Here is a 57459-nt window from a genome sequence, read left to right as displayed (position 1 = left end):
TCCGCACTTCCCCATTTTGAAATGCTCCCTAGGTGTTTGCCGGCACCGGTCGTACAATGCCCAGCACAATGCACCTATGAAGAAGTTGCACAAGAACGTGTTCTATCACACCACCGCCGGCGGCCTGAACGTGGGATGCGTGATCGGCGAGGACGCCGTCGTCTGCGTTGATCTGCCGCCCGATCCTTCTGAGGCGCGCGCCTGGCGGGCACAAGTGGCCGAACTGAGTGACAAGCCGATCCGCGCTGTCGTCTTTACTGCATCGGATCGGATGAGCGCCGAGTCGCTTGCGGCGGTGGGCGCGCCAACGGCGGTCGTGCATGACGCTGCCTTGGCGCCGTCTGTTGTCCAGGCCGAGCCGGCGCCCGCTCAGCCGTTCGAGTCGCCCCCATCAGTGGCGAGGGGGTGCAACGACGCGCCGCAGCTCACCTTCAGCGACTCGATCAGTATCGTGCTGGGTATGAAGCATGTGACCTTCGTGGACGTCACCTTTCAAGGCGGCTATTCACCCGACGCGTGCTTCGTCACGGTACGCGACTCCGGCATCGTCTTCGCCGGCGATCATGTGGCCGTCGGCCAACCGCCTCATCTGGCGCAGGCGAACCTCGAACGTTGGCTCGCGGTCCTAGCTGCGCTGAAGAAGACCCGCACGATCACGACGCTGGTGCCTGGGCGCGGGCCGGCGGGCGAGCCGGCCGAGGCCGTAGATGCCACGCTCGACTACATCAAGGCCGCCACAGTGCGCGTCAGGGCGCTCGCGCGCGCCCGCCGCAGCCGTTCCGAAGTGGGCGCGCTCGTGCCCGACTTGATGATGCTCTATGCGCCGAAGATCGCCCGTAGCAAGGCGTCGCCGGCCTATGACGTGTTGGCGCACGAAATGCGCGCCGGCTTGGAGCGCCTGTACGATGAGCTCCAAACGAAAGGCGAATAGGGGATAACGCAGCGCGGCTTGCATCGGCAGGTCGCGCTCTGGCCTTGCACAAACCAATGATCACCATCGTGGGCAGCTTGAATATGGACCTGATCGTCCGCGTGCCGCGCTTCCCCATGCCTGGCGAGGCGATTCATGGCAACGATCTACAGACGGCCTGTGGGGGCAAAGGCGCCAATCAGGCCTACGCGGTCGCGCGCATGGGTCATCCGGCGTGCATGATCGGTTGCGTCGGCTCGGACACATTCGGCGAAGCGATGCTCGCTAACTTGCGCGCGGTAGGCGTGGACACACAAGGCGTGATCCACCGGGCCGGCAGCGCCAGCGGCACGGCCATGATCCTCGTGCATGACGCGACAGGGCAAAATGAAATCGTCGTGGCTGCCGGCGCAAATCGCACGTTGACCTTGGCCGACGTGCACGCAGCCGCAGATCGTCTGATTCAGGCCGACGCTGTGATCGCACAGTTGGAGACCAGCTTGGCGGCTACCGAAGCCGCGATGGCTATCGCGCGCCGAGCCGGGCGACTGAGCATCCTCAATCCGGCCCCTTTTGCTCCGCTCGACGATGCGCTGCTGGAATGGTGCGACTACCTCATCCCCAACGAGGCTGAGGCCAGCCAGTTGGCCGGCGTTGAAGTACGCGGCCTGGAAGGTGCGGCCGCGGCAGCCCAAGCGTTGCGACTGCGCGGCGCGCGCAACGTGCTGGTGACGCTGGGCGAAAACGGGGTGTGGGTGGATGCCGAGACTTGGCGCGGCCACGTGCCGGCCTTTCCCGTCGCAGCAGTAGATACCGTGGCAGCGGGCGACACGTTCATCGGCGCATTCGCGACACGGCTGGTCGAAGGCGCGCCTGTGCGCGAGGCCGCGCAGTTTGGCTGCGCGGCCGCAGCCATTGCCGTCACCCGGCCAGGCGCGCAGCCCAGCATCCCGAGCCGCGCGGAGGTCGAGTCTTTCTTGCGCGCGCATAGCGCTTGAAAGCCGTTGCCGAAATAAAAAGGCTCCCGCACGTGCGGGAGCCTTTCGATCGCGAATGTTGCAGTGTCTTATGCGCTCTGGCGCTGTCGCTGTTCCAGGTAGGCGACCGCTTCACCAATCGTGGTAATCTTCTGAGCGTCTTCGTCGGAAATCTCGCCGCCGAATTCCTCTTCGAATGCCATGATAAGCTCAACGAGATCGAGCGAGTCCGCCTCAAGGTCTTCGCGGAACCTTGCCTCCATGGTGACCTTCTCGGGCGCAACGCCGAGCAGTTTGACAGTAAGCGCCTTGACGCGTTCGAATGTGGACTGGTCTGACATTAATCTATATCCTCCTGTGGTGATCCATTGGGCATTTTAATCTATCCCTATGTCCCTGAAACACCGCTGGCAGAAAGGGGTTACGGAATCGCGCTATGACGGATGAACGACGCGCAGAGGTGAGCGCGCGCGAGGGACATCAGTTGGAAACGCGCAAAGCCGATCACATTCGCATTAACCTGGATGAGAATGTCGCTTCGCGCTTGACCAGCGGCCTGGAGCGCTACCGCTTTATGCACCAAGCGCTGCCCGAGATAGACGCGCGCGAAATAGACATGGGCGTAACGTTGTTTGGGCGGCGGCTGGGCGCGCCTTTGCTCATCTCGTGCATGACCGGCGGCACGGAGCAGGCGCGTACGATCAACCGCAACCTGGCGATTGCGGCGCAGCAAGCGCGCATCCCCATGGGGCTTGGCTCTACGCGCGCTGCTGTCGTCCGACCCGAACTGGCCGACACCTTCCAGGTGCGCGATGTCGCGCCGGATATTCTCCTCTTTGCGAACATTGGCGCAGTGCAGCTCAACTATGGGTTCAATATTGATGATTGCCGGCGCGCCGTAGCGCTGACCGGCGCCGATGCCCTGGTCTTGCACCTAAACCCGCTGCAGGAGATCCTGCAACCGGAAGGTGATGTGAATTGGGGCGGTTTACTCGAAAGGATCGAGCGGGTCGCGCGCGCCCTGCAGGCCGATGGCATCCCGGTCATCGCCAAAGAGGTCGGCTGGGGGATCTCTCCTCGCGTTGCGCGCGACTTGGCCAACGCCGGTGTGGCCGCGATTGATGTGGCCGGCGCCGGCGGCACATCGTGGAGCCAGGTTGAGATGTTCCGCGCGCGGAATGACGTGCAGCGCCGCATCGCCGAGGCTTTCGTAGATTGGGGCATCCCCACGGCTGATTCGATTCGCTACGTGCGCGAGGCCGCGCCGGACGTGGTCATCTTCGCCAGCGGCGGTTTGAAGAACGGCGTGGATGGCGCAAAGTGCCTGGCGCTGGGCGCCACGTTGTTCGGCATGGCCCGCCCGTTTCTGCGCGCGGCCACCATCTCCCCAGAGGCGGTCGGCGATGAGATCGCCGTGATCCTCGGCCAGCTCCGCGCCGCGATGTTGTGCGCCGGCGCGCGCGACCTGGTCGCGCTGCGCAAAGTCGAGCTGATCCGCATGTGAAATGGCGCGCCGCACACGCCGATCGAGCGTCGCCATGCGATACACTACGCTACGGCCATGTTGATCCTGGATGCCATCCGCGCCTATGTCGAACCCATCGAGCAGCGCGTTCATCTGGGCGAGGTCTTTCAGGACGGCGCGGACAGCGCGGAATACCAGCACGCTTTTATCACTCACGTCCTCCGGCCAATGTTGCCCTTGCGCTATGGCCTGGAACGAGGCAAGGCGTTCTCAATAGACGACGTGACCACGCGCGAAGACAGCATCTTGATCTACGACGCGATCTTCGCCTTGCCGATGGGGCGGTTGCTGCCGTGCGAGGGGGTGTATGCGATGTGCGAGGTCGCGCCGCGTCTCGATCAGGAGACGTTCGCCGAACGTCTGCAGAATGTGGCCTCGCTCAAGCGCTTGCATCGCAGTAAGGCGACGGCCCATGACGTGACGCCGATACACCACCTGGGCGTGTTCGGCGCGCGCTACGCGCAACTCTCCGACGACAAGCTCAACCCCTATCTGGGCTACATCTTTGCGGCGGAGGCGATCGCGCCGGATGTGTTGTTGCAGCGTCTGAACAGTTTGATCGAGGAGGATGTCATCCGGCCAGAACACACGCCCGACACCATCGTATGCTTCCGCGATCGTTGGATAATCACGCGCCAAACCCGCACGGGCGACATCGCCGTGCCCCGCAGCAGCTTCGCTAAGTTTGGCCTATGGCGACCGGATTCGCATTTGATGCCGTTGCTCTACGTGTTGCTCAATGCCAGCCTATCGCAGATCCAGTTGCGCAACCCCGACCTGCTGCGGCCGCTGGCGGCGCTGACGAAGTATAAGCCGGCGCGGCCCAATGGACGCTGAAATCCGGCCAGGCGCTACTGCGTCGGTGCTTGCACCAGCTTGGCGGCTACGTCGCGCATGATCGAGCCGTCGGGGTTGAGCACGCGCGCCTTGAACTGCCAATCGCCGTCGTTCGTGTCAATCTTCAGCAACAGCGCGTTGTAGCCCCGCTTCAGCTCGATCGGCGGCAGGTCAATGTCGCGTAGATCGTCGGGCATGTAGCGGCTTACCTTGTTGCGCCAGATCTCTTTGCCGTTCAGCCAGGCGGCCAGTCCATCGTCCGAGTTCATCCCCAACAGGCCCTTGCGATCCTCGGCGGACTCGATCCACACGAAGGCATACGCCACGGTCTTCCGTGAGGGCGTGATGTAGTTCAGCAGGTTGATGTTGCGCGATGGGCTGCGGATCGCCCAGGCAGTCTTGTCGCCAGGGCGGGCGATGTAATTGGCTTCGCCGCCGGGCAGCACGTCGTCGTCCAGCGTGCCGTAGGGATACCCGCCGTTCAGCCACCATGCTCGGATGTAGCCGTCGCTCGGAAATGGATAAATGTTGACCTTGGTCGCGGCAAGGTTCCCTTTGCCGTCGGTTGCGGTGAAGATCGCTTCCACGAAGCCATCGTCGCGCAAATCGGCCGGCATGACGAAGCTAGCCTGTAGCCCGGTCGTGTAGGTGATCGGTGTGGCGCGCCGTCCGTCGTAGCGGGTGATGCGCCATTCGGCCGCTACGGCGTTCCTGGTCTCGCCGCGCAGCCGCACGGTCTGACCTGCCAGGTAGGTGTCGCCATCGAATGGGGCGAGGATGGTCGCCGAGGGCTTATTGCTCGCCGCAGGTCGGGTGATCGTCGCCAGCGCGCCAACAGGGCGGGCTTCATAGACGATGCGCCGCAGCCCGCCAGAGTAGATCGAGAGATACCACAATGCGCCATCCGGGCCGAACTGGATGTCCACCGGTTCGCCCATCTGCTTGCCGAAAGGAATGGTTTCCTTGAAGCGCCCACGTTCGTCCAGAACGGTGCGGTTGATCACTTGTGTGGAGTAGTCGCCCCAGAAGAAGTTGCCCTTCATCTCCGGCGGGAAATGGTCGCCGGTGTTGAAGTCGCCCGCCGTCACCGACGCGTTGTTCTCGTTGTGGTGATAGCTCAGTTCTTTGGGCGTAGTGGTCTTTACGTTGATTCCTCGGCACTCCGGCATGCTTTGGAATTGCGGCACATCCATGATGCCTTCCACGCATGGCCAACCGAAGTTGGAGCCTTTCGTCGCAATCATCAGCATCTCGTAGGTGTTCCAGCCCACATCGCCGACGTAAGGCAGTTGCGTCTCTGGATGCAAGGCAAAACGGAAGGGGTTGCGGTAGCCGTATGACCACACCCGCGAGCGCGCGCGCTTGGGGAAGCGCGGGTCGTAGAACGGGTTGCCGGGCACGCCATTGCCGGTGCGCGGGTCAATTCGCAGCACCTTGCCTTGCAACGTATTGATGTCCAGCGCGGTGAGCGAAAGCTTGTCGGGCATGGCCGAGAGCGAGCCCTCGCCCAGCGAGACCCAGAGCAACCCGCGCTTATCGAACTTGAGTGTGCCGACCGAGTGATTCTGCGTGTAATTCCAGTGGTCGTCGAACAAGACGAAGGCGCTGTTCGGCCTGACCACATCCCCTTCGACGGTGTAGCGCACCAGCCGGCTGCGGCGAGGTTCATCCACGTCTTTGGCCTGGCCCGGCGCATCCCATGCGTAGAGCAGGTAAATCCACCCGTTCTCGGCGAAGTTCGGGTCGAGCGCCATGCCGATCAGGCCGCGATCGACGAAGCTGTTCACTTCGTCGCGGATGTCAATCAGGGGCCGCGCGTAGAGCACGCCGTCCTTCCACACTTTGACCCGACCCGCTTTCTCAGCGATGAAGACGCGGCCATCTGGCGCAAAAGTGAACGTCGTCGGCAGCTCGAGGTTTGCGGTGATCGGCTCCACCTTGAATCCTGGCGGCACCTCCAGGGCGCGTATCGTTTTGGCCTGAGATGTGCCGGCGATGAAAAAAGGAGCGCTAAGCACAATGATGAGCATGAGCGCAAGCGCAGAAACGCGCCGATTGAAGCGAGAATGATGTGACACAACCAACCTCCTCAGTTGCAGCAGCGCGGGCAGCTAACGGATTTCGACGAATACGATATCGTCCGGCCACGGGCGGCCATCGGCCGTGTGAGCAGCGAGGCGCTGGCCAGTCCGCCTGTCATACCAGCCGATGCGCAACCGTCGAGCCTCCGGGGACAACACCAGCGCGCGCGCGTCACGCACCCGCTCGCCCGCCTCCCACAGGCCGGTGGGGTATTGCCCGTCGAATGGCTCGGCGTCTTGCTGGGCGATCTGCGCGCCGTTTTCATCCAGGATGTGCACGAAGAACGTGTAGTCGCCGCCTGGGGGCTTCAGCGTGGTCCAGTCGAAGGTGACCTGATCCGGCGAAAAGCGCACGCGATCGAGACGGAGGGCGTCGCCGAACACGGCAATTGGCGGCTGCGAGGATGCCGGCGCCGGAGCGATCGCTGAGGTGACTTTCACTCGGTCTATCAGGAAGGTGCCTGTATTCGCGCCGTTAATCTGCGCGTCGCCCGGCGTTGGATACAACTTGTATAGCTTGAGTTGCACCCGGGCTGGGCCGGGCGATGCCGTGGCGTCAATGGGCAGACGGTATACGTCGCGAAAGTATGCGCCGGGTTGCCAGCGTTGCGTAGCGAAGCGCCCCCCAAAGGGAATGGCCAGTTTGCGCCCAATCACCTCGCCATCCAAGCCGAGCGCTTCTAGCACCACGCGGTAGCTCTGGTTGACCGGCGCCAGCGCGCCCCAATACAGTATTACCTCCAATTGCCCGCCAGGCGCCACGCGTTTAGCACCGACCTCGGCGTGCAATAACTCGATCATGCCATCGAACACCGCCACGCCGGCGCTGGGGAGTCGGTAAGCGGCGACCAGCGCTGTGCGGCTCATCGTGTCTGGCGTGGCGTAGGCCGGCCGCAGCGTGACGAACGGCGTCGCGACGGCCAGCGCAAGCAATGACCCCGCGCCGGCGATGGACGTTGCGCGCCAGACGCGCTGCGGCGCAAGCGTCAGCCAGCCCATCGCCGTCAACACCACGACCGGCGCAACGCCTGGCATGATCAGGCGGCTGTTCTCTGTGCCCACATAGCTTCTCAGCCACCATACGAACATGACCACGAGGGCGATTTGCCAAATCATCAGCAGGGTGAAGCCGGCGCGGTTGCCCACCATCGGCAGCCGACGGGCGAAGGCGACGACGCAGCCGATCACCGCAAGCGCCAGCGCAACGAACAGCACGACGTTTACCCACGCATCGTAATGTAGTTCGATGCCCAGGTTGCCCCAGTACGACGTGAACCACAGCGGCAGCGTCGCGATCACTCCATCGGCGCTCAGCGGCGGCTTGCGCAACAGCGCTTCGTTCGCTGCCCGGACTTGCGCCCATGCCAGCGGATGGTCGTAGTTGAGCCAGTTGAAGATGAACCACCAGCCGGCCACGGCCAAGAAGCCGACCAGCAGCGCCGCGATGCGCGTCAACGGGCTTTGGCGTGGCGCGACCAGGAAGACGGCCGCCAGCGCCGGCGCGAGCAGGCCTAGCCCTTGCAACTTGCACAGCGTGGCCGTGGCTACCAGCGCCCCAAGGACGAAGAATGCGTGCGCCGCGGCTTGGCCGCGCGCACGTGTCGGGTTTGTCATGCGCACCATCCACCCGCAGGTTGCCGTGGCGGCCAGCGTGATGGCGATATCGTTGTTGACGATGCTGCTGAGGTGAATGAACTTCGGGTTGAAGGCCACCAACGCGGCGCACAGCGCGGCTGCCCGCGCGCGTGAAGCCTCGGTGATGGCGCGGCCGGTGAAGATGCGGCGCGCAATCAAATACACCAGGATAATCGTCGCTGCGCCCAGCAGCGACGATAGCCAGCGCGCCGCCCGCACAGCCCACACCGCGCCCTGATACGGCCAGCGTTCAGCTTCGGTGTGGATATGCTGGCCGCGTACGCCAACATAGCCTTGATTGAGCGACCGGTCGAACCAATCGGGGTTGAGCAGGACTAACTGGTTGAGATTGCTGCGATCGAATGGGCTGATGACCAGCGCCGCCAGCGCGTAATACAGCACTGGCTGCGTCACCTCGTGCGAAGGCAAGTCGCGTTTCAGATCCGGCAAGCGGCCTTCGCTGGCCAGGTAGTGCGCATAGCGGAAGTGGGAGGCCTCGTCGGGCGCTTCAAATATCGGCAGCGTCACGTTGTAGATCGCGCACAGCGCCAGAAATGCAACGAGAATGAAATTGAGAATTGTCCCGCTCCCGCTTCCGGCGAAGCCTTCAGCGAGCCGGGATCGCAGGAAGAATTGAAAATTGAGAAAGAGAGGTGAAAGTGAAGTCCTCTGCTCTCCGACTTCTAACTTCCGACTTCTGGCCTCTGGCCTCTGGCCTCTGGCTTCTGAACTCACTGCGTCAGCCATCGGAACAGGTTGCGCGCATAGGTGCGGTTGTCGAACTCGTCAATGTCAGTGCCGGGTCCCGGCCCATTGTGAAAGGTGTTGCGGTCGCATGTGCCGGCCAGCTTGCCGCCGCGTGCGTTCTCGCGCACCCACGTGCAAGCGACCACATCGCCGGGCCGGATTTTGGCCTGCTCCGCCGGCTGCAAGGCGCAGCCGCTGCGCTCCAGCGGCGAACACTTCGCCAACACTTGTTGCTCGCTTAGGCGCGCCGCGCTGAGGAGGAATTGGCTGCTGCCTTCGGTGGCGAACGACGCCACGCCCTGCATGATGGGGTGGCTGCTCACAATGTCGGTGATCTGCGTCGTCGGTTGGAAGTTGTCGGGGAACACCTCAATCCCGAATTGATTGAGGAAGCTGTTGTCGCTGGCCCAATTGTCCGGGCCGTATTGAAAGTCGGCATAGACGAGGATGCGGCCGCCGGCCTCATAGTATTCGGTCAGTGCCGCTACTTCGCCGGCGTCCAGCAGGCGGCTGTTGGAACCGAGCACAACCAACGTGTAAGGCGACAGCAACGTCGGCGTGATCGCTGTGTTGGCCGTGAGGATATATTCGTCCACCGATAACTGCAGATCGCCTTCGAGCACCTCAGTGCGCAACCGCGAGAAGCTCTCCGGCTTGCTGCCGTCGTCGCGCACGCGCGAGTGTGGGTAGCCGGTCTCCGGGATATGGTCGCCGTTGATAAACAGCACGCGCTTGCGGCCTTCGATGGCGATCCCGGGCAGGTAGGCGCGCGGCGCCGGCGTCGTTGATGGCTTACCTTGGCCAGGCGAGTCGGTTGGCGCCGCCGACGGTTGCGCCGGCGATGGGGCTGTGCCGCAGGCCGCCAGGGCAATGCACAGCATCGCGGCACACCAGTTTTGAATGCGCATGGCCGCCTGGATTATATGGGATGCGCTCGCGCTCGGCGCGCCAAACGAGCTACAATGCCAACCGATTGCGCCATGCTTCTGATCGAACGTCGCCTGCGCGCGCTCTTTCGTGAGCAAGTCGTTGCCATCATTCGCGTTGCCGAAGCCGAACGCGCGTTGGGGCTGGCGCGCGCTCTGATCGCGGGCGGCTTCCGCTGTGTGGAGGTCACGATGACTGTGCCCGGCGCGCTAGACGTGATCCAAACCCTGTGCGCCGACGCGCCCGAGGATGTGTTGATCGGCGCCGGCACCGTGACCAGCGCCGCCGAAGCGCGCCGGTGCATCGAGGTCGGCGCGCAGTTCCTCGTCTCGCCGATTTGCGAGACCGACATCATCCGCCCCAGCCGCGAAGCCGGCGTGGTCGCCATCCCCGCCGGCATGACACCGACCGAGATCATGCATGCCTGGCGTCTGGGCGCGCACGTGGTCAAAGTCTTCCCCGCCGGCGCCATCGGCGGTCCGGCCTTCATCCGCGCCGTGCGTGGACCGCTGCCCGATATTCCGCTGTGGGTGAGCGGCGCCGTGCAGCCTTGCGAAACACAAGCGTATCTGGCCGCCGGCGCGCAACTCGTCGGCTTGAACGCCGGTGCGCTCCCGAACTCCTTAATTGAATCGGGCGACTGGGCCGGGCTGGCTGCTGCAGCCCGCGCCATGCTGGACGAAGCGCGACACGCGGCGAAGGTCATGTCGCCGGCAAGTTAAGCACCCACCGCATCCGCGAATCGTCGCCTGGCCGATACCGATAGGGGGTTGGCAGGGGGCGTTTTTGGCGCGGAGGGGCGTGCGCAATATGGCCTCGCCCATATACGCAAAAGTGCACCGGTGATCAGCCGCAAAGGGATACAATATCCGTCGTGTCATCCGCGCGCTGTTGTGGATGATGTGCAGGCCATGCTCAGGAGTTTGTTCCGACCGCTTTACTTGTTGTTCGCGATGCTGGTCGTCGGCCTGGCGTATGGGGTGGGCGCGCTGGCCTACCACCATATCTACTACCAGAATCGCGTCTTTCCCGGCGTGCACCTGCAGGGCATAGACCTGAGCGGCATGACGCCGGAGGAAGTTTTCGCCGTCGCGCAACTCCAATCCCAATACTTCCATTTGCCGGCCATCCGCGTGCAAGCGGCCGAGCAGCAGTATGTCTTTCGGCCTGCCGACTTCGGCATTGGCCTCGATCCGGCAGAGACGGTGCGCGTTGCGCTCAGCGTCGGGCGCCAGGGCGACCTGCTGACGCAAATCCGCCAGCGCTTCCAGGCTTGGTGGCGCGGGATAGATGTGTCGCCCGTCGTGCGGGTGGACGGCGGTGAGATCATGCACATCGTGCGGCAAGTGGCCGAGCAGACCGAGAGACCGGCCATAGATGCGCGCCTCGAGTTTGAAGGCGGCGTCCCGCGCGCATCGCCGTCCCAGGTCGGCCGCGAGCTGGATGAGGCCATGGCCGTACAACTGATCCGCTCGGCGGCGCTGATGCATCGGCCGACGGACATCGTGCTACCTTACAGGACGCTCGAGCCAAAGGTCGCTTCGGTGGCCGCGGTGGCCGACGCTATCGCGCGCATGGTGAGCGACGATTTGGTGGTGATGGCGCCGCGCTGGGATGAGGCCGGCAACCCCTTGCCGCCGCTTGAAGCGTTCCGCATCCGCAAAGCGGATCTGCTCGACTTTGTGCTGATTGAGCAGCCGCCGAATGATCCGGCCAACATCACCGTGCGGATGCGCCGAGACAAGCTGCGCGCGCTGGTCGAGCCGCTGGGCAAGGCTGTAGCGCAGAAAGCGCAGAATGCGCGGTTCGCGTTCAACCCATCCACCGGCCAGTTGCGCGCCATTGCGCCCTCGCGCGACGCGCGCACGCTCGATGTTGAAGCCACACTGGACGCGCTGGAAGCAGCCATGCACAGCGCCCACCGTGTTGTGACGCTCGTCGTCAACACCACGCCGGCCGCGGTGCCGGCCACAGCCACGGCGCAGGACCTCGGCATCACCCAGCTCATCACCCAAGCCACGACCTACTTCAAAGGCTCCAGCACGGCCCGGCTGAACAACGTGAAGGTCGCCGCAGCGCGCTTCAACGGTGTCGTCATACCGCCTGGCGCGGTCTTTTCGTTCAACGAATATCTGGGCGATGTGTCGGAGAAAGAGGGTTTCCAGGAGGGCTTGATCATCGTCGGCAATCGCACGGTGAAGGGCGTTGGCGGCGGCGTATGTCAGGTCTCGACTACAGCTTACCAGGCGGCGCTGCGTGCCGGCTTTCCCATCATCGAGCGCTACCCACATGGCTATCGCGTCAGCTACTACGAGCGCGGCATGGGACCCGGCTTCGATGCGTCGGTGTTCTCGCCATACGCCGACCTCAAGTTCATCAACGACACAAACGCCCATCTGTTGATCGAGACGATCTACGACCCAGCGCGTGTGACGCTCACCTTCAAGTTCTACGGCACGCCCGACGGCCGCCAGGTGACGATCAGCTCCGCCACAATCACCGATGTCGTGCCGCACGGGCCGGATATCTACGAACGTGACACCGAAGGGGAGGTGCCGCCTGGCCAGGCCAAGCAGGTGGATTACGCTGTGGATGGTGCGACGGTCTTCTTCACGCGCGTCGTCACGCGCAACGGCGAGACGCTAATTAACGAACGCGTGGTGAGCAAGTACGTGCCCTGGCAAGCAGTCTATCGCTACGGGCCGGACTTCACGCCGCCGGAAGGCGCCGTGGTCAAGAACTGAGCGCGGCAGACCCATCAGGGCGCCGTCAAGACGTGGATGGCCTGCTGAACGTGCGGGTCGTCCTCGGCCGTGAAATCTTCCCACGCCGCTGCGGAGAGGATGTTCGGTGTCACGCCTCTGCCGCGCCAACTGTTGTTCTTCACGCTGATGTAGTCGGCGGTGGGAAACTGGACACGTAGGCGCGAGCTAGGCAGCGTGGCCGTGGCGAATTGAGCGACCTGGCCGCTCGTCTTCGTCCCAACGATCTGTGCGCGGCCGAGGTCTTGTAGGAGGCCGGCGAACGCCTCAGCTTGTCCGCTGGTCAGCTCGCTGACGAGCACGGCCATCGGCACTTCTTGAGAGCCGGCAATGCTCTTCCCGATGATCTCGATCGTTTCTTTTTTGCTGCGCGTTTGCACGGCCCCCACCGGCCCGTTTGCGAACAAGCTGAGCATCTCGTCCAGTGGGAATTCGTTGCCACGGATGATGCGCAAATCGAGCACGAGCCCGTCAATGTTGCGATCTGCGCTCAGTTCGCGCAGTGCGTTGGCCGTGTCGGCGCGCATCGTGCTCAGTTGCGTCGGATTCGGCGCGATGTAGCCGATGTTGGTATCGGGCAAGCGCTTGTAGCGAATTGGGCTGCGCGGCTCGACCGGACGGCGCGTCAAGGTGAGATCGCGCGGCGGCTGACCGGGCGTGCGCACGGTGATGGTGACCTTGCTGCCGGCCTCGCCGCGCAGTTTGGGGATCAACTCGGCGCGCTTGGCGAACGTGACCGGCTCGCCTTCGATGGCGATGATGGCATCGTGCGGCTTAATGCCGGCGCGATCGGCCGGCGAATCGGGATACACGGCCAAGACCAAGAGGCGGTCCTTGCCCTCGCGCGGCAGGTCAATCAAGACGCCGATGCCAGAATATGTCCCGGAGCCGCCGGATGGCGGTTGGCTTTGCGCAGGCGGAAGGATGATCACTTCTTCATCGTCCAGCGCTTCAATGATCTTCTGCAAGCTCTCAACCAAGCGCGCTTCATCGCCATCGCCCTGCGCGATCTTCAAACGTTCGGCGTCAACGGTCATCTGCCACTTGTCGTCGAGGGCATCGGCGTTGAGATAGGCTTCGCGCAAGCTTTGCGCGACGAAGTCGAAGTCCCGTAGCTGTGCAGCGACCTTAGGCGATACATCCGCCGGCGCAGCCGGAGTCACCCGGCGGTTGAAGAGACTGCCCAAACTGGGGCTGCCCACACACGCAGTGAGCGTGAGCAGCGTCACGACACCCACTCCGACCAACCAACGATTTACCCTGCTCATCTTCGGCTTCACCCCGCTGTTCTTCTGAACGCAACCTGCTCGAACTCGAAACTTGCCGGCGCATCCACAGCCCAACCCGGACTTCTTGTGACTGGGACGATGATCGCGCTTGTCGGGTGTTGCTTGGGTGCGGTGAATTATATTTCGGCGTGGGCGCGTTCTTCCCGCGCGATGGCGTCTCGGCTCAAGTGGTCAGGGTGGGCTTGAACGCGGGCGTTGCAACCCATGCGCTTCCCCGCCGGCGTTCGTTCTGCCCTGTGCTCAGCGCACGCGGCAGAAGTTGGTCAAGGCGCCAATTCGCTCGATCTCAACGGTGACTTCGTCGCCGTCCTTCAGCCATACGGGAGGCTTCATGCCCATGCCTACGCCGGGCGGCGTGCCGGTGGCGATCAGGTCACCGGGCATCAACGTCATGAACTTGCTGAGATACGACACCAGCGTCGCCACGTCGAAGATCATCTCGCGCGTGTTGGAGTCCTGCACCACCGTGCCGTTCACCCGGCAGCGGATGGCCAGGTTCTGTGGGTCGGGGATTTCATCGGTGGTGACCAGGCACGGGCCGACCGGGCAAAAGCCATCGAGCGTCTTGCCGAGCGTAAACTGTTTGGCGCTGTCGGTGAGCTGGATGTCGCGCGCGCTTACGTCGTTCACGCAGGTATAGCCGCCGACGTAGGCCATCGCCTCTTCCTTGCTCACCCGGTAACAGGGCTTGCCGATCACCACGCCTAACTCGGCCTCCCAGTCCACCTGCTGCGTGACGTCGGCATACCAGGTGATTGCATCGCCCGGATGCGCCAGGGCGTTGGCAAACTTGGCAAATACCACCGGCCGCGCGGGCGTCTGCGCGTTGCTCTCTTTGACGTGATCCATGTAGTTCAGACCGATGCAAATGAAGGAGCGTGGCGCGAACGGCGCGCGCAGGCGCAGCGGCGCCGGTATCCGGCGCGCAGGGTCGGCCATCAGTCGCTCGGCCCGCGCCCGCGCCTGGGGATTGGATGCGATCTCGAGTGCGTCGCCTGCTTCGGTGAGGTCCACGGCGCCGCCGTCGGGGTGCAATGCGCCCACGCCGGCGCGCCCATCGAGTTCATAGGTGATGATTTTCATTGCATGCAAAGTGTAAGCTGAACTCGCCGACCTTGCCGCCCCGTTCGGTGGCGTGGGACCGATCAGGCCGCCGATGCCCGGTGGGCGCACGTTGAGGCGCGGCGGGTCACCTGATCTGCAGCTCGTATCCAGCCGGCTCGGTGGTGCCCTGCGTCGTGGGCGAGATGGCCAGCACGGCGCTGTGCACCGTGCCGCCGAAGTCGAGCATCAGCGCGCCGGCGTTGTCGGTGAGCGTCATGCGTTGGAGCCGACGCTTGCCGTCGCGGTCGGTGAGGATGACCTGCACTTGCCAGCGCTGCGGCAGCCAATTGCCGATGCGCACCCACCCTTCCGACCGCCAACCTAAATCGGCGCTGGCGTTGTCGTAGAAGCCGATCTCCGGGATGGCGATATTGTCTATGGCCAGCCCTTCGCGATTGATCGCGGCGTCGGTGACCATCTCGAAGCGCAGCAGAATCTTCTTGCCGGCGAATTCGTCCAGGCTGAGACGCTCATCCAACCAACGTGGGGCGTCGGCCTGTTCAGCCCCGCCGGATGGGCCGGTGTAGCCGCAGCCCAGGTTGGCGTTTTGGGGGTTGTCGGTCGTGCACGAGGTGGGCGCGAGCACCTTCCACGTCAGGCCGCCGTCCTCGCTGGCGGTGACGTAGGCATAGTCATAGCCCTGCTCCAGCCGATACCATGCCCGGTAGGTGAGTGTGGCGTGCGTGACGCCGGTCAAGTCCACCTCGCGCGTCAGGCGTGGGTTGCTGGCGTCGGCGCGATTAGACCACCAGAACGCGCCATCGGCTTCATCGGTCGGCAGCACCGAAACGATCGTTGAGCCGGTGAACACAATCGTCGTCGGTTGGCTTCCGCTCAGTTCGTAGTAGTGGGTGCCGAACTGCGCCAGCCCCGCGCGAACCGCGTATGGATAGTCCCGATCGCTCGGTTCGGCGCGCGTCGCCATCGGCGGCACGCGGATCGTGGCGTAGTGGTAGCGATTCGTCCCCGGCTCGATCGCCTCGCGGTTCATGTAGTTGGCGATGACGAAATCGGCGAACAGCGCTTCGAACGTAAGCGGTTGTCCGGTGTCGGGGTTCACTGCGCCGGCCTCGGCCAGCACCCGCATCAAAGCCCGCGCGCTGCGCTCCGGCGAGCGGGCGAACGTCCGCAGAATCGCCTCGCCGAAGCGGTCGTAGAGATAAGACCAGAACAGATAGCTTGCGCCGTAGTGCGCGCTGTTGCCGCCGGCGCTGCTCTCTTGCCAAGTGTTGAGCTGGGTGTCCGGCGCCGCGGCAAAGTCGTACACCGTCGTGACCGAATCGCCGTAGCCGTTCAGACGCTCTGCGAACTGCGCCGCCCCTTCTTCCAGCCATAGATCGGGCGCATGGGTCTGGTGGAAGCTGATCATGTGCTGGAATTCGTGGGCGATGGTGCTGAGATACGTTTCGCTGGCCGGATCGGATCCGTTGTAGCCGCGCGCGGCGTGCATGATGAAGATTTGCCCTTCGTTCGAGTCGCTGCGCACGGCCCGCGGATAGCTGTCGGGCGAGGAGAAATAGCCGCCGACCGTGCGGCCCAGGTTGAGGGCATGCACAATGTGGATGCGCGGGTCGCAATCCACGCCGGGCGAGTCCTCGCTGCCGAAGAACTCGCGCGTGCGCGGGTAAATTTGGCGGTCGAAGATCTCGACCGCGCGGCGCAGCTTATCCTGGTTCAAGCGCACCGGCGTGGGCGCATACTGCACCCACATGTAAACGTGCTCGCCTTTCTCTTCCAAGCGCGCTTTGATCTGGAACAACTCGTCGGTGTCCGAATTGGTCAGAGTGAAGGTGCGCGTCGCGCCGACCGGATACGCCGGGGCAAGCGCCGGACAACTGACCTCGGCTTCCTTCGGCGATACGCCTTTGAAGCGGATTGCCAGCTCGGCGAGGTCCTCGCGGGGCAACACGGCGGTGGTGATGGTCTCGATCGGATCGTCGGACGCGCCGGCGCCGGGCTGCAGCGTTGGGCGGATCACCTCGATCGGCGGATTGGGCGTCTTGACCTGGGTGACAGGCGGGCTATCAATATCCGGATCCGGTGGCAAGTCTAGAGACGTGAAGACGCGCGCGGCCATCCAAATCAGGCTGGCGCCCATGGCGCCGAAGCAGGCGCAAATCAAGATCAAGCCCACGATGATGGCGATCCAGGCGTTGCGATAGTTGTTCATGATTCTGGTTTAGAACGGCGCTATGACGACGCTACCTCTGAGGCGCGCTTAGCGCCGCGATAAGCGCGATTCGATTGCGGCGTTGCCTGCGGCCAAGCCGAGCCGTTTGACGCACGGCGACGCGCGTATGCTATGGCCAATCGCTAACTGCCCGGCGGTGTCAATCGCGAATCTGAGTGCTCGATCTCGATTGGAGCTTCACCGGCGCACGGTCGCGCCGAGTTGCCCCTCGAGCGCGCGAATGATTTTGGCGCGCAATGTCTCCACATCCTTGTCGGTGAGCGTCCGGTCTTCGGCCTGATAGGTCAGCGAGTAAGCGAGGCTTTTCTTGCCTGAGCCGATCTGCTCGCCGCGGTAGACATCGAATAGGCGCAGATCGCGCAGCAGCGCGCCGCCGGCCTGGCGGATCGTCCGCGCCACGGCTGCCGCCGGCACGGCTTCGTCCACGACGATGGCCAAGTCTTCAATGGTGGCCGGGAAGCGCGGCAGGTCTCGGATCGCATAGTCCCGGGCCGCGGCGTGGCGCAGCGCTTCCAAGTCGAAATCGGCGATGAGCACGGGCCGATCGGCGGGCAGCCCCCATGCGTCGCGCACGCGCGGGTGCAACTCGCCCAGGAGGCCTAACAGCATCCCCGAGGCGTCGCATGCGCGCACCGCGGCCGTTCGGCCTGGGTAGTAGGTCGGGTGCGTCGTCGGCTCGTAGGTCACCTCGCCGAGGTGCAGCCCATCCAGCAGCGATTCGACCACGCCCTTCAGGTCGTAGAAATCCATGACGGGCGCGCCGTCCGCGTTGTGGGTGCGCCAGGAGGGTTCGGCGCGTGCGCCGCTCATCGCGATGGCCAGGCGCGGCTGTTCTTCGGGCAGGCCCCCCTCGCTGCCGGGCAAGAAAACGGCGCCGATCTCGAAAATCGCCACGCGCGCATGATGGCGCAGGTTGGCCGTGAGCACCTCCAGCGCGCCGCTCACCAGGGTGTGGCGCATCGCAGTGCGCTCGGGATTGATCGGGTTGGCCAGCATGACGTAGGGCCGGTGATCGGCCGGTGTGTTGGGCGCGTAGATGCGCGCCTCTTGTTCCGGCGAGGTCAAGCGATAGGTGACGATCTCTTGCAAGCCGGCGCCTACCAGCAAGTCGCGCACGCGTTCCTCAAAGTCGAGCGCGGGGTTGCCGTGGATGGGCGGCAGCGCGTCGGCCATCAGCGTCTCCGGGATGCGATCGTAGCCGTAAATGCGGGCGATCTCCTCGATGAGGTCGTGTTCGCCCTCGATGTCCAAGCGATGCTCGGGAGCCGTCACCATCAGGCGCGGCGGTTGGGGAGCAGGCGCGGCGACTCCTGGCTGCGCGCGCTCGCCCTCGGCCTTGACCTCGAATTCCAGCAAACGCAGGATGCGCGTCATCTCCTCGACCGTCATCTCGACGCCGAGCAGCTTGTTCACCCGCTCTGGATGCAGCGCGATGCGGACGGGTGGAGCCGGCGAAGGGTAGGCGTCGAGGATGCCTCGGCTGATGACGCCGCCGGCGTACCGCTGCAGCAGGTGCAGCCCGCGCCGCTGGGCGACCATCGCCAGCGCCGGATGCACGCCGCGCGAGAAGCGATACGAGGCCTCGCTGTGCAAGTTGTGGTAACGCGCGGTCTTGCGGATGCTGATGTTGTCCCACGATGCCGCCTCGAACAGCACGTTGCGCGTTGATTCTTTCACCTCGCTGTCGGCGCCGCCCATCACGCCGGCCAGGCTAAGCGGGCCGATTTCGTCGCATACCAGGATGTCGGTCGGCTGCAAATCGCGCGTTTGCCCGTCCAGGGTAGTGAGGGCCTCGCCCGGCTCGGCCAGGCGCGTGGTGATCGTGCGGATGCCGCTCGGCCCGATCCGCACGGCGTCCAGGTCGAAGGCGTGCGTCGGCTGGCCGAATTCGAGCATGACGTAGTTGGAAATGTCCACGATGTTATTGATCGCGCGCATGCCGCACAACGCCAGCCGCCGCTGCATCCAAAAGGGCGAGGGGCCGATCGTGACGCCCCGAATAACGCCGGCGGTGAAGCGCGGGTTCAATCGTGAATTGCGAATCTCGATGCGCAGCTCGCCTTCGATCGGTTCACCCTCGGCGGTGAAGTCCATCGGCGGGTAGCGGACGGTCTGACCGGTGAGCGCGGCGACTTCGCGCGCGATGCCGATGATGGACGCGGCGCGGGCTGTGCTGGGCAAGATGGCGACCTCCAACACGACGTCGCCGAGATAATCGGCCAGCGGCGCGCCAACCGGCGCATCGTCGGGCAAGATGAGGATGCCTTCGTGTTCGTCGCTCAGCCCCAATTCTTTCTCGCTGCACACCATCGAGTCGTTCTTGATGCCGCGCAACGTCGCTGCTTTCAAGGTCATGATGACCTTGCCCGCTTTGTGGCCGTCGTATAGGCGCGCGCCTTTCAGCGCCAACACCACCTTTTGCCCGCTGTCGCCGGGCCGAATGTTCGGCGCGCCGGTGACGACCGTGATCGGCTGCCCTGTGCCGTAGTCCACAGTGGCCAACAGCAAACGGTCGGCGTTGGGGTGGCGTTCGACCTGAAGCAGTTGACCGACGAAGATTTTGTCGCGATCCCACGGCAGCTCACTGCCGGGCAATCCGACATACTCGATGTGCTCGACCTCGAAGCCGGCCAGCGTCAACTTTTCGGCCAGAACATCCACCGGCAGGGTGACTTCGACGTATTCTCGCAGCCAGGAGATTGGAACGCGCATGATGATGTGCGGCTCATTTCACTTTGCAAAATGGCTGTGGGATTCTAACATTGGCGCGTATTCGTGCGGGACGCATCAGGGTTGCGGAGGATTTGCGCCTGTGCGTTGTTGCGCAGCGCGAAGAATGCGGCTTTCGGCCAGGGTGGATAATCTGCCGAACGACAACAACACATGGGGACAACGGAGATGCAATCGTGGCATCAAAATACGCAATCGGTGTAGACCTGGGCGGCACGAAGATCCTCGCCGCAGTCGTAGACGCACAGGGCAGCGTGCGCGCAGCGGCAAAAAAGGCGACGCAAGCCGAGAAAGGCCCAGAGGCCGTCATCAACCGCATCCGGAAAGCGATGGATGAAGCGCTGGATAAGGCGAAGCTCACGAAGGATCGAGTCGCTGCCATCGGCATTGGCGCGCCGGGCATCATAGACAGCGTCAACGGCGTGGTGATTAGCCTGACCAACCTGCCTGGTTGGCACAACATCGCGATTGCCCAGTCGCTGCGGCGCTGGCATGCGGTCCCCGTGTCGCTGTCGAACGACGTGCGCGTGGCGGCGGTGGGCGAGCATCGCGTGGGCGCCGGTCTGGGCGTGCACAGTATGATCGCTGTGTTCGTCGGCACGGGCATTGGCGGCGGCATCATCGTCAACGACAAGCCATGGGTCGGCTTTCGTTCGAGCGCCGGCGAGGTGGGTCACATGGTCATCCTGGCCGATGGCCCCTACGCACCCGGCGGTGGGATCCGCGGTGGCATTGAAGCGCTGGCCAGCCGCAGCGCCATTGACCGTGACCTGCGCGCGGGCATCGCTGCCGGACGCAAGAGTGTGCTGCCTGACCTGCTCAAGGAGAAGGGCAACGACGCGATCACCAGCAGTGTGCTGGCCAAGGCCGTGAGCAAGAATGATCCGCTGACGATCGAGGTGTTGCGCCGTGCAGCCTATTACCTCGGCCTACACGCGGCCAGCCTGATCAACGCCTTCGACCCGGAGATGCTCGTCTATGGCGGCGGGGTGATCGAAGCGCTGGGCGAGTGGATGGTGGCCCAGATCCGCGATGTGGCCAAGCAGCATGCCATCAATCGGACTGGGCTGGACAAGGTCAAGATCGTCGAGGCAAAGTTGGGCGAACAAGCCGGGGCCATTGGCGCGGCGCTCATGGCGCTGGACGCGCTAAAGGCCTGACGGCGCGATGGGATGGCGCGACGCTCGCGCACAAACGAAGGACGAGAGCGCTATCCTGGTGGGGCAGGGCGTATGGCCGTTGAACTACAACTCGAGTTATGCGTGCGCATTGCTGTGGCAGCGTTGCTCTCGTCGCTGGTTGGCCTCGAACGCGAGTTGCAAGGTCATTCCGCCGGATTGCGCACGCACATGTTGGTGGGCCTGGGTGCAGCGTTATTCACCGTGCTATCCCTATTCGCGTTCAAGGAAGGCGATCCTGGCCGCATCGCGGCGCAGATCGTCACCGGCGTGGGCTTCCTCGGCGCAGGCACCATCATTCAACGTCGTGACCGGCATACGCCACATGGCTTGACGACGGCGGCCGGCATCTGGGCGGTGTCGGCCATCGGCATGGCCTGCGGCGTTGGGGCGTACGTGCTCGGCGTCTTCAGCACGCTCTTTGTGTTGTTCGTGTTGATCCTGCTGGCGCGCATCAGCGAGCGGATTCATGCCGCGAAAAAGGGCAAGGCGGACTCCGGGCACGCCGCACAGCTCGACAGGCGCTAGCGCCTGTGCAGAATGCCCGCCGGGGTAGACGCTGCGGATCGGCGCAGGCAATGCCTCCCCCTGTCCGGTTCACGTCACGCGTTGGGTTCCGAATGTCCGTTTAGCCGTCGGCAGGGCTGCTGCGATAATCCGATTTCCGGCAAAATCTGTTACTGAGGAGCGACGAACGACATGACGACAAATACTCTCCCGCGCCGCAGGGTTGGGCGCACCGCGCTGGAAGTTACGCACATCGGCCTGGGCACGGCATTCTTGCTTGGGCTGGATGTGGTGAGAGAGGACGCGCCGGCCATTGCTACGGTGCATGCTGCGTTGGATCAGGGGATCAACTTTATTGACACAGCGGCGCTCTATTCGCGCGGACAGGCCGAACGCGTGGTCGGCGAAGCGCTGCGCGGCGTGCCGCGCGACCGGTTCGTCATTCAGACTAAGGCCGGCCGCTTCCCCAAGCCGGACGGCGGCTCGTATCACGACTACTCGCGCGAGGCGATCCTGCGCAGCGTGGAGAACAGCATGAAGCTGTTGGGCGTGGATCGTCTAGATAGTGTGTTGGTGCACGACGCCGACGGCGACAAGTTCAACCGTGGTCAGGGCGCCAGCCTGGAAGATACTTACTTCCGCGACGCGCTCGATCACGCCTTCCCCACGTTGCTCGAGCTGCGCAGCCAGGGTGTGATCGGCGCAGTGGGCGCTGGCATGAACCAGTGGCAGATGGAATGGGAGTTCGCCAAGCGCGTGGACGTGGACTGTTTCCTGCTCGCCGGCCGTTACACGCTACTCGAACAGACCTCGCTCGACTTCCTCGAATATTGCCGGCAGCGAAACATCGCAATCTTCCTGGGCGGCGTGTTCAACAGCGGTATCCTGGCCACCGGCCCACGCGAGGGGGCAAGTTACAACTACGCTGCGGCGCCGGCGCACGTGATCGAGAAGGCCAGGAAGATTGATGCGGTTTGCGCGCGCTATGGCGTGCCGCTGCGCGTGGCGGCCTTGCATTTTGCCATGGCGCACCCCGCCGTCGTTTCGGTGGTGCTGGGCGCGCAGAAGCCCGAAGAGGTCATCGCGAACGTCGCCGCAGCGCAACAGACCCCGCCAGCAGCGCTGTGGGCTGACCTGAAACGCGAAGGGCTAATCGCGCCCGAAGCGCCGACGCCGGCATGAGCGCTCTGCCGCCGATCCTTCTGCTCGACGTTGACGGCACGCTGATCGAAGATCGCGGCTATCGCTGCGCACAAGTCGAAGCGGCGCGCTTCGTGTGCCGCAAGTGGGGCTTGCCCGACTACACGCCGACCGAGGACGAAATCAACGTCCTGCACGCGTGCGGCTTCTCGAACGAATGGGATTCGACCGCGTTCAACGTCGGCATCAATCTGCTGGCGCATCATCGCGGCAGCCCAAGCCGCCCCGACTTTGCCGCCTGGGCGATCCGGACGCGCGCGTTCACCGGCCTGCCGCACGAGCGCGCCCGCGCGCTGTTGCTGAGCGAAGCGCCGCCCGACCTGCACCCGCGCATTCATCGCTTGCTCGACGATGTGCGCGACCCGCGCGTGAGCGAGACCACTCGGCTGCTCTACACCTTTGTGCTCGGATCGGCGCGTTTTGCGCAATACTTCGGCCTGCAGGCCGAAATCGAGACGCCATCGTTCCTGGAGACGATGGATGTGCCGATCCCGCACGCCCGCAGCCGACAGATCATCCGCGCGCATCCGGCTAGCGCCTACACAGCGCGCCCCACGCTTCCCCCCGACGGCAGCCGCCCTGGCCTCTACCAGACGCCGGAAGGCGAGATCGCGTTGGCCCAGTTGGACATGGCCGAGTTGCCGCTCATGGGTCTGGGGCCGATGCAGTGGCTGGCCGACGTGAAGGGTGGCTCAATCTGGGATTACGCCAAGCCGGCGCTCGTCCAGCCCATCGCGGCTATGCTGGCTGCGATCGGCTGCCCGCTGCGGGAAGCTGCCTTGGCGGCCTATGCGTTCGTCGCACAAGGAGAGCGGGGCGGCGTCGAGCGGCTCGCCGGTCGGCGAGTGATCGTCTTTGAGGATAACGCCGGCGGGGTGCGCGCCGTCCGTCAGGCGGCGGTTGCCCTGCGAGAGGCCGGCATTCACCTCTGGGTTGCTGGCTTCGGTGTGGCGCGCGACCCCGCCAAACGCGCGGCGTTGGCCGAAGTGTGCGACCGGCTGTTCGAGGATGTGAACGCTGCGCTGGCGGCTTTGTAGCCGGGGTCGCGGCCCGAGGCGTTTACCGTTGCGCTACTCGACGACGCGCGCCGCCTCCGGCGCGAAGCTGATTGCCACGGTGTCACCGGCGTGGGGCGGCGTGAAGTTGGGATTGTTCAGCGCGTCGGCGACGAACGTCGAACCGTTCACGCTCAACTGCACGCGCACGATCGAGCCCAGGAAGGTGACGCCCTCCACCTTGGCGATCAGCCGGTTGTCGCCCGGCGCCGCGCCGTTCAGCGTGATCGTCTCCGGACGCAAGGCAATCGTCACGGCATCGCCGGGGCGCTTATCGCTCAGCGGCTGCGTTAGCCGCACCGGCTGGCCGCCGACCATCACGCAGCCATCGGCACCGGCCGTGCCACGCAGCGTGCTGAGCGTGCCGACGAAGCGGGCCACGAACTCCGTCTGTGGCCGATTGTAAATATCGAACGGTGTGCCGACCTGCTCCACACGTCCGGCGTTCATCACCACGATCCGGTCGGAGAGCGCCAGCGCCTCTTCCTGATCGTGCGTGACGTAAATGGTGGTGATGTGCAGGGCTTGTTGGATGCGCCGGATTTCGTTGCGCAGCTCGTCGCGGATCTTCGCGTCGAGCGCAGAGAGCGGCTCGTCCAGCAGCAACACACGCGGCTGGATGGCCAGCGCGCGGGCCAGCGCCACGCGTTGCTGCTGGCCGCCGGAGAGCTGGTGGCTGTAGCGCTTGCCGTAGCCCTCCATCTGGATCAACGCCAGCATCTCTTTCACCCGCTGCTGGATGAGCTGCGCAGGCGCTTTGGCCATGCGCAGGCCAAAGGCGATATTGTCGGCCACGGTCATGTTGGGGAAGAGCGCGTAGGACTGGAAGACCATGCCCAGCCGGCGCTTGTTGGGCGGCGTGTCGGTCACGTCCTCGCCGTCAATGCGAATCCGACCCTCGGTCGGCTGCTCGAAGCCGGCGATCATGCGCAGCGTGGTGGTCTTGCCGCAGCCGCTCGGTCCGAGAAACGAGACGAACTCGCCCTTGGCCACATCCAGGTCGAACGACTCGACGGCAACCGTCGCGCCGAATACCTTGCGCAGATGGATCAACTCGAGATAGGCCATGACGTGCAACCCGTGATAGTTTTACCTCATTCCGGTCATCTGCGTTTGGCCGGTGCCGCGGCCCACGCGCTGGATGAGCAGCACCAGAATCCACACGAGCACGAAGCTGATGATGGTCAGCGCCGCCGGCTCGAAGATTTTGTTGTTGCCGACCGATGCCATGTACGAGCCGAACGCGCGTTCGTCGGGGAACAGGAAGTTGGCCAGTGTGTATTCGCCGATGGCGATGGCGAAGGTGAGCAGCGCCGCACTGAGCACGGCCACGCGCAGATTGGGCAGGATCACCTGCAGGATGATCGCCGGCCAGCCGGCGCCCAGGCTGCGCGCCGCCTCGGTGAGCGTGCGAATGTCAATCGCCCGCAGGCCGATGTCCACCGAGCGATACGTGTAAGGCAAGACGGCGATGGTGTAGCCACCGACCAACAAGGCGACTGTGCCCAGCTCGGTGTTCGTCAGCGAGAAGGGCGGGCCGCTATACGTGCGCAGCAGGCCAAAGGTGAGCACGATGCCGGGGATGGCGAACGGGAGCACGGTGAAGAACTCTATCACCGGCTTCAGCCTCGGCACGCGCAGGTGCACCCAATAGGCCGTGGGCACGACGATGGCGGTGCTCACGATGATGGTCAGCACGGCCATCAGACAAGAGAAAAGCAGCGATGAGTAGAAGCGCGGCAGGTTGAGGGTGATCTTGAGCGGCGACGCTTGCACTTGGAGCACCTTGTCGGGCTCCGGGATAGAGAGCACATTGGTGTAGGCCGTGAAGCCGATCTCGCCGCGCCGGGCGCGCAGCGAATAGTCGAACTGCGTCGCCAGCGGCACGATCAGATATGCCGCGCAGACGATGAAGATGGCCCAAGCGAAGAGGCGTGCAGCGAGGGAGCGTCCGCCGGTCATGGAACTTCGACCTCATCCTGTGGGGTGTCGAGCCTGAATTTGCGCCGGATGCGGCCTAGGTCTTCGGGGAACTCCACATCGCTCTCGATGTCGCCGCAGGTGCAGCACACATAGCGCGCGACCGGCGCGCTGGTGAAATAGCCGCCCCAATCCACGATGATGGATGTCTCGTCTTGCTGTCCGGCCACGCGAGCGATCACGTCGCTGCCGCATTTTGGGCAAATGCCGGTGGTCTTCATCTCCCCGCTCCTCCGGCGCTAACGCAACCAGCGCGCTGTGACGCGCTGCAACCCAACATACAACGCGATGGATATCGCCAGGATCACGACCATGCCGAAGGCCAACGCATAGCTCAAGCCGGGGTTGTAGAGCACATCACCGCGAATTTGTCGGCTGATCACGCGGGTCACCACGTCCACCTTGCTGCCGGTGAGCGCTTCGGCGGTGGCATAGGCGCCGAAGGCGTTGCCGAACAACAACACCGTCGCACCCAGGAACGACGGCAACAAAATCGGAAGGCCAACATAGCGCCAGAAGTCGAACGGCGTGCCGCCCAGGTTCGTAGCGGCCTCGAGCCACTCCCGCTTCAACCCATCGAACGCTGGCACCATGATCAGCAGCATGAGCGGGAATTGAAAATACAGATAGGCCAGGATCAAGCCCTGCACGGTGTAGATGCTGAAGCCGGCAGCATATAGGTCAATGCCGAAGACATTGCGGAGGAAGACCGGCAGCGCGCCGGTGCGACCGAGCAAAGTAATGAAGGCAAACGCCAGCGGGATACCGCCGAAGTTCGCCGCCACGCTGCTGAAGGTGATGACGCCCGAGCGAATGCGGCCCGAGAGACCGCCCCAGGTAATCGCGTAGGCCAGCAACGCGCCTAGGCTCGCGCCGACCACCGCTGTAACGACGCTCAACTCGATGCTGGTGCGATACGACTCCAGGATGAGCGGTTGGAAGAGCCCGGCGATGTTGTCGAGCGTGAAGTTGCCATTCGGGTTGCGAAATGCGCCGGCCATGATCGTCAGCGAGGGCAGCAGAAGGAAGGCGAAGACGAACAGAAAGAACGGCAGCGTCCCCAGCCAGGCCCACGACACCGGTGGGCCGGCCGGCTTGGTTCTGGGAGCGGCGATCGTGGTATCCATCGCGCTAGACAGAATCACAGAAACCAGGTTTCTCTAGGAAACCTGGTTTCTGCGACGATTCTACGGCCATCGGCAGCTCACTGGAGCTTGCGGAACTCGATCTTGGTCACCTTGTCCCAGTTTTCGGCCAGCAGTTGCTTGTGCTTGTTCAACTGCTCCAGTGTGGGGAAGGTGGCTTTCGCATACAGTTCGTCCGACGGCAGCTTGGCAGCCAGGTCTGCGGGGATCACCTTGCGCGCCACCAAGTCGTTGTAGCGCGTCGGATGGCAATAGCCCTTGATCCAGATCAGCGAGCCTTCATCGGAGAAGACGTGCTCCATCCACAGCTTAGCAGCGTTAGGATGCGGCGCATACTTGCTGATGGCGGTGGCATAGTGGCCAGCGAGTTGCGCCGACTTAGGGATGACCACCTCGATGTTGATGCTGTCCTTGTTGGCGTCGCGTTGGGCCAGCGCGTTGTAGTCCCAGTCGAAGACAATCGGCGTCTCGCCACGGCCGAAGGTTTGCTGGTTCCACGACGGCAGGAAGTTGCCGATAGCATTGAGCTGCGCGAAGAACTCCAGGCCTTTCGACGAGTCGTCAGGTGAGCCGCCCATGGCCAATGCGGCGTTGAACACCGCCTGGGCCTGCGAGTTGCCGATGCGCGGGTCGTTGATCGAGACCATGCCCTTGTACTCCGGCTTGAGCAGATCGGCGAAGTCCTGCGGCACGGCGGGGACGGCATCCACGTTCACCTGCATCGCCATCACGCCGTAGTAGTTGCCGGTCCACAGGCCGTCGGGGTGCTTCAGGTTATCGGGGATGGTGTCCCAGGTCGAGACCTTGTAGGGCGCGACGAGGTCTTCCTCGACCGCCTGCACGGCGAAGGCCGGGCCGATGTCAAGCACGTCGGGCGCTTGCGGGCCTTTGTTGTCCTTGTTGGCCTTCACTGCCTCCAGCTCCTCGGCGGAGCCGGCGTCGGGCGTGATCTCGTTGACCTTCAAACCATACTTCTGCTTGAAGGTTTCGATCATCTCGCCGTAGTTGCACCAGTCGTGCGGCAGGGCGATGACGTTTAGCTCACCTTCGGCCTGCGCCGCAGCGATCAGCGCTGCCATGTTCGTCGCTTCCTGCGCTTGGGGCATGGCAGTCGCAGCGGCGGTCCCTTCCTTTGTCTGCTGCACAGCCTCAGGCACCATCCTGGCCTGCGGCGTGGTAGCGCAAGCGGCCAACGCGAGCGCCATCGTCGTAGTCAGCATGAACACGTTGATCTTTCTCATGATGTCCTCCGGTTAGTCACAGGCGCATTTCAACCAAAATCCTTTAAGGGACGAATGGGTTTGTGTGAAGAAAGCCTTAACGCTGCGGCGTGAGAGAATGCGCGCTATGGCAAAGCAATACAAATCCCCGCCACCCCTGGTCATTGACCCGGCTAAGAAATACAAGGCGCGGCTCAAGACTGGCAAGGGCGACATCGTGATCGAGCTGTTCGCTGATAAAGTTCCCCGCACGGTCAACAACTTCGTCTTCCTGGCGCGCGAGGGTTACTACGACGGCACGACCTTCCATCGCGTGATCAAGGGTTTTATGGTCCAGGGGGGCGACCCTACCGGCACCGGCCGCGGCGGCCCCGGCTATCAGTTCGAGGACGAGTTCCATCCCGCGCTCAGACATGATGAGCCGGGTGTTTTGTCCATGGCTAACGCCGGCCCGAACACCAACGGCTCGCAGTTCTTCATCACGCACGTCGCCACGCCGTGGCTGGACGGCAAACACGCCGTCTTCGGCCGGGTGATCGAAGGCATGGACGTGGTGAATGCCATCCCCGAACGCGACCCAGGCCGTGCCCGCCAACCCGGCGAGGCGTTGATCCGTGTGGAGATCATCGCGGAGTAACGTTGGGGAGTGTCAGCGGTGTCGAAAGTGTTCAGCGTGTCGGTGATGCCCAGAGTGTTCGCAGCGCCGATCGCGTCGAAGCAGGTGGCGGCGCCTCGGTGCTTGTGAAGCCGTGACGCGACCGACATTGGACAAGCCTTTCCCTTGATAGGCGTCTTCGATTCCGGCGTCGGTGGACTGTCGGTGTGGCGCGAAATCGTCCGACTTATCCCCGATGCCCCGCTGACCTATCTCGCCGATCAAGCGCACGTCCCTTATGGCGAGCGATCGCTCGACGAGGTGCGTGCGCTCACGCTGCGCGCCGCCGGTTGGTTGATCGCGCGCGGCTGCCGCGTCGTCGTCATCGCGTGCAACACCGCTTCGGCTGCGGCGCTCGAGGCGTTGCGCGCCACCTTCCCGACGACGCCGTTCGTCGGCATGGAGCCGGCCATCAAGCCGGCGGCGCTGCACACGCGAACGGGCGTGGTCGGCGTGTTGGCGACGCCGACCACGCTGCGGAGCGCGCGTTACGCCAGCCTGGTTTCGCGCTGGGGGCGCGATCTGCACATCATCGAACAGCCCTGCCTCGGCTGGGTAGAGGCCGTGGAGCGAATGCAGTCGCAAGTCGGCAGCGCAGAGGACGCCGAGTTGCGTCGCCTGGTCGGCGACTGTGTCATGCCGCTCTTGGCACAGGACGCCGATACGCTGGTGCTGGGATGCACACACTTCCCCTTTCTCCGGCCGTGGATCGAGCAGGCGATCAGCGCGTGGCAGGCAGCGCATCCGGTCGCGCATGCCGTGACGGTCTTTGACCCGGCGCCGGCCGTCGCCCGCCGCACGCGGCAGGTGTGGCTCGAACTCACTTTATCTGCCGACGGAACGCCGGCGCGTGAATTCTGGACCACCGGATCCGCCGGCCGGTTTGCGCAGGTTGCGTCGGTGCTGCTGGGCTACCCTGTACCGGCGCGGTTGCTGACCCTCTAACGCCCGATCAACGCTCGCGCGGTAAGTGTGTTAACCTATGCGCGAAAGCATGCAAAGGAATCCATTGGATCTACTCTTGTTGGACCATCTGCTGGAAGAAATGGCCGACGAGAACGAGCCGACCGATGCGCCGGCTCAGGAACAGCAATCCGGCACAGGCCGATCGGAGTCGTTGGGGGTGCTGCCCATCCTACCGTTGCGCGGCGTGCTGGTCTATCCGCTGTCGGCATTGCCGTTGCGCGTGTCGCAGCCACGTTCGATTCGCCTGATTGACGATGTGACCCTGCGCAAAATGCCGATTGGGTTGGTGGCCAGCAAGCACCCGGAGAAAGACGAGCCGGGGCCGGAGGACATCTTTACCGTCGGCACGATCGCCACGATCGCGCGTCACTTCAAGGCGCCGGACGGCGTGGTCAACATGATCGTGCAAGGCGCGGAGCGCTTCCGCATCGTCGAGATCGTCAGCGAAGACCCCTACATCGTCGCCAAGGTCGAGCCGCTGCCGGAGATGTGGGAGAACTCCCTCGAGATCGAGGCGCTGCGGCGCAACATCAGCGAGGGCTTCAACAAGATGGCCGAATTGCGCCCGGATATGCCCGACGAATTGGCGCAGATGATCCAGAGCATCGAGGACCCGCGCCAGCTCACCTATGCCGTCGCGACGTACACGCGCATAGACCTGGACGATGCGCAACGGCTGCTCGAGATGGACGGTCTGCCCAATAAGATGCTCTTCTTGCTCCAGCTCTTGAACAAAGAGTTGGAAGTGCTCCAGCTCGGCAAGAAGATTCAGAGCGAAGCGCAGAGCGAGATGGAGAAGGTGCAGCGGGAGTACTTCTTGCGCGAGCAGATCAAGGCCATCCAGCGCGAACTGGGCGAGGCCGATGAGCAGCAGATCGAGATCAACGCCTTCCGCGAAAAGATCGCCGCCAGCGGCATGAACGAGGAAGCGCGCAAAGAGGCCGAGCGCGAACTCGACCGTATGGCGAAGATGCCGACGCAGTCTGCCGAATACAGCGTTATTCGCACCTACCTGGACTGGATGGTGTCGTTGCCCTGGCAGAAGACCACGCAGGACAACCTGGACATCGCCCATGCGCGCCAAGTGCTGGACGAGGACCACTACGGCCTCCAAGACATCAAAGAGCGCATCCTGGAATTCCTGGCCGTGCGCAAGCGCCGCCAGGAGTTGCAAGCGGCGAGTGCCCAGTTGCAGGCGGAGGCGCAGCCGACAAATGAGGCGCAGCCTGCCCACCTGCAACCCGAGGCCGACTGGATCCGCCGCGAGCGCGAGGGCGTGATCTTGTGCTTCGTCGGTCCGCCGGGCGTGGGCAAGACGTCGCTGGGCGCCAGCATCGCGCGGGCGATGGGCCGCAAGTTCATCCGCATGAGCGTGGGCGGCATTCGCGACGAGGCCGAGATTCGCGGCTTCCGCCGCACCTACATCGGCAGCATGCCCGGCCGGATCATCCAGAGCATCCGCCGCGCCGAGAGCCGCAATCCCGTCTTCATGCTCGACGAGGTGGACAAGATGGGCAGCGACTTCCGCGGCGATCCGTCCAGCGCCTTGCTCGAGGTGCTCGACCCCGAGCAGAACCGCGAGTTCCGCGATCACTACCTGGACGTGCCGTTCGACCTTTCGCAGACCATGTTTATCTGCACGGCGAACACGCTGGAGACCATCCCCGGCCCGTTACGCGATCGCATGGAGATCCTGCAACTGAGCGGCTACACCGAGAGCGAGAAGCTGCACATCGCCCAGGGCTATCTGGTGCCGCGCCAACTCAAGGAGAACGGCCTGCGCCCCGGCGAGGTGACCTTCAGCGACGAAGCGATCCTGAAGCTGATGCGCGAGTACACGCGCGAAGCCGGCGTGCGCAACCTGGAGCGTGAGATCGGCAACATTTGCCGCAGGTTGGTGGCGCGCGCCCAAGAGGGCAAGGTGACGTTGCCCTTCCACGTCACGCCCGAGAGCCTGCCTGACCTGCGCGGCAAGGCCAAGTTCTACGACGAAGTCGTCGAACGCACCGAGATCCCCGGTGTGGCTACCGGCATGAGCTGGACGCCGGTGGGCGGTGAGATCATCTTCATCGAGGCCACGCGCATGCCCGGGTCGAAGGGCTTTCAACTCACCGGCCAGCTCGGCGATGTGATGAAGGAGAGCGCCCAGGCGGCGCTCTCGTACGTGCGCAGCCACGCCGGCGATCTGAAGATTGACCCAAAGATCTTCGACAAGAGCGACATTCATATCCACGTGCCGGCCGGCGCGCAGCCGAAGGACGGCCCCTCGGCGGGCGTGACCATCGCCACAGCATTGGCGTCGTTGTTCACCGGCCGCAAGGTGCGCCACGACGTGGCCATGACGGGCGAGATCACGCTGCGCGGCTCGGTGCTGCCGGTGGGTGGCATCAAAGAGAAGGTGCTCGCCGCGCATCGCGCTGGGTTGAAGACGATCATCCTGCCCAAGCGCAACGAGCCGGACCTGGAGGATTTGCCGCCGGAAGTGCGCGACTCGTTGAAGTTCGTCTTGGTGGACCGGGTGGAGCAGGCTTTGGCCGCAGCGCTGATGCCGGCAAAGCGCGGGCGCGAACAGAGCAATGGCAAGGCGCGCGCTAAGCGGTCAAAAAAGTAAATCGAGGATCATCGCGGTCGCCGTCCCCTTTGATCCTCGATTTGTACTGGGGCGGCTGGATTCGAACCAACGAATGGCGGATCCAAAGTCCGCTGCCTTACCACTTGGCGACGCCCCAATTTGCAAAATGCATTCTACCATTTACGCCGGGTGGGCGAAGGCGCTATGGTTGCGCAGGGCGGCCTCGGTTGTAGCGATCCGCGCCAGTGCTTCGGCTTGGGCAAGCCGCCGGCGAATGAGATGAAGCTGGGGGGGCCGCCGGCGCGCTTGAGCAATTCCCGCACCGGCGAAGGCCGCTGACCGGTATCATCAGCCGCTATGGCCATCCTGATCGAACACGTGGACGTCCTCGACCCGACTGCGCCGCGTAGCATCGCGCGCGACCAGTCCATCCTCATCGAAAGCAGCCGCATCTCCGAAGTTGCGCCGTCGCGGGAGCTCAATCTGGCATCAATCGCAAATCGCAAAGCGCAAATCGGCAATCTGGAGGTGATCAACGGCCGCCACTTGCTTGCCATCCCCGGCTTGATCAGCGCGCATACCCACTCGCCGGAGAACTACATGCGCGGCGCGACGGAATGCATGCCGCTGGAGCCGTGGTTGGTTTGGCTCTACGGCACCTGCGGCGAATACACCGCGCGCGACCATTACCTGTGCGCAGCGATGAGCGCGATCGAGATGCTGCTCAGCGGCGTGACCGGCTCGCTCGACCATCTGTGGCACAGCGGCCCATGGCAGCGTGAATACCTGGACGCCGCGATGGAAGCCTACCGCGATAGCGGCATCCGAGCGACTGTGGCCCCGATGTACGACGATCACGACTACGTGCTCGACGCCGCCGACGCGCTGGGCTACGACCTGCGCGGCAGCGTCTATGGCCTGTCCCACGGCGGCTATCGGCCCGACCGCGACGACTATCGCCGCGGCGTGCTTCGCGACAACCTCGCCATGTTCGACGACTGGATGCGCGACTGGCACCGCTCGCATGGCGGCCGGCTGCAAACCTTCCTCGGGCCGGCCGCCGGCCAACTGGTGACCACCGAATGCTTGCAGTGGTCGTTGGAACTGGCGCGCAAACACGGCGCCGGCGTGCACATGCACTGCGTCGAGACGCGCGTGCAAGACTACTGCATCCGGCGCGCGCGCGGCAAAACTGTGATCCACTGGTTGTACGACGAAGATTTGCTCTCTCCTGAAGTGACGCTGCCGCATAGCGTTTGGATTCGCCGCGCGGACGATCTGGACCGCCTGGCCGAACGAGGCGCGATTCCCGTGCACAATCCGGCAGCCAATCTCAAGCTGGGCAGCGGCCTGATGCCGATGCGCGCGATGCGCGATCGCGGCATCACCGTGGCGCTGGGCGTGGACGGCGCATGCAGCAGTGACAACCAGAACATGTTCGACGCGATCAAACTGGCCGCGCTCATCCACAATCTCACGCATCGCGATCCCAGGGCGTGGATTACGGCGCGCGAGGCGTTCGAGGCCGGGACGCTGGGCGGAGCGGCGGCGATGCTGCTGGGCGGTCAGTTGGGCCGGCTGCAAAGTGGGCAGTTGGCCGATATCGTGTTACTCGACACGCGCACGGCGACGCTTGCGCCGATGAACGATGCCTACGGCATGCTTGTGCACTGCGAGACCGGCGCCTCGGTCCGTCACGTCATCGTCAACGGCGACGTCGTGGTGCGCGATCGCAAGCTGCTGACGCTGGACGCCGACGCGCTGATCGCCGAGTTCTTCGAGCGCGTGGACGCGCTGCCCTTCCGGCGGCCGCTCGATCCGAAAACGCAAAAGGACGTGGATGACTGCTGGGCGTTCTGGCGCGAGGTGATGCAGCGGATGGAGGGCGAGGACCCATCATCCTAGCCCGGCGGATACTCCGAAGCCTCGGTGATGACGCCGTCCAGCGGCACGTCGAAATGTGCTGAGGGGATCGCTTCGACCCGTTGCAACTCAAACGCCAAGCCGATCTTGGGCGCGCCCGCTCGGACGCGCTTCAGGAAGCGATCGTAGAAGCCGATCCCATAGCCGATGCGCGCGACGCCGGCCTTGTGTGTCTCCTGCAGAGGGCCACCGCCGGGAGCGAGGCAGGCAAACGCCACCACCGGCGCGAACACCAAGTCTATTTCGTCCGGCGGCACAAGCTGTAGCACCTTCGGCGTGCGCAGCCCCCACCGGCCGAAGTCGAATGCGCTTGGCTCGAGCGACGTGATCTGCGCGCATGGCGTCTCGTCGCTGCCCTTCACGAAGACCGGCGCGACCACGCGCTTGCCGCATGCCAGCGCATGCACGATGATAGCCTGAGTGTCCACTTCGCTTTGGAACGAGAGGAAGATGTGAATCGTCTGTGCGGACCGGTATGCCGGCAATGCCAGCGCCTTCGCACAGATGCGCGCGCTCCACTCGGCGCGCAGATCGGCCGGCGCCGCGTCGCGCAGCGCGCGGATCTGTCGGCGGATGTCAGCCTTCGACTGGGGCACGGTGCGACAGCGTGAGTTGGACGGCATGTATTGTAAGCGTGCCGGTCGCGTATAGTCGGCAGCCTGGATCATGAGCAATGGCATCCTCGTCGTCGGCTGCGTCTCGCTGGACACGCTGCACATCGGCGGTCGCACCTATCACACCATCGGCGGCGCCGGCCTGTACACTGCGCTGGCGGCGCGGTGCGCCGGCGTGCCCGTCACGTTGCTCGGCCCTCGGCCCACGCCGCTCCCTGCTTTGTTGGCGCCGGTTGCAGAACGCCTGGACTGGATCGGCCCTGAGGTTCCGCCGGACGCGCTGCCGCACCTGGAGATCGCGCACCACGGCGAGGGCCGGGCGACGCTGGTCGGCGCGTCGTGGGGCGCAGAGTCGCAACTGACAACCGGCCACCTCCCCGACGACCTCTCACGCTACGCATTCGTGCACATCGCTGCGCTCAGCTCGGCGCACAAGATGCTTGACTTCTTGCATGTGTGCCGTGAGCGCGGCGCGCAGCGGATCAGCGCCGGCACGTATTACCGCATCGTGCAAAACGAGCCGGCGACTGTGCGCGCCATCTTCGAGCAAGCCGACCTGTTCTTCATGAACGAGAATGAGGCGATTGGCTTGTGGGGATCGTTGCGGGTCGCGGGCCGCGTCTCCATGCGCACCCGCGCGGGCGCCCTGTTGTTCATCACCTTCGACCGGCGCGGCGCGATCGTGATCGCCGGAGACCAGGCCACGCCGCTCCCCGCCGATCCGGCGAATGAACTCGACCCCACCGGCGCCGGCGACACCTTCTGCGGCGCGACACTGGCCGGCCTGGCGCGCGGCAAAGATCCCGTGACCGCTGCTTCGCACGCGACCGTCCTAGCAGCGCGCAAGATCGAACAGGTCGGGCCTGCGTTTCTGCTGGGGTTGCCCTTGCTCGAGTAGCCCGGCTGACGGCCACCTGTGGCCGTTGACCGTGGCGCTCATGCGCGTCGTCCAGCGTAGAAGCCTCCAAAAAGTTGCTACGCGGTGGCGCAGAAATCGCGCACCACTTCGTAGAGCACCCGCACGCCCCAGGCCAGCGCAGAGATCGCCACGCGCTCATCGTGGCCGTGCACCATCTCGAAGAAGCTCTCGCCCGGCGCGAACTGCATCGGCGAGAAGCCGTAGCAGATCGTGCCGAGCTTGGCGACGTGCTTGGCGTCGGTCGCGCCGGTCATCAAGTAGGGCAGCGGGATGCCCTGTGGGTCGTGCTGTTTCAGCGTGCGCTCGATCAGCTTGAACAGCGGCGTGTCGAAGGGGAATTCGAGCGCCTCGCCGCTGCTGTCCACTTCGAATTCGATCGGCAGATCGTTGCCTAGCGACTGGCGCAGCGCTTCGATCAGCGTGTCAGGCGTGGAGCCGGGCAGCGTGCGGCAATCCAGGGTGGCCTCGGCGGAGGACGGCACGACGTTGGTTTTGTAGCCGGCGCGCAGGACCGTGGGGACGACCGTATCATGCGTGATGGCGTACAGCTCAGCGGCCAGGCCGGGATCGCCCACCAAGCGATGCAGCGGCACCTCACGCAGCGCATCCATGTCCAGCCAGGCGCGCAGGGCGATGCTTTGCCCGCCGCCAATGCCTTCGGCCAGGCCGGCGATGAACGCGCGCGCGGTCGGCGTGATGCGCGCCGGCAGCCGCGTGCGCGCCAGCTTATCCACGGCGCGCGCGAGATGCACGACGGCGTTATCGGCCTGCGGGATGCTGGCATGGCCGGGCCGGCCATGTGCAACCATGCGCATCCACACGTTGCCCTTCTCCGCCGTCTGAATGGGATAAAAGCAGCGATTGTCAATGTGCAAGCTGTAGCCGCCGAACTCGCTCAGCGCATATTCCGCCCGCAGCAAATCCGGGTGCCGCTCGACCAGGATGCCGATGCCCTGGTTAGTGTCCGCCTCCTCGTCGGCGGTGGCCGCCAGAATTAAGTCGCGGCGCAGGCCCAACTCTCCCCGCCGACTGCTCTGCGCGAACGCGAGGAATACGGCTAACTGCATGGCGGTGATGCCTTTCATGTCCAACGCCCCGCGGCCATACACGAAGCCATCCTTGACCTCGCCGCCGAAAGGATCCACCGTCCAGCGCTCGCGCTCTACGGGCACCACGTCGGTATGTGAGTAAAGCAAGAGCGGCGCCGCGCTGCCGTCGCCTTTGATGCGCGCGATGACGTTGCCGCGCTGGGGCGCGGTCTCGATGACGATGGGCTCGATGCCTGCCGCGCGCAGGATGCGCGCGATGTACTCGGCGGCGCGCATCTCGTTGCCCGGCGGGTTCGACGTATCCAGGCGAATCAGGTCGCGCAAGTAGCGCACGGTGTCGTCGGCGAGGGATTGCCAATTGGGAGGCGGCGCGCTGGGCATGCGCTCGAAGTATAGCCAGATAGAATCGAAAGCATCTCTGTTCGAGAGGCTTTTCCATGCAAACCACCCTCCAAATCACCCGCGCCGAATTTCGCCGCCGCGCCGAGCGCCTGCTGGAGCACCTCCGGTCGCAAACGCTGAGCGGCGTCGTGCTCTTCGACAGCGCCTATGTGCATTACTTCTCCGGCTTCGCGTTCATCCCCACCGAGCGGCCGATCGCGTTCGTGATGAACGCGCAGGGAGAGCAGGCGATGTTCGTGCCGCGGCTGGAGCTGGAGCATGCGCGCGCCCAGACCGGCCTCGAACGCGTGGAGCATTATGTCGAATACCCCTACACACTGCATCCGGCGCACGTCCTGGCCAGGCTGTTGGCCGACATGGGCATCGCGCGGCGAATCGGCGCGGACAGCGACGGCTATCCGTGGATCTTCGGCTATCGCGGTCCGGCGCTGAGCGAGACGACCGGCGCAACAGTCGTGCGCGTGACGGCGTTCATCGAGGACCTGATGATGATCAAAAGCCCGGCCGAGATCGCGCTGATCAAGGAGAGCGCGAAGTGGGGCAACTTGGCACATCGTCTGCTGCAACGCTACACGCGCGCCGGTGTGACCGAGACCGAGGTGAGCCTGCGCGCCAGCCAGGAAGCCACGCTCGCCATGTTGGAAACGCTCGGCCCGCTCTACGCCTCGCGCAGCATGTACGGCGACGGCGCATCCGCCGGCTATCGCGGCCAGATCGGCCGCAATGCCGCGATTCCCCATGCCCTGGCCAACAACATCACCTTCCAAGCGGGCGACGTGCTGGTCACCGGCGCCGGCGCGCCGATGTGGGGCTACAACAGCGAACTTGAGCGCACGATGGTGATCGGCGGCTTGACGGACGAACAGAAGCGCTTATTCGACCACATGGTGGCGCTCCAGGATCTGGCCATCCGGTCGCTGCGGCCGGGCGTCAAATGTTCGGATGTGGATCGCGCCGTGCGCGCTTACTTCGAGCAGCACGACCTGATGCCATATTGGAAGCATCACACCGGCCACGCCATCGGCCTGCGCTACCATGAGGCGCCTTTCTTGGACGTGGGCGACGACACCGAAATCAAGCCGGGCATGGTGTTCACCGTGGAGCCGGGGCTATACGCCGCGCACTTGGGCGGCTTTCGCCACTCTGACACCGTCGTCATCACCGAGGACGGCCATGAGGTCATTACCTACTATCCCCGTGACCTGGCGAGCCTGACCATCCCGGTCTGATCTCCATCTGCAACCGCACCGGGAAACAAGTTGCTTCAAGAAACCTGGTTCCCGACTGGTCCTTCGACGCCCACGTAATTTGACACGTGCTAGGGATGCGACAAAATTGTACGAGTCACAAGCGCGCCGTCTGATCACCGAGAACGCCCTGACCCAACGAAGCGGCGCGCCGGCAGTCTCGAAGAAGCAACCAGTCTGAGGAGGCAAAATCCATGAGTCAACCGTCCCGTTCAACTTCCCTGCGATTGACGGTGGCGTTCGGCTTGGCGCTGGCGCTCGCGCTGGCCGCATGCGCAGCACCACCCCGGGCAGCGCCAACTCCGGCGCAACCGTCTGCTGAGGAAGCCAAACCGGCTGAAGCTACTGCCCCTACGCCTGGCCAGCCCAAGCCTGGCGGCACGTTGCGCGTCGGCACGAACCAAGATGCTGTTGGCTTCGATCCGCACCTGACTAACGCCACCGCCTCGTATCGCATCTTGGAGAACATCTACAGCTCACTGCTGCGCTTCAAGCCGAACCTGGAGATCGAGGGTGACCTGGCCGAGCGCTACCGCGCCATTGACGCCACCACCTGGGAATTTAAGCTGCGCAAGGGCGTGAAGTTCCACAGCGGCAAGCCACTGACCTCGGCCGATGTCAAATACTCGCTCGAGCGGATCAAGGACCCGGAGGTCAAATCGCCGCGCAGCTCGCAACTGGCGCCCATCGTCGCGATTGAGACGCCCGACGAATATACGGTGATCATCAAGACCGAAAAGCCGTTCGCGCCGCTGCTCGCTGTGTTGGCCGACCGCACCATGGCCATCGTCAACAAAGATTTCATCGAGGCAAACGGCGGCAAGCTGGACAACGTAGCCGACGGCACCGGCCCGTTCAAGCTCAAAGAGTGGGTGCCGAACACGCGCACGGTGCTGGAGAAGAACCCGGACTATTTCATTCCCGGCCAGCCTTTGCTCGACCAGGTGATCTACCAGCCGATTCCTGACGACACCGCGCGCAGCACCGCCGTGCGCACCGGCACGGTGGACTTCATCGAGTATGCCCCACCGAAGGACTTGGAGCTGTTGCGCAGCGATAGCAACATCGTCATCACTGGCGAGGGCAACAACAACGTGCGCTTCTTGGCTTTCAACACTACGGTGAAGCCGTTCGATAACCCGAAGGTGCGCCAAGCTATCGCCTGGGCGGTGGATCGCGAGGCCGTGCTGCAGGCTGCTGTGAATGGCGCCGGCACACCGCTATACGCCGGCCCATTCCTGCCATCCTTCTGGCCGGGATTACAAGCGCCGGTCTACAAACGCGATCTGGAAAAGGCGAAACAGTTGCTGGCCGAGGCCGGCTATCCCAATGGCTTCACCGCTAAGTTGAAGAACACGCCTACCTACAGCTTCCTAGGCAACGCCGGCATCGCCGTCCAGGAGCAACTGAAGGAGATCGGCATCAATCTCGAAATCGAGTCGCTGGAGTGGAGCGTCTTCCTGAAGGATTACCTGGGCAAGAATTTCGAGGCCGTCGTCAGCGGCTACAGCGGCTTTGCCGACCCGCATACGCCGCTCGATGGCACCTATGTCACCGGCCGCCAGAACAACTTCATGAGCTACAGCAACCCCAAGTTCGACGAGCTGGTGGCTCAAGGTGCGCAGGAAACCGATCAGGCCAAGCGCGCCCAGATCTACCGCGAAGCGCAGCGCATCTTGCTCGAGGATTCACCGATGGTGTTCCTCTACGCCGCCAACGAGTATGAGGCGATGCAGAGCTACGTGAAGGGCTACGTGCACTACCTGAACGGTTCGCACGTGTCATTCCGCCAGGTCTGGCTCGACAAGTAACGCGCCGAGAACCAGGATGAAGCATCGGGAAGCCGAGCCTGACTTCCCGATGCTTCATGCATCTCCGCGGTGACGCGCTACATCGTCCATCGCTTGTTCGTCGCCGTCCCCGTCGTGCTCGGCGTGAGCCTGTTCACGTTTGGGTTGGTGCGTTGGATCCCCGGCGACCCCATCCTGGTCATGCTCGGCCCCGACGCCATCGGCGCCGACGTGGAAGGCATCCGCCGGCTGTATGGGCTGGATCGCCCCTGGCCGGTGCAATATGTCGAGTGGCTGACCAACGTCATGCGCGGCGACCTGGGCCAATCTATCCGAACGCGTATGCCGGTTGGCCAGTCCATCCTCCAGCGCCTGCCGGTGACGATCGAGCTGACAATCTTATCGCTGCTGCTGGGCTTGATCCTGGGCATCCCCCCGGCCGTCCTGGCAGCGACCCACCGCGGCAAAGTCACCGACGCGGTCGTTGGCGTCATCTCGCTGCTGGGCATCAGCGTGCCCGGCTTCTGGCTGGCGATTTTGCTCATGCTGCTCTTCTCGCTTCACTTACGCTTGCTGCCTTCCATTGGTTACGTGCCTCTGCACGAGAACGCCGCCGGCAACTTGCGCCATCTGCTCTTGCCGGCGCTGGGGCTGGCGCTGCCGCTGGGCGCAACGATCATGCGCTTCATGCGCTCGTCGCTGTTGGAAGTGTTCGGGCAGGATTACATCCGCACTGCGCGCGCCAAGGGATTGACGCAGACGAAGACGGTGTTGAAGCACGCGCTGCGCAACGCGCTCATCCCGGTCATCACCGTTATCGGCATCCAGGTCGGACGATTGTTGGGCGGAGCGGTCATCATCGAGCAGATCTTCGCCCTGCCCGGCCTGGGTCGGCTGGTCTTCGACGGCATCTCCACCCGCGACTATCCGGTTGTGCAGGGCACCGTGCTGACGTTCACCGTGATCTTCATTCTGATCAACCTGTTGGTGGACGTGTTGTATAGCGTCATTGACACGCGGATCAGGCTGACCGCTCGATGAACTCGCCCCTTCGCCGCGCGCTCTACCGCGCCGTCCGCAGTCCGCAGTTCATCATCGGCGCGGCGCTCGTGACGTTGTTCGTGTTAACGGCGGTGCTCGGCCCGATATTGTCGCCCTACAGCCCCACGGCACAGAAGATGAGCCTACGGCTGAAGCCGCCCAGCGCCGAACACGTGCTGGGCACGGACGACTTCGGGCGCGACGTGCTCAGCCGCATCTTGCACGGCGCGATGCCATCGCTCCAGGTGAGCGTGCTATCCGTCGCCGGCTCGCTGGTCATCGGGGTGATCATCGGCCTGATCGCCGGCTATCGCGGCGGTTGGACGGATACGCTCTTGATGAGCCTGATGGACGTGCTGCTGGCCTTCCCGGCGGTGCTGCTGGCGATCGCCATCCTCGCCGTGATGGGCACGGCGTTGAGCAACGTCATCTTGGCCATCGCCATCGTCAACCTGCCGACCTTCGCCCGGCTGGCGCGCGGCTCGACGCTGGCGACGCGCGAGTTGTTGTATGTCGAGGCAGCGCGCGGTTTGGGCGTGCCGCCGATCGCGATCATGTGGCGGCACATCCTGCCCAACATCGCCGCGCCGCTGATTGTGCAGACGTCGCTCACCATCGCTGCCGCTATTCTGATCGAAGCGGCGCTGAGCTACCTTGGCCTTGGCATTCAGCCGCCGGCGCCGTCGTGGGGCAACATCCTGTCTTCGACCTACGGCTTCATCCAGACCAACCCGTGGCCGTCGGTGTTCGCCGGCGCGGCCATCGCCCTCGCCGTGCTCGGCTTCAACCTGCTCGGCGACGGGCTGCGCGATGCACTCGACCCGACGACGCGTTAACCCGTCAGCCGCCCGGCGATTCAAGTCGCGAGCTGCCTCCAATGCTCCCCGCCCGTTTTAAGCGTCTGTATAATCGCCATATCGCATGGTCAGCCCATCTTGCCGGCTGCCTACCTCGCCCGCTGGGTAAGTCGGCGGGCTTGATCCTCGAGCCCGATCAACGGCTCGGCCCTGGCCGACTGCGCGCGTCGGCGGGGCGCGCACATAGTTCGATATATTGGCATTCCGCACCCGCAACTCGATCATGGCAAAAATCACCCCGCGCTCACAGGACTTTTCGGAGTGGTATCTCGACGTCATCCGCGAAGCGGATCTCGCCGACTACGCGCCGGTGCGCGGCTGCATCGTCGTCAAGCCCTACGGCTGGACGATCTACGAGCACATGCGCGACTATCTGGACAAGCGCTTCAAAGACACCGGCCACGTCAACGCTGCTTTCCCACTGTTCATCCCGATGAGCTTCCTGCAGAAGGAAGCGCACCACGTCGAAGGGTTTGCGCCAGAGCTGGCTGTGGTCACCCACGGCGGCGGCGAGGCGCTGGAGGAGCCGCTCGTTGTGCGGCCCACTAGCGAGACGATCATCGGCTATTCCTATTCGCAGTGGATCAAAAGCTACCGCGACCTGCCCGTGCTGATCAACTGCTGGAACAGCGTGGTGCGCTGGGAGAAACGCACGAAGCCCTTCTTGCGCACGATGGAGTTCTACTGGCAGGAGGGACACACCGCCCACGCCACCCACGAAGAGGCGCTGGAAGAGGTGCTGCGCATGCTCAACGTGTATTACGACCACATGCGCGAGGACTGCGCGCTGCCCGGCTTCCGTGGTCGCAAGAGCATCAACGAGCGCTTCGCCGGCGCGGTCAACACCTTCTCCGTTGAGAGCATGATGGGCGACAAGCGCTCGCTGCAAAGCTGCACCAGCCACGACCTCGGTCAAAACTTCGCCCGAGCGTTCGAGATCAAGTATCTCGACCGCGACAACACCGAGAAGTATTGCTGGACGACCTCATGGGGCCTGAGCTGGCGCTTGCTCGGCGCGGTGATCATGGTGCACGGCGACGATCAGGGCCTGCGCCTGCCGCCCAAGATCGCGCCCATCCAGACCGTGATCGTGCCGATCTTCAAGAACGATGATGAGAAGTCGCAGGTCATGCAGGTTGCCGATCAGGTCGCCAAGTCGCTCAAGGCGGCCGGGCTGCGGGTGAAGCTGGATGACCGCGACGAGACGCCCGGCTTCAAGTTCAACGACTGGGAGATGCGCGGCGTGCCGGTGCGCGTGGAGATCGGCCCGAAGGACGTGGCCAACCACAGCGTGGCGCTGGCCCGGCGCGATGTGCCCGGCAAGGCCGGCAAGGCGTTTGTGCCGCAGGACGGCCTGGCCGAGCGTATTCACGCCCTGCTGCCGGAGATTCACGCCTCGCTGCTCCGGCAGGCCGAAGCGTTCCAGAACCGCAACATCCGCGAGTGCTTCACCTGGGACGAGGTGAGGGAAGCCGTACAAGACGGCTGGGCGCTCGCGCCGCTGGAGGACAACCCCAAGAACGACGAGCGCATCCGCGAGGAGCTGACGGCCAAGAGCCTGAACTTCCCGCTCGACCAACCGGAGGGCGAGTGGACCTGCGTGGTCAGCGGCAAGAAGGTGCGCGAGCGCGCGCTGATCGGGAAGTCGTATTAACTGTGCGACAGTAGTGGGTTCGCCCCGCAGGCGTGTGGGCAGGCGAACCCGTCGCGTGAGCGGGTAGGCAAAAGCGCCGCCTTCGCCTACCCGACAGCAGTGCGCTCAATGCGGCAGCCCGTCAATCTGCCGGGCGAGGTCGAAGTCCTTGTCGGTCAGGCCGCCGGCGTCGTGCGTGGTCAACGCCAGCGTCACCTTGTTCCACTGGATGGTGATGTCGGGGTGGTGCTGCGCCGCCTCGGCCAGCACGCCGACCGCCGTGGCGAACATGAGCGATTGAGGGAAGCCGCTGAAGACAAAGGTCTTGGTGATCTCGCCGGCCTCGTTCAAGCGCCAGCCTTCGGCATGCGCCAACCGTTCCTGAATCTGCGCGTCATCGAGCTTTGCCATCGCACAACCTCCTTCACTACTACAATTCGAGCGATGCTACGTATTATCCACGCGCGGAGCGAGGTTCACTTCGACCAGGCGCGCTTGTTGATGCGCGAGTACCGCGACGCGGTGATCGCGCTGGCCGGCGCAACCGGCGCCTGCACCTGATTCGACAGCTTCGATGCGGAGCTGGTGCAGCTCCCCGGAGCGTATGCGCCGCCGCGCGGCCGGCTGTTGCTCGGCCTGACAGAGACGCAGGTCGCCGGCATGGTCGCGCTGCAACCGGTGGACGCGCTGATTGGCGAGATCAAGCGGCTCTACGTGCGGCCGGCAGCGCGCCGCCAGGGCGTGGGGCGCGGGTTGCTCGTCGCGTTGATCGAAGCAGCACGCCAGGCCGGCTACGCCGCGCTGCGCCTGGAGACATTGGAAGCGATGCATGGAGCGCACGCGCTCTACCGTTCGCTGGGCTTCCAGGAGGTCGAGCGTTTTCGCCCGCCGACCGGCGACGACGACCGGACGATCAGCATGGCGCTGTGGCTGTAGCCGACGGGTACGCCTCACCCCTGCGCGATCTGCACATACTCCTGTCGCAGCACGGCGTCGTCGCTCACGCCGAAGCGCACCAGCAGCTTGCCGATCACGGCGGCTTTGCGCTCGGCGTCGCGCTTGCTCCACGTGCGGCTCTTGATTTCCAGGAAGTAACCATCGTGCGCCGGGTTCACCATACGGTCAATGTTGATGAACAGTTCCTCGTCGTCGTAGAACACTTCCCAGCGCAGGCGGTCCTTTTCGACCTGCACCTCGCGGGCCGGCTTGAAGTATTCGCGGTAGAAGCGCAGGCTGCGATCGGCCGGCGACATGAAGCGCACCCGGCTGAGCAAGATGGAGTGTGGGTATTCGCGTTCACTCTGGCCGCTCACCAGCGTCAGGCGATAGCGGCTGCCGACCACGTTGCCCTTCTCGTCCACGCGTTCGTCTTCGCGGTAGCGCAGGCGCGACGGCTCGTCTTCGAAGAAGAAGTAGGTGTCGTATTGCCGGTAGTGCACATGGCGCACCACGTTGATCTCGCCGCTGTTGATGATCTCGATGATCGGCTGCGGGTCGCCGATGCGAGCCTTGACTTGCACCTCGAACGATTCCTCTTGCTGCACGCCGCCGATGGCCGCCAGCTTGCGCAATACGTCGCCCTCACGCGCGATGAGGAAGGTGTGAATCTGTTGCGCCAGCCGGTTGGCCTCTGCTTCGATCGCCGCTTCGTCCAGTGTGAGCAGCGCGCGGTCGCGCATCAATGGCTTGCCATTCACGAACACGTCGCGCACGTCACTGGCCTTGCTGGAGTACACGATCTGCGTGTAGATGGCGTCGCTGCCGGCGGCGATGCGGGAATACTGCGGCGTGCTGTGCAACCGGCGCAGCTCGAGCACGATCACATCGGCGCGCTTGCCGGCTTCGAGCGAGCCGGTGATATGGCCGATGTGCAGCGCGTGCGCGCCCATGCGCGTCGCCATCAGCATGGCCATGCGCGCCGGCACGGCGACCGGATCGCGCGTGCTGCCTTTGGCCAACAGCGCAGCCAGACGCATCTCCTCGAAGTGGTCGAGGTCGTTGTTGCTGGCCGGGCCGTCGGTGCCGATGCCGACGTTGAGGCCGGTCTTCAACATCTGCGTGACGTTGGCGATGCCGCTGGCCAGCTTGAGGTTGGCCGAGGGGTTGTGCGCCACCGTCGCGCCGGCGTTGCGCAGCGTGCGCATCTCCCCGGCGTCTATCGCTACGCAGTGCGCGGCGATCACCTTGGCCTCCAGCACGCCGTTCTTCTTGACCCAATTCACCACCGGCATGCCGTGTTCGCGCCGGCTGTCCTCCACTTCTTGAAAGGTCTCGCTAATGTGGATGTGCAACGGCACGTCGTACTGGATGGCGATCTCGGCGCAGGTGCGCATGAGCGGGCCGCTGCACGTGTAGGGCGCGTGTGGCGCAATTACCGGTGTGATCAAGGGGTGACCCTTCCACTTGCGGATGAAGGCTTCGGTGAATTCCAGGCTCTCGTCGGCGCTGGAGGCGTCCGGCGTGGGGAACTGCATGATAGTCTGCGAACACAGCGCGCGCAGGCCAACCTCGGCAATGGTCTGCGCGATGGTCTCCTCGAAGTAGTACATGTCGTTCACGCAGGTCACCCCGCTGCGGATCATCTCGGCGCACGCCAGGCGCGTGCCCAGCGCCACGAACTCCGGCGAGACGAACCTGCGTTCGACCGGCAGCATGTAGCCGTAGAGCCAGACGTCCAGTCGCAGGTCGTCGGCCAGGCCGCGCAGCAGCGTCATCGGCGTATGGGTGTGGCAATTGATCAGGCCGGGCATGATGCAGCAGCCCGTACAGTCAATCACCTCGGTGGCGGTATAGCCGGCGGCGATCTGGTCGGCATCGCCGACGGCGACGATTGAATCGCCGCGAATGGCGACGGCGCCGTTCGGATACTGATGGAAGGCGTCGTCCATGGTGATGACGACGCCGCCGGTGAGCAGAATGTCGGCTTGCTGCATAAGGGCGTTATAGCACAGCCCGCACGCCCAACACAAACTGAGAACGCACGTAGAATTGAGGGGCGTATGAGCGTGTCGTCAAGCCACGTCCCATCGCTGCGAGTAGCGCTGCTGCAATCGAATAGACGCTCTCATGAACGCTATGGCCTGCGCGCGCCTGTCGTGCGCATCGGTCGTGGCGTGCTTGGCCCACATGACATCCAACTTCCCCTCGATGACCTGCGCGCTTCGCGCGAACACGCCCGCCTGGTGTTTGAGGATGGCGCGTGGTTCTTGGAGGATTGCAGCCGTAACGGCACGATGGTGAACGGCCGGTTGCTGCGCAAGGAAAGAGCCAGGTTGTCGAGCGGCGACACCATCCGGATAGGCGATTCGTTCGACGTCGTGTTTTGCTATCTGAGCGACACTATGCAGGCAGAGGATGGGGCTGATGTCGCGCTGCGCACTGCGCCGTCAGCCCAACCGGCCGAGTCGCCCGCCGTGCGGGTCGGCTTGTGGATCAGTCCCAGCGCGACGGTGTGGCGCGATGGCAAGCGGCTGCCGGCCTTCCTCTCGCACACCGAGTACCGCTTGATGAAATATCTCATGCAACACGCCAACGACGTGTGCGATTACGACACGGTGATTCAAGCCGTGTGGGGGGGCCAGCGCCACAGAGACAGCTTACACGAGCTGATCTATCGCGTGCGCCGAAAGATCGAGCCGGACCCAGCCCGGCCGCGTTACCTGATCATCCGCAGCGGCCTCGGCGTGGTTCTCTTCCCGCAAGGGGTGAGCGCGGAACAGGATGCGTTCAAGTGACGATGGCGACGATCATCGGCCGGCGCTTGGTCTCGCTGTAGATCAGCCGGTTGAGCGCATCGATCGCCCGTTCACGGATCGCGCCTGTGCTCGTCGCGCCGGTGATGTCGCACAGCGCATCGGCCACAGCCTGGGACATGCTTTGCAAAAGCGGCGCGGAGTCTTTCATGTAGATGAAGCCGCGGGTGATGATCTCCGGCTTCTCGGCCAGCCGACCTTCTGCGTTGCGCCGAATCACGGCGATGACGAAGCCGTCGCGCGCCAGCACCTCCCGATCGCGAATGACCGCTCGGCCGATGTCGCCCACGCCGCTGCCATCCACGAACACATAGCCGCCCGGCACGCGATCCAGTTGCCGCGCCTCGCCGTTGTTAAACTCGATCGGCGTGCCGTTCTCGACAACGAAGGTGCGATCGGGTGAGATGCCCAACTCGTGCGCCAGGCGCGCATGCGCCTTCAACATGCGCAATTCGCCGTGGACCGGGATGAAATACTTGGGGCGGATCAAGCTCATCAACAGCTTCTGCTCTTCCTGGCTGGCATGGCCGGAGACGTGCACCTTGGCGACCGGATCGTAGAGCACCTCGGCGCCCTTTTGAAACAAGCGGTTGATGATGCGGTGAATATATTCCTCATTGCCGGGGATGGGGTGCGCCGACATGACGATCGTATCGCCGGGCATGACGTTGAGGACCGGATGTTTGCCCGCCGCCATTCGACCGAGCACCGCGCCCGGTTCGCCTTGTGTGCCGGTGGCTATGATGGCGACCCGGTCGGGCTTCATCTTGTTGGCTTCCTCCAGCCGGATCAACATGCCGTCGGGGATCTCCAAATAGCCCATCTTCTGGGCCATTTTGACGTTCTCAATCATGCTGGTGCCGGCCAGGGCGAGCTTGCGACCGTAGATGTCGCACACGTTCACCACCTGTTGCACGCGCGAGACCAGCGAGGCAAAGGTGGCTACAATGACCCGCCCTTTCGCGTCGCTGAAAATATGCTCGAACGTCGGCTCGATGGCGCGCTCGCTGGGCGTGGTGCCGGCAATCTCGGCGTTGGTGCTGTCCGCAAACAGCGCGAGCACATTGCGTCCGGCGAACTCGGCCAGTTTGGCGAAGTTCGATGGCTTGCCGTCCACCGGCGTATGGTCGAACTTGAAGTCGCCGCTGTGCACCACCAATCCCGCCGGCGTGGTGATGCCCACTCCCACGTTGTCGGGGATGCTATGACACATGCGGAAGAATTCCACCTTGAACGGCCCAAGGGTGATTTCGCTATTGGCGGCGATGGTGTGAATCTTCGTCTGGCTGAGCAATTTGGCATCCTTCAGCTTGACTTCGAGCAGACCGCGCGTGAGCGGCATGGTGTAGATCGGCACGCCGGGAAAGTCGCGGACGACGTGAGTGATTGCGCCGGTGTGATCCTCGTGACCATGTGTGATGATGAGCGCGCGCACTCGCTCGCGTTTCTCCTTTAGAAAACCGTAGTCCGGAATCACGGCGTCTACGCCGAGCATATCGGACTCGGGGAACATGATGCCGGCGTCTATGAGCAGGATGTCCTCGCCGTACTCGAACATCATCATGTTCTTACCCACTTCGCCGAGCCCGCCGATGGGGATCCACTTCAGAGGTTTAGCTGACATAGTTTGATGAAAATGGTGAACGCGGCGCGCATGACCTGTGAGCTTGCGGCGCGCCGTCAGCGCTCAGGGGCGTTGAGGAGGGATGCGCTCGCGCAAGAGGAAATGGCTGCAGGCGCATCACCGCGCCATACGAACAGGCGCTCATGCGTGGTGATGACGATTGGGGGCAGACATCGTTCTCTGGTCGTCGCCCTTCTATTATACTCGCGCTGGTGTGCGATGAGTGACCTGTATCCCCAACCCGTCTTCTTGCTGGGTTTCGGCGGCGTGGGGCGCGCGCTGGCTCGGCAAATCCTCGCCGCGCGTGCTCGCCACGCGCAGCGCAACCGGCTGCGCTTTGTGATCGTCGGTGTCGCCGATAGCGCTTCGTCCATCGTGGCACCATCCGGCTTGTCCGATGCGGCGATCCACGATCTGCTCGAACGCAAAGGCCGCGGCGAACGCCTCGCCGACGACGCGCCGCCGCCGCCCCCGGACTCGCTCCCCGCACATACCATCGTGGTGGATACGACGGCGACCGCCGCCACCGTGCCCTGGCTGATGCAGGCGAAGGCGCGTGGCATGGGCGTGGTGTTGGCGAACAAGCTCCCGCTGGCCGGCGACTTGAGCTGGTGGGATGCCATCGCCGACGCGCGCGCACGTTGGGAGACGACCTGCGGCGCTGCATTGCCCGTCATCAGCACGCTGAACACGCTCCTCGACAGCGGCGACGACATCCTGCGCATTGAAGGCGCACTCAGCGGCACGCTGGGCTTCCTTTCGTCTCAATTGGAGGCCGGCGTGCCGTTCGGTCAGGCTGTGCGCGACGCAAAGGCGAAGGGCTACACCGAACCCGATCCGCGCCAAGACCTGGGCGGCCTGGATGCTGCGCGCAAGGCGCTCATCCTGGCTCGCATGTTGGGCTACCGCTTAGAAATGCGGGATGTCGCCGTCGAGTCGCTGTATCCGCCGGAGATGGACGCCTTGAGCGTCGATGAATTCTTGCGCGAGGCCGATGCGCTCGACGCGCCGATGAAGCGACGCGCCGCCGAGCTGACCGCCGGCGGCCGCAAGCTCCGCTATGCTGCTGAGATCGCCGACGGCAAACTGCGCGTTGGGCTGGTGGGCGCTGCGCCGGAGAGCAAGCTGGGCAGCATCCGCAGCAGCGACAGCCTCGTCGTCTTTCACACGCGCTACTTCAGCGACAATCCCCTGGCCGTGAGCGGTCGCGGCGCAGGTCAGGAAGTGACGGCGAGCGGCGTCCTGGGCGACCTGGTGGGTTTGTCGCGCGCGATGCGCCCTTAAGAGGTGAACCGTCACACTGCTGTGGCCGTCGCTTTGCAATGCTCGGCCTCGTCGAGCAATTGCGCGGCGCCGGCTGCACCGGCTTGGCCCGTCGTGCCCAGCATCTGGGCCAGCTCCTCCAGGCGCGCTTTGCGATCGAGTGGGCGCACCGCCGTCATCGTGCGCCCGTGGCGCTGAATTTTCTCGACTTTGAAGTGGGCGTCCCCGAAGCTGGCCAGTTGGGGCAAGTGGGTGATGCAGATCACCTGATGGGCGCGCGCCAGTCGCCACAGCTTTTGTCCGACGACCGTGCCGATGCGCCCGCCGATGCCCTGGTCAATCTCGTCGAAGATCAGCGTTGGCGTGTGGTCGGCCAACGAGAGAGTCGCCTTCAGCGCCAACATCAGGCGCGCCATTTCGCCCCCCGAGGCGATCTTCGCCAGCGGCTTCAACCCTTCGCCCGCGTTCGGCGCCATCATGAACTCGACATGGTCGGCGCCGGTGGCGTCCGGCTCCTGCGGCGTGATCTGCACAGCGAAACGCGCGCTCCCCATGCGCAGGTCTTGCAGCTCCGCCTCGACGCCCTGGGCGAGGCGCGCTGCCGCCGCTTGTCGCGCGCCGGAGAGTTCGCTGCTGATCTCGGCGATTTCCCGCGTCAGTTGTTGAGCCTGCTGTTGTAAAGCCTCGATGTGTGCTGCGCTGTGCTCGATCTGGTCCAGTTCGGCCTCGGCTTGCTCGGCGAAGGCGATCACCGCCTCGACCGTCTCGCCATACTTGCGCTTGAGCTTTTTGATCAGCTCGAGCCGGTCTTCGACCTTTTGCAGCCGCTGCGGGTTGAACTCGATCGCGTCGCGATAGTCGCGCAGCGTGCGTGCGACTTCGGCGATGATGGCGTTTGCTTCGGCAAGTGATTGATGGTATTCCTCGAACCGGCTGTCGAAGCGCGTCAGGTTGGCGATGGCGCGCATGGCCTGGGCGATCAAGTCGAGCGCGGCCGGCGCGCCGCGCGCGGACTCGTAGAGGGCCGCGTGCGCTTCGTCGGCATAGGCGGCCAGCGCTTCGGCATTGGCTAAGCGGGTGTGCTCTTCCAGCAGCGCGGCTTCTTCACCGGGTTTAAGGCGGGCGGCGCGAATTTCTTCGATTTGGAACTTGAGCATGTCCACGCGTCGGGCGCGCTCGCGCTCGCCGTGTTGCAGCTCATCCAGCCGACGGCGCACGGCGCGCAACTCGCCCACTTTGGCCGCGACGCGCTGGCGCTGCGCCCACAAACCGGCGTAGCGGTCGAGCAAGTTCACATGTTCTTTCACCCGTAGCAGCGAAAGGTGCTCGCTTTGGCCGTGCACGTCCACCAGCAGTTCGCCCAGCGCGCGCAGCGTGTGTTGGCTCACCGCCCGTCCATTCACCCGGGCGAGCGATCGGCCGTTGGCGCGCACCTCACGGGCCAGCGTCAGTTGGCCGGGTTCGTCACATTCGATGCCGTGTTCGGCCAGCGCCGCTTCCACCTGCGCGCGCGCTGCGCCGTAACACAAGAAGACGCCCTCGACCCAAGCCGCCGGCGCGCCGGCGCGCACCATGTTCGCCTCGGCGCGGTCGCCCAACAGCAGCGCGATGCAATCCACGATGATGGACTTGCCGGCGCCGGTCTCGCCGGTGAGCACGTTCAGCCCCGGCGCGAACTCGATGTCGAGCGCCTCGATGATCGCGAAATCGCGCACGCGCAGTTCCGTCAGCATCCGACCATCAACCGTCTCTCGGATTCGATCATGTGACCTGGTCGAGCGCGGCAGCGAAGATTTGCAACGCCTCCTCGATTTGCTGTTCGTTTACCACCAGCGGCGGGATCCAGCGAATCACGTTTTCATACGAGCCGCACGTCAACAGCAGCAGGTTGTGATCGGCGCAATGCTTCACGATCCGCTGCGTGATGGACTTGTCCGGTTCGCCGGTGCGGGCGTCCACGAACTCAGTAGCGACCATGCATCCGAGGCCGCGCACATCGCCGAGGATCGAGAAGTCTTTCTGCAACGCGCGCAGGCCGCGCATCAACTGATCGCCGCGCGCCTGGCTGTTCTCGGGCAGCTTCTCGGCCTTCATCACGCGAATGGTTTCGACGGCGGCAGCAGCCGATATCGGGTTGGGTCCATAGGTGCCGCCGTGCGAACCAGGCGACCATCGGGCCATGATCTCGCGGCGCGCCGCGACGCAGCTCAGCGGCATGCCCGATGCCAGCCCCTTGGCCATGACGAGGATATCGGGCACCACGCCGAAGTGCTCCAGTGCGAAAAACTTGCCGGTGCGCCCGAAGCCGGTCTGCACCTCGTCGAAGACGAGCAGGATGCCGTGTTCATCGCAAATTTGCCGCAGCGCGCGCAAGAACGACGCCGGCGGCACCACATAGCCGCCCTCGCCCAGGACCGGCTCGACGACAATGGCCGCGGTTTCCTGCGGCGCGGTTTGCGTCTTCAGCAAGAAGCGCACCGCATCGGGCGCGTAGCCGCAACATGCGCCGTCGTCCGGGCAGCCGGCGCTCAGGGTCGCGCGCTGCGCCGCGCTCATGGCGCGCTTCGCGACCGGGCAGTGATAGCAGTGTGCGTAGGGCGCAGCGAAGATGCCGGCAGGCAGCGGCTGATACTTGAGTCGGTAGCTGGTCTTGCTCATCGTCATGGCCATCGTCAGGTGCGTGCGGCCGTGGAAGGAGCCTTCGAAGACGATGATGTTCGTGCGGCCGGTGGTTTGTTTAGCCAGCTTGACCGCGGCTTCAACCGCCTCGGCGCCGCTATTGCTGAAGAAGAAGGTATCTATCGGCGGCGGGCAGATGCTCGCCAGCTCGTCGGTCAGCTCGAGCACTGTGTCGCTGATGCCGATGCCGATTTGGCCATGCAGGAGCTTGGCAGCCTGTTCCTGGATCGCCCGCACGATGCGCGGATGGGCATGGCCGGTGTTGGTCACGCCAATGCCGCAGGTAAAGTCCATATAGCGCCGGCCGCTCTTGTCATACAGATAGATGCCCTCGCCATGGTCAATGTGGATATCGAAGGCGCGCGCCCAGACGGGGGAGAGGTTTTCTTTCGCCATGGTGCTTGAAAATGTATGCGTGCTCAGGGATCTCGCAGCGATTAGGCATTGTCGCCCCAGAACGGATATTCTATCCGTCTTTCGGCATTTCCCTGGCGTGGCCTGTGGCTTGGGAGCGTTGGGGAGCGGCGCGTTCGTATCACAACCGGTGGGCGCCCGCCGGCGAGACGGCCTCTCGCTGCATTCGGCCTGCCTATAATTCCTCTTGTGATGGCGCGCTGGTTGACGAACAACGTCAGTCTGATGATCCTGGCGGTGTTGTTGGCCGTATTCGTGTGGGGAGCGAGTTCCTTACAACAAGACCCGATTGTGGAGAACACGCTCGTCGCGCCAGTGGTCATCGTCTCTCCGCCGGCGGCCGGTCAGACTGTCTCCGCCAGCACGCTGCCGACGAACGTGATAGCGCGCATACGCGCGCCCCAGAGCACGTTCGAAGCGCTGGGCGCCAACGGTGTGCAAGTGCCGGTGGATCTCTCGCTGCTCGGTGTCGGCCAACATGTCGTCAAACTCGAGCCGACGATCAGGGCGGCGCCCGCGATGTTGTTGTCCTACCGACCGCTCACCGCCAGCATCACCATCGAACAGATCACCGAGGTCCGCGTCCCCATTCGCGTCGTCGTAGAGGGCACACCGGCGATTGGTTACCAGGCGCAGTTGCCTAGCGTCGAACCGACTCAGGCCATCGTCACCGGCGCGCAACAACTCGTCTCGCGCGTAGCCAGCGTGGATGCCGTGATCAATGTGGAAGGCGCGCGCTCCTCGGTGCAGCAGAACGTCCTGCTGATTGCGCGTGACCAAGATAACAACCTTGTGCCGAATGTCGGCATCACCCCCAGCATCGCCGCCGTCCGTGTGCCGATGGAACAGCTCAGCAACTTTAAGGACCTCGCCGTGCGCGTGCGGCCCACCGGCCAACCGGCGGAAGGCTATGCGATCACCAGCATTTCGGCTTCGCCACAGGTGGTGACCGTTTTCGGGCCGCGCGACGCCATCCAGCAACTGCCCGGCTTCATAGACACGCTGGAGGTCTCGGTCGCCGGCGCGACACAGGACGTGGAGCAGCGCGTCGGGTTGAACTTGCCGCCGAACGTCTCGCCCATTGCCGATAATATGACCGTGCTCGTACGGGTGCGGATCGAGCCGCAGCAAGGCGCATTAACCGTGTCACGTCGGCCGGTCGTCATCGGCATCACAGAAACGCTGAGTGTGAAAGTGTCGCCTCTGGCAGTGGACATCGTATTGGCCGGGCCACAACCCACGCTGAATAAACTCACCCGAGATTCGGTGCGGGTCGAGGTAGACGCCACCGGCCTGGGCGTCGGCGTGCATCAACTCACGCCTAAAGTCATTGTGCCTGAGGGCGTCGCTGTGCAGAGCGTGATCCCCACCACGGTGCAGATCGAGGTGACCGAGGCCACTACCGGCGATGCTCGGCCGCCGGATGGCCCGACTGCGCAAACATACGCCTCACAAAGGACCAGTTGACCGACCGGATCCGCAATCGCTGCGCCAACCCAGTGTCGTCGGCGACGACATCGGCCTTGTTGGGGTGGGCGTGATCTGGGCTATCGGCTTCGTTCCATGTAGAATAATCCGCGCGCGTGCCGACCCGCACGCGCAACGACATCATTTTGCTCGCCTGGCATCATTACTGTGAATTTGCAGGTAAATCATGGCAACGACATCTGACCTTCGCAGGGGAATGCTCATCCGCTACAACGGCGACGTGTGGCGCGTCCTGGAGTATCAACACATCGCGCCTGGCAACTGGCGCGCCATGGTGCGCATGAAGCTGAAGAATATCAACAACGGCAAGGTCATCGAAGACCGCGTGCGCGCCGGCAGCGAGATTGACGTTGTGCAATCGGAAATGCGCCCGGCGCAGTTCCTCTACAAGGACGGCAATACGTATCATTTCATGGATGCCGAGACCTTCGACCAGATCGCGCTGGATGAAGACATGGTGGGCGATGCTGCGCAGTTCATGCGCGAGAACGACACTGTAAGCTTGCTCGTGCTCGACGGCTCGCAAATTGCCGGCGTGGAGCTGCCCACCTTCGTCACCTTGAAGGTGGTGCAGGCCGATGTGGCGGTGCGCGGCGACACCGCGACGAACGTGCTGAAGAACGTCACGCTGGAAACCGGCGCTGTGATTCAGGCGCCCAGCTTCGTCAAAGAGGGCGACTCGCTCAAGATAGATACGCGCACGGGCGAGTACATCGAACGGGTCAAAGAGTAAACCTGAAAACGCGTCGCGTTGCTGTTAGGTCGCCGTTTAGGTACGACCGGCGCTTACAGTCGGGTTGCCACGCCTGATGTAATCGCGCCCTACGCTGCGCTGGCTTTCAGCACGCGCGCTGGCGTGAGCGGACGCACCTGATATAGCCGGTTGGCCGCCGGCACGATGACGCTCTCGAAGCGGTCGAGCGTCATATCGCCCGTCTCGCTTTCGACGACGACGCGGCCGGCGATTACGGTGAGCGCATGGAAGCTCTGCCCTCGCGTGTCGAGCGCGAGCGTCTCAACCCTGGACGTGAGCAAGTCGAGCGTGAAGTATGGGCATGCGACGAGCTGTTGCGCATCGGTATCCAGCATCGGTCGCAGAGGGTGCACCTGGCCGGTGGCGCTGGGATCGGTCACAGCCAACGATTGCGCGATATGCAACGCGCGGCCGGCGCTGGCCGGCCGGTTCCAGTCCCACACGCGGTAGGTGATGTCGGACGCTTGCTGCACTTCGTAGATCAGCAGCCCCGGCCCTAACGAATGCAATGTGCCGGCAGGCATGAAGATGGTGTCGCCTGCGCGCACAGCGTAGCGCTGAACCAACTCGAGCACGCGGCCGTCGCGAATCGCTTGTTGGAGCGCCTCGGGCTTGACCCCGGGTTTCACGCCGGCGATCAACTGGGCTGTGGGGGCGGCTTCCAAGACGTGCCAGGCCTCGGTCTTGCCAAAGTGCCCCGGCCCTTCCAGTGCGATGGCCTGCGCATCGTTGGGGTGCACTTGGATCGAAAGCCAGTCGTGGCAATCGAGCAGCTTGATGAGCAGGGGAAAGCGTTTGCCGGTGTGGGCGACGACGGCTTCGCCGAGCAGCGCAGCGCCCAGCTCGGCGGTCAGCTCGGCCAACGTGCGCCCGGCGTAACGCTCAGCGGCGATCCGGTTGTGCTCGTGCACGATCCACGCCTCGCCAATGGGCTGGTCGGCGTCAGGCTGCAGTCGCCGGCCGCCCCACACGCGCGGGTGATATTCGGGGATGAGTTGAATCAGCTCGACCAAGCCCTCACTGCCAGCTTATCACAAATGCGCCCCACGCCCCAAGCTCCAGCGCATCCAGCGGTTGCGGCTCGCCCAGCAGAAACCGCGCCGGCGCGCCGATGGGCGCGGGCGACGCCGCAGCATCGAGCATAGCCCTCTGCCGCTGTCCACCGAAGTTGAAAATCATCGCGATCACCTCGTCGCCGGCCCAGCGCCAAAGGCCCATACAGGTGGGGCAATGGGGCACAGCGTCCATCATGCGGAAGTTGGCGTCGCGCAAGGCCGCATGTTCGTTGCGCAGCCGGATCAAGGCGCGGTAATAGTTCAGCAGCGAATCGGGATCACCGTCCTGCTCTTCGACCGAGACGCCGTCGTGAGGACGGTTGTTGCGGTTGTCCGGTCTGAACCAGGTGGTCATGCCTGGGCCGGCCTCGCTGGCGTACCAGTCCATCGGCTCGCGGCGAAACTCGTCGTAGATCGGCCCCGGCCCTTTCACGCCGCGCATGCCGATCTCCTCGCCGTAGTAGATGATCGGAATGCCCGGTGTGAGGATGGAGACAGCCGCAGCCAGCCGCATACGCGCCGGATCACCCTGGACGGATGATGCAATGCGGTTGGTGTCGTGATTGGAGGCGAAGCGCACGATCTGGGCGCCGCGCGGATACAATTGGAGCATCGCGCGATAGGCCGGCTGCAACAGCAACGGATCTACTGCGCCGTTCAGCACGCCTTTGCCCACCGCATTCTCGCCGCCTGACAAACGCAGATACCACGGGAAGTCGAAGAGCGCGTCGAACCCTTCGTCGAAGTAGCGTTGCAGCGTGG

General features: G+C 64.1%; 48 protein-coding genes and 1 tRNA gene (1 of these 49 cut by a window edge). 26 read left to right on the top strand and 23 right to left on the bottom strand.

What is annotated here, in order from left to right; all coding sequences use genetic code 11:
• Nucleotides 1-76: 76 nt before the first annotated feature.
• Complete coding sequence (locus GXH28_RS06810) at nucleotides 77-931, top strand: hypothetical protein (protein WP_169238269.1); 855 nt, start codon at nucleotides 77-79, stop codon at nucleotides 929-931.
• Between the two features lie 56 nt (nucleotides 932-987).
• Entirely contained in the window at nucleotides 988-1908 is a 921-nt protein-coding gene (gene rbsK / locus GXH28_RS06805; RefSeq protein ID WP_169238268.1) for a ribokinase, read from the top strand.
• A 68-nt stretch (nucleotides 1909-1976) separates the two neighbouring features.
• Here rbsK and acpP read toward each other — a convergent pair whose 3' ends face one another.
• Nucleotides 1977-2228, bottom strand: coding sequence for an acyl carrier protein (acpP, locus tag GXH28_RS06800; RefSeq protein WP_169238267.1), 252 nt, complete (start codon nucleotides 2226-2228; stop codon nucleotides 1977-1979).
• Between the two features lie 95 nt (nucleotides 2229-2323).
• Here acpP and fni point away from each other — a divergent pair, with 95 nt between their 5' ends.
• A complete protein-coding gene (fni, locus tag GXH28_RS06795) occupies nucleotides 2324-3391 on the top strand; it encodes a type 2 isopentenyl-diphosphate Delta-isomerase (protein ID WP_169238266.1) in 1068 nt (355 codons plus the stop codon).
• Nucleotides 3392-3448: 57 nt separating this feature from the next.
• On the top strand, nucleotides 3449-4249 hold the full coding sequence (locus tag GXH28_RS06790) for a DUF6602 domain-containing protein (protein WP_169238265.1): 801 nt from the start codon (nucleotides 3449-3451) through the stop codon (nucleotides 4247-4249).
• 14 nt (nucleotides 4250-4263) lie between these two features.
• Here GXH28_RS06790 and GXH28_RS06785 read toward each other — a convergent pair whose 3' ends face one another.
• The 3 genes from GXH28_RS06785 to GXH28_RS06775 all read right to left on the bottom strand — a co-directional run bounded on the left by GXH28_RS06785 (nucleotide 4264) and on the right by GXH28_RS06775 (nucleotide 9620).
• Nucleotides 4264-6327: a PQQ-dependent sugar dehydrogenase gene (locus GXH28_RS06785; RefSeq protein WP_206156740.1), complete on the bottom strand. Its 2064-nt coding sequence runs from the start codon at nucleotides 6325-6327 to the stop codon at nucleotides 4264-4266.
• Nucleotides 6328-6360: 33 nt separating this feature from the next.
• Nucleotides 6361-8493, bottom strand: a complete 2133-nt coding sequence (locus GXH28_RS06780) for a glycosyltransferase family 39 protein (protein ID WP_169238263.1) — start codon at nucleotides 8491-8493, stop codon at nucleotides 6361-6363.
• A 203-nt stretch (nucleotides 8494-8696) separates the two neighbouring features.
• Complete coding sequence (locus GXH28_RS06775) at nucleotides 8697-9620, bottom strand: hypothetical protein (RefSeq protein WP_169238262.1); 924 nt, start codon at nucleotides 9618-9620, stop codon at nucleotides 8697-8699.
• A 72-nt stretch (nucleotides 9621-9692) separates the two neighbouring features.
• On the opposite strand from GXH28_RS06775, the gene GXH28_RS06770 reads away from it, so the two are divergent.
• Both GXH28_RS06770 and GXH28_RS06765 read left to right on the top strand, forming a co-directional pair.
• A complete protein-coding gene (locus tag GXH28_RS06770; RefSeq protein ID WP_169238261.1) occupies nucleotides 9693-10361 on the top strand; it encodes a bifunctional 4-hydroxy-2-oxoglutarate aldolase/2-dehydro-3-deoxy-phosphogluconate aldolase in 669 nt (222 codons plus the stop codon).
• A gap of 189 nt (nucleotides 10362-10550) precedes the next feature.
• Entirely contained in the window at nucleotides 10551-12383 is a 1833-nt protein-coding gene (locus GXH28_RS06765) for a VanW family protein (RefSeq protein ID WP_169238260.1), read from the top strand.
• Nucleotides 12384-12397: 14 nt separating this feature from the next.
• On the opposite strand, the gene GXH28_RS06760 is transcribed toward GXH28_RS06765, so the two are convergent.
• From GXH28_RS06760 to pheT, 4 genes are all read right to left on the bottom strand, one after another.
• The gene (locus tag GXH28_RS06760; RefSeq protein WP_169238259.1) at nucleotides 12398-13669 is read right to left on the bottom strand and encodes a S41 family peptidase; all 1272 of its coding nucleotides are present in this window, start codon (nucleotides 13667-13669) and stop codon (nucleotides 12398-12400) included.
• 261 nt (nucleotides 13670-13930) lie between these two features.
• A complete protein-coding gene (locus GXH28_RS06755; protein ID WP_169238258.1) occupies nucleotides 13931-14773 on the bottom strand; it encodes a fumarylacetoacetate hydrolase family protein in 843 nt (280 codons plus the stop codon).
• Nucleotides 14774-14879: 106 nt separating this feature from the next.
• Nucleotides 14880-16964, bottom strand: a complete 2085-nt coding sequence (locus GXH28_RS06750; RefSeq protein WP_169238257.1) for an immune inhibitor A domain-containing protein — start codon at nucleotides 16962-16964, stop codon at nucleotides 14880-14882.
• Nucleotides 16965-17162: 198 nt separating this feature from the next.
• Nucleotides 17163-19697, bottom strand: a complete 2535-nt coding sequence (pheT, locus tag GXH28_RS06745; RefSeq protein WP_169238256.1) for a phenylalanine--tRNA ligase subunit beta — start codon at nucleotides 19695-19697, stop codon at nucleotides 17163-17165.
• A 194-nt stretch (nucleotides 19698-19891) separates the two neighbouring features.
• Between pheT and GXH28_RS06740 the strand changes: the two genes are divergently transcribed.
• The 4 genes from GXH28_RS06740 to GXH28_RS06725 all read left to right on the top strand — a co-directional run bounded on the left by GXH28_RS06740 (nucleotide 19892) and on the right by GXH28_RS06725 (nucleotide 23637).
• Nucleotides 19892-20875, top strand: coding sequence for an ROK family protein (locus tag GXH28_RS06740; RefSeq protein ID WP_169238255.1), 984 nt, complete (start codon nucleotides 19892-19894; stop codon nucleotides 20873-20875).
• Nucleotides 20876-20947: 72 nt separating this feature from the next.
• On the top strand, nucleotides 20948-21421 hold the full coding sequence (locus GXH28_RS06735; RefSeq protein WP_169238254.1) for an MgtC/SapB family protein: 474 nt from the start codon (nucleotides 20948-20950) through the stop codon (nucleotides 21419-21421).
• Nucleotides 21422-21592: 171 nt separating this feature from the next.
• Nucleotides 21593-22582: an aldo/keto reductase gene (locus GXH28_RS06730; RefSeq protein WP_169238253.1), complete on the top strand. Its 990-nt coding sequence runs from the start codon at nucleotides 21593-21595 to the stop codon at nucleotides 22580-22582.
• Complete coding sequence (locus GXH28_RS06725) at nucleotides 22579-23637, top strand: hypothetical protein (protein WP_169238252.1); 1059 nt, start codon at nucleotides 22579-22581, stop codon at nucleotides 23635-23637. Before GXH28_RS06730 ends, GXH28_RS06725 begins: the two co-directional genes overlap by 4 nt.
• 33 nt (nucleotides 23638-23670) lie before the next feature.
• On the opposite strand, the gene GXH28_RS06720 is transcribed toward GXH28_RS06725, so the two are convergent.
• From GXH28_RS06720 to GXH28_RS06700, 5 genes are all read right to left on the bottom strand, one after another.
• Nucleotides 23671-24723 carry an ABC transporter ATP-binding protein gene (locus GXH28_RS06720; RefSeq protein ID WP_169238251.1) on the bottom strand — a complete coding sequence of 351 codons (1053 nt, stop codon included), beginning with the start codon at nucleotides 24721-24723 and terminating at the stop codon, nucleotides 23671-23673.
• Nucleotides 24724-24744: 21 nt separating this feature from the next.
• A complete protein-coding gene (locus GXH28_RS06715) occupies nucleotides 24745-25617 on the bottom strand; it encodes an ABC transporter permease (protein WP_169238250.1) in 873 nt (290 codons plus the stop codon).
• The gene (locus GXH28_RS06710; protein ID WP_169238249.1) at nucleotides 25614-25856 is read right to left on the bottom strand and encodes a hypothetical protein; all 243 of its coding nucleotides are present in this window, start codon (nucleotides 25854-25856) and stop codon (nucleotides 25614-25616) included. Before GXH28_RS06710 ends, GXH28_RS06715 begins: the two co-directional genes overlap by 4 nt.
• An 18-nt stretch (nucleotides 25857-25874) precedes the next feature.
• The gene (locus GXH28_RS06705; protein WP_445082647.1) at nucleotides 25875-26774 is read right to left on the bottom strand and encodes an ABC transporter permease; all 900 of its coding nucleotides are present in this window, start codon (nucleotides 26772-26774) and stop codon (nucleotides 25875-25877) included.
• Nucleotides 26775-26839: 65 nt separating this feature from the next.
• Nucleotides 26840-27940: an ABC transporter substrate-binding protein gene (locus GXH28_RS06700; RefSeq protein WP_445082646.1), complete on the bottom strand. Its 1101-nt coding sequence runs from the start codon at nucleotides 27938-27940 to the stop codon at nucleotides 26840-26842.
• A 187-nt stretch (nucleotides 27941-28127) separates the two neighbouring features.
• Between GXH28_RS06700 and GXH28_RS06695 the strand changes: the two genes are divergently transcribed.
• The 3 genes from GXH28_RS06695 to lon all read left to right on the top strand — a co-directional run bounded on the left by GXH28_RS06695 (nucleotide 28128) and on the right by lon (nucleotide 32232).
• Nucleotides 28128-28637 carry a peptidylprolyl isomerase gene (locus GXH28_RS06695; protein ID WP_169238247.1) on the top strand — a complete coding sequence of 170 codons (510 nt, stop codon included), beginning with the start codon at nucleotides 28128-28130 and terminating at the stop codon, nucleotides 28635-28637.
• A 144-nt stretch (nucleotides 28638-28781) separates the two neighbouring features.
• Nucleotides 28782-29600 carry a glutamate racemase gene (murI, locus tag GXH28_RS06690; RefSeq protein ID WP_169238246.1) on the top strand — a complete coding sequence of 273 codons (819 nt, stop codon included), beginning with the start codon at nucleotides 28782-28784 and terminating at the stop codon, nucleotides 29598-29600.
• A gap of 76 nt (nucleotides 29601-29676) precedes the next feature.
• Nucleotides 29677-32232 (top strand): endopeptidase La, encoded by a 2556-nt coding sequence (gene lon, locus GXH28_RS06685; RefSeq protein ID WP_240550238.1) that lies wholly within the window; start codon nucleotides 29677-29679, stop codon nucleotides 32230-32232.
• 46 nt (nucleotides 32233-32278) lie between these two features.
• Here lon and GXH28_RS06680 read toward each other — a convergent pair.
• A tRNA-Gln gene (locus GXH28_RS06680) sits at nucleotides 32279-32350 on the bottom strand.
• Between the two features lie 32 nt (nucleotides 32351-32382).
• Between GXH28_RS06680 and GXH28_RS06675 the strand changes: the two genes are divergently transcribed.
• The gene (locus tag GXH28_RS06675; protein WP_169238245.1) at nucleotides 32383-32532 is read left to right on the top strand and encodes a hypothetical protein; all 150 of its coding nucleotides are present in this window, start codon (nucleotides 32383-32385) and stop codon (nucleotides 32530-32532) included.
• A gap of 18 nt (nucleotides 32533-32550) precedes the next feature.
• A complete protein-coding gene (locus tag GXH28_RS06670; RefSeq protein WP_169238244.1) occupies nucleotides 32551-34098 on the top strand; it encodes an amidohydrolase family protein in 1548 nt (515 codons plus the stop codon).
• On the opposite strand, the gene GXH28_RS06665 is transcribed toward GXH28_RS06670, so the two are convergent.
• A complete protein-coding gene (locus GXH28_RS06665) occupies nucleotides 34095-34739 on the bottom strand; it encodes a 5-formyltetrahydrofolate cyclo-ligase (RefSeq protein ID WP_169238243.1) in 645 nt (214 codons plus the stop codon). The two genes, GXH28_RS06670 and GXH28_RS06665, sit on opposite strands and share 4 nt — an antisense overlap.
• Nucleotides 34740-34782: 43 nt before the next feature.
• Here GXH28_RS06665 and GXH28_RS06660 point away from each other — a divergent pair, with 43 nt between their 5' ends.
• Nucleotides 34783-35628 (top strand): carbohydrate kinase family protein, encoded by an 846-nt coding sequence (locus tag GXH28_RS06660; protein WP_169238242.1) that lies wholly within the window; start codon nucleotides 34783-34785, stop codon nucleotides 35626-35628.
• A 77-nt stretch (nucleotides 35629-35705) separates the two neighbouring features.
• On the opposite strand, the gene GXH28_RS06655 is transcribed toward GXH28_RS06660, so the two are convergent.
• Nucleotides 35706-37079, bottom strand: coding sequence for a M20/M25/M40 family metallo-hydrolase (locus tag GXH28_RS06655; RefSeq protein WP_169238241.1), 1374 nt, complete (start codon nucleotides 37077-37079; stop codon nucleotides 35706-35708).
• Between the two features lie 56 nt (nucleotides 37080-37135).
• On the opposite strand from GXH28_RS06655, the gene GXH28_RS06650 reads away from it, so the two are divergent.
• The 5 genes from GXH28_RS06650 to proS all read left to right on the top strand — a co-directional run bounded on the left by GXH28_RS06650 (nucleotide 37136) and on the right by proS (nucleotide 43689).
• Complete coding sequence (locus GXH28_RS06650) at nucleotides 37136-38329, top strand: M24 family metallopeptidase (RefSeq protein ID WP_169238240.1); 1194 nt, start codon at nucleotides 37136-37138, stop codon at nucleotides 38327-38329.
• Between the two features lie 212 nt (nucleotides 38330-38541).
• Nucleotides 38542-40158 (top strand): ABC transporter substrate-binding protein, encoded by a 1617-nt coding sequence (locus GXH28_RS06645; RefSeq protein WP_169238239.1) that lies wholly within the window; start codon nucleotides 38542-38544, stop codon nucleotides 40156-40158.
• 69 nt (nucleotides 40159-40227) lie between these two features.
• On the top strand, nucleotides 40228-41178 hold the full coding sequence (locus GXH28_RS06640) for an ABC transporter permease subunit (protein WP_169238238.1): 951 nt from the start codon (nucleotides 40228-40230) through the stop codon (nucleotides 41176-41178).
• Nucleotides 41175-42014 (top strand): ABC transporter permease, encoded by an 840-nt coding sequence (locus tag GXH28_RS06635; protein WP_169238237.1) that lies wholly within the window; start codon nucleotides 41175-41177, stop codon nucleotides 42012-42014. The genes GXH28_RS06640 and GXH28_RS06635 overlap by 4 nt, the downstream gene beginning before the upstream one ends.
• A gap of 244 nt (nucleotides 42015-42258) precedes the next feature.
• Entirely contained in the window at nucleotides 42259-43689 is a 1431-nt protein-coding gene (gene proS / locus GXH28_RS06630; RefSeq protein ID WP_169238236.1) for a proline--tRNA ligase, read from the top strand.
• A 105-nt stretch (nucleotides 43690-43794) separates the two neighbouring features.
• On the opposite strand, the gene GXH28_RS06625 is transcribed toward proS, so the two are convergent.
• Complete coding sequence (locus GXH28_RS06625) at nucleotides 43795-44079, bottom strand: 4a-hydroxytetrahydrobiopterin dehydratase (protein ID WP_169238235.1); 285 nt, start codon at nucleotides 44077-44079, stop codon at nucleotides 43795-43797.
• Nucleotides 44080-44253: 174 nt separating this feature from the next.
• Here GXH28_RS06625 and GXH28_RS06620 point away from each other — a divergent pair, with 174 nt between their 5' ends.
• On the top strand, nucleotides 44254-44604 hold the full coding sequence (locus GXH28_RS06620) for a GNAT family N-acetyltransferase (RefSeq protein ID WP_169238234.1): 351 nt from the start codon (nucleotides 44254-44256) through the stop codon (nucleotides 44602-44604).
• 14 nt (nucleotides 44605-44618) lie between these two features.
• Here GXH28_RS06620 and GXH28_RS06615 read toward each other — a convergent pair whose 3' ends face one another.
• A complete protein-coding gene (locus tag GXH28_RS06615; RefSeq protein ID WP_169238233.1) occupies nucleotides 44619-46601 on the bottom strand; it encodes an amidohydrolase family protein in 1983 nt (660 codons plus the stop codon).
• Nucleotides 46602-46667: 66 nt separating this feature from the next.
• On the opposite strand from GXH28_RS06615, the gene GXH28_RS06610 reads away from it, so the two are divergent.
• Entirely contained in the window at nucleotides 46668-47402 is a 735-nt protein-coding gene (locus GXH28_RS06610; protein ID WP_169238232.1) for an FHA domain-containing protein, read from the top strand.
• On the opposite strand, the gene GXH28_RS06605 is transcribed toward GXH28_RS06610, so the two are convergent.
• Nucleotides 47395-49044 carry a ribonuclease J gene (locus tag GXH28_RS06605; protein WP_169238231.1) on the bottom strand — a complete coding sequence of 550 codons (1650 nt, stop codon included), beginning with the start codon at nucleotides 49042-49044 and terminating at the stop codon, nucleotides 47395-47397. The genes GXH28_RS06610 and GXH28_RS06605 overlap by 8 nt on opposite strands.
• A 219-nt stretch (nucleotides 49045-49263) precedes the next feature.
• On the opposite strand from GXH28_RS06605, the gene GXH28_RS06600 reads away from it, so the two are divergent.
• Complete coding sequence (locus GXH28_RS06600; protein ID WP_169238230.1) at nucleotides 49264-50328, top strand: homoserine dehydrogenase; 1065 nt, start codon at nucleotides 49264-49266, stop codon at nucleotides 50326-50328.
• Between the two features lie 11 nt (nucleotides 50329-50339).
• On the opposite strand, the gene recN is transcribed toward GXH28_RS06600, so the two are convergent.
• Nucleotides 50340-52040 (bottom strand): DNA repair protein RecN, encoded by a 1701-nt coding sequence (gene recN, locus GXH28_RS06595; protein WP_169238229.1) that lies wholly within the window; start codon nucleotides 52038-52040, stop codon nucleotides 50340-50342.
• Between the two features lie 28 nt (nucleotides 52041-52068).
• Nucleotides 52069-53382, bottom strand: a complete 1314-nt coding sequence (locus GXH28_RS06590) for an aspartate aminotransferase family protein (RefSeq protein ID WP_169238228.1) — start codon at nucleotides 53380-53382, stop codon at nucleotides 52069-52071.
• A 210-nt stretch (nucleotides 53383-53592) separates the two neighbouring features.
• On the opposite strand from GXH28_RS06590, the gene GXH28_RS06585 reads away from it, so the two are divergent.
• Both GXH28_RS06585 and efp read left to right on the top strand, forming a co-directional pair.
• The gene (locus GXH28_RS06585) at nucleotides 53593-54867 is read left to right on the top strand and encodes a CdaR family protein (RefSeq protein WP_169238227.1); all 1275 of its coding nucleotides are present in this window, start codon (nucleotides 53593-53595) and stop codon (nucleotides 54865-54867) included.
• A gap of 187 nt (nucleotides 54868-55054) precedes the next feature.
• Nucleotides 55055-55621, top strand: coding sequence for an elongation factor P (gene efp, locus GXH28_RS06580; protein ID WP_169238226.1), 567 nt, complete (start codon nucleotides 55055-55057; stop codon nucleotides 55619-55621).
• Between the two features lie 89 nt (nucleotides 55622-55710).
• On the opposite strand, the gene GXH28_RS06575 is transcribed toward efp, so the two are convergent.
• Nucleotides 55711-56655, bottom strand: coding sequence for a type I phosphomannose isomerase catalytic subunit (locus GXH28_RS06575; protein WP_169238225.1), 945 nt, complete (start codon nucleotides 56653-56655; stop codon nucleotides 55711-55713).
• A gap of 4 nt (nucleotides 56656-56659) precedes the next feature.
• On the bottom strand, nucleotides 56660-57459 hold the 3' portion of the coding sequence (locus tag GXH28_RS06570; RefSeq protein ID WP_169238224.1) for an alpha-amylase family glycosyl hydrolase. It continues 706 nt past the right edge of the window; 800 of the gene's 1506 nt are visible here — the last part of the coding sequence; its start codon lies beyond the right edge, outside the window — the gene reads right to left on this strand; the stop codon is at nucleotides 56660-56662.

The sequence above is a fragment of the Candidatus Roseilinea sp. NK_OTU-006 genome (assembly GCF_012931985.1).
Lineage (GTDB): Bacteria > Chloroflexota > Anaerolineae > J036 > Brachytrichaceae > JAAFGM01.
This window is presented reverse-complemented; position numbering and strand designations above follow the sequence as displayed.

What these genes read in the sequence shown, in the direction of transcription:
- GXH28_RS06730 (WP_169238253.1), top strand. Translation starts at nt 21,593, where the DNA reads ATGACGACAAATACTCTCCCGCGCCGCAGGGTTGGGCGCACCGCGCTG.
- GXH28_RS06775 (WP_169238262.1), bottom strand. Translation starts at nt 9,620, where the DNA reads ATGCGCATTCAAAACTGGTGTGCCGCGATGCTGTGCATTGCCCTGGCG.
- rbsK (WP_169238268.1), top strand. Translation starts at nt 988, where the DNA reads ATGATCACCATCGTGGGCAGCTTGAATATGGACCTGATCGTCCGCGTG.
- GXH28_RS06735 (WP_169238254.1), top strand. Translation starts at nt 20,948, where the DNA reads ATGGCCGTTGAACTACAACTCGAGTTATGCGTGCGCATTGCTGTGGCA.
- GXH28_RS06610 (WP_169238232.1), top strand. Translation starts at nt 46,668, where the DNA reads ATGAGCGTGTCGTCAAGCCACGTCCCATCGCTGCGAGTAGCGCTGCTG.
- GXH28_RS06760 (WP_169238259.1), bottom strand. Translation starts at nt 13,669, where the DNA reads ATGAGCAGGGTAAATCGTTGGTTGGTCGGAGTGGGTGTCGTGACGCTG.
- GXH28_RS06750 (WP_169238257.1), bottom strand. Translation starts at nt 16,964, where the DNA reads ATGAACAACTATCGCAACGCCTGGATCGCCATCATCGTGGGCTTGATC.
- GXH28_RS06645 (WP_169238239.1), top strand. Translation starts at nt 38,542, where the DNA reads ATGAGTCAACCGTCCCGTTCAACTTCCCTGCGATTGACGGTGGCGTTC.
- efp (WP_169238226.1), top strand. Translation starts at nt 55,055, where the DNA reads ATGGCAACGACATCTGACCTTCGCAGGGGAATGCTCATCCGCTACAAC.
- proS (WP_169238236.1), top strand. Translation starts at nt 42,259, where the DNA reads ATGGCAAAAATCACCCCGCGCTCACAGGACTTTTCGGAGTGGTATCTC.
- GXH28_RS06590 (WP_169238228.1), bottom strand. Translation starts at nt 53,382, where the DNA reads ATGGCGAAAGAAAACCTCTCCCCCGTCTGGGCGCGCGCCTTCGATATC.
- GXH28_RS06660 (WP_169238242.1), top strand. Translation starts at nt 34,783, where the DNA reads ATGAGCAATGGCATCCTCGTCGTCGGCTGCGTCTCGCTGGACACGCTG.
- GXH28_RS06700 (WP_445082646.1), bottom strand. Translation starts at nt 27,940, where the DNA reads ATGGTGCCTGAGGCTGTGCAGCAGACAAAGGAAGGGACCGCCGCTGCG.
- GXH28_RS06720 (WP_169238251.1), bottom strand. Translation starts at nt 24,723, where the DNA reads ATGGCCTATCTCGAGTTGATCCATCTGCGCAAGGTATTCGGCGCGACG.
- GXH28_RS06715 (WP_169238250.1), bottom strand. Translation starts at nt 25,617, where the DNA reads ATGACCGGCGGACGCTCCCTCGCTGCACGCCTCTTCGCTTGGGCCATC.
- GXH28_RS06790 (WP_169238265.1), top strand. Translation starts at nt 3,449, where the DNA reads ATGTTGATCCTGGATGCCATCCGCGCCTATGTCGAACCCATCGAGCAG.
- pheT (WP_169238256.1), bottom strand. Translation starts at nt 19,697, where the DNA reads ATGCGCGTTCCAATCTCCTGGCTGCGAGAATACGTCGAAGTCACCCTG.
- GXH28_RS06755 (WP_169238258.1), bottom strand. Translation starts at nt 14,773, where the DNA reads ATGAAAATCATCACCTATGAACTCGATGGGCGCGCCGGCGTGGGCGCA.
- GXH28_RS06600 (WP_169238230.1), top strand. Translation starts at nt 49,264, where the DNA reads ATGAGTGACCTGTATCCCCAACCCGTCTTCTTGCTGGGTTTCGGCGGC.
- GXH28_RS06655 (WP_169238241.1), bottom strand. Translation starts at nt 37,079, where the DNA reads ATGCCCAGCGCGCCGCCTCCCAATTGGCAATCCCTCGCCGACGACACC.
- GXH28_RS06605 (WP_169238231.1), bottom strand. Translation starts at nt 49,044, where the DNA reads ATGTCAGCTAAACCTCTGAAGTGGATCCCCATCGGCGGGCTCGGCGAA.
- GXH28_RS06650 (WP_169238240.1), top strand. Translation starts at nt 37,136, where the DNA reads ATGCAAACCACCCTCCAAATCACCCGCGCCGAATTTCGCCGCCGCGCC.
- GXH28_RS06670 (WP_169238244.1), top strand. Translation starts at nt 32,551, where the DNA reads ATGGCCATCCTGATCGAACACGTGGACGTCCTCGACCCGACTGCGCCG.
- GXH28_RS06625 (WP_169238235.1), bottom strand. Translation starts at nt 44,079, where the DNA reads ATGGCAAAGCTCGATGACGCGCAGATTCAGGAACGGTTGGCGCATGCC.
- GXH28_RS06585 (WP_169238227.1), top strand. Translation starts at nt 53,593, where the DNA reads ATGGCGCGCTGGTTGACGAACAACGTCAGTCTGATGATCCTGGCGGTG.
- recN (WP_169238229.1), bottom strand. Translation starts at nt 52,040, where the DNA reads ATGCTGACGGAACTGCGCGTGCGCGATTTCGCGATCATCGAGGCGCTC.
- fni (WP_169238266.1), top strand. Translation starts at nt 2,324, where the DNA reads ATGACGGATGAACGACGCGCAGAGGTGAGCGCGCGCGAGGGACATCAG.
- GXH28_RS06725 (WP_169238252.1), top strand. Translation starts at nt 22,579, where the DNA reads ATGAGCGCTCTGCCGCCGATCCTTCTGCTCGACGTTGACGGCACGCTG.
- GXH28_RS06635 (WP_169238237.1), top strand. Translation starts at nt 41,175, where the DNA reads ATGAACTCGCCCCTTCGCCGCGCGCTCTACCGCGCCGTCCGCAGTCCG.
- GXH28_RS06810 (WP_169238269.1), top strand. Translation starts at nt 77, where the DNA reads ATGAAGAAGTTGCACAAGAACGTGTTCTATCACACCACCGCCGGCGGC.
- GXH28_RS06615 (WP_169238233.1), bottom strand. Translation starts at nt 46,601, where the DNA reads ATGCAGCAAGCCGACATTCTGCTCACCGGCGGCGTCGTCATCACCATG.
- GXH28_RS06770 (WP_169238261.1), top strand. Translation starts at nt 9,693, where the DNA reads ATGCTTCTGATCGAACGTCGCCTGCGCGCGCTCTTTCGTGAGCAAGTC.
- GXH28_RS06665 (WP_169238243.1), bottom strand. Translation starts at nt 34,739, where the DNA reads ATGCCGTCCAACTCACGCTGTCGCACCGTGCCCCAGTCGAAGGCTGAC.
- GXH28_RS06765 (WP_169238260.1), top strand. Translation starts at nt 10,551, where the DNA reads ATGCTCAGGAGTTTGTTCCGACCGCTTTACTTGTTGTTCGCGATGCTG.
- GXH28_RS06695 (WP_169238247.1), top strand. Translation starts at nt 28,128, where the DNA reads ATGGCAAAGCAATACAAATCCCCGCCACCCCTGGTCATTGACCCGGCT.
- GXH28_RS06710 (WP_169238249.1), bottom strand. Translation starts at nt 25,856, where the DNA reads ATGAAGACCACCGGCATTTGCCCAAAATGCGGCAGCGACGTGATCGCT.
- acpP (WP_169238267.1), bottom strand. Translation starts at nt 2,228, where the DNA reads ATGTCAGACCAGTCCACATTCGAACGCGTCAAGGCGCTTACTGTCAAA.